Origin of the sequence: Shewanella atlantica (genome assembly GCF_003966265.1) — a bacterium.
Lineage (GTDB): Bacteria > Pseudomonadota > Gammaproteobacteria > Enterobacterales > Shewanellaceae > Shewanella > Shewanella atlantica.
Window position 1 is genome coordinate 694738 of the sequence record NZ_RXNV01000002.1, and the last position, 57671, is coordinate 752408.

A 57671-nucleotide genomic window follows, 5' to 3' on the forward strand; every position below is an offset into this window, starting at 1 on the left:
GCTGGGGTACTGTCATCCAAGCCCTGTTAGCCATGAGCATTGCAATCATCAGTGAAGCTGTAGTGCTTAAACTCAGAGCCCGTAACGTCACACAAACACTCAAAGATAACAGCGCGCTACTTACAGGTTTACTCATAGGCATCGCAATTCCACCTTTAGCGCCCTGGTGGGTAACTGTGATAGGCACCTTGTTTGCGATAGTGATAGTCAAACAACTTTATGGTGGGCTCGGACATAATATTTTTAATCCAGCCATGGCCGCTTATGTCATGTTACTGATCTCATTTCCTGTGCAGATGACGAGTTGGGTAGCCCCCTCGGTGATAGCGAGTCATCCGGTTGACTTAGTTCATAGCTTACAAATGGTTTTCACCGGGGCCTCCTCGTCTGAGATCGATGCCTATAAACTCGGGGTTGATGGCATATCGATGGCAACTCCACTCGATACAATCAAAACTGATCTGGCCATGGGGCTGACTACAATCGAGAGCCTTTCTAAAGCCATCTTTTCAGATGGATTTGGTGTTGGTTGGTTTTGGGTCAACCTGGCTTATCTTGCCGGTGGCTTAGTGATGCTGAAACTAAAAGTCATACGTTGGCATATTACTGCCGGCATATTAGCGTCCCTGTTTATCTGTTCAAGTGTCGGCTACCTGCTTAATCCTGATACCTTTGCAGGTCCCTTGTTGCATCTATTCTCCGGTGCGACCATGTTAGCCGCCTTCTTTATTGCCACCGACCCTGTGACAGCTGCAACCAGCGTAAGAGGCCGTTTAGTCTTTGGCGCCTTGATCGGTATTATTGTTTACATCATTCGAACTTTTGGTGGCTATCCGGATGCCTTTGCATTTGCGATTTTATTAGCCAACCTCTGCGCTCCTTTTATCGATCATTATATGAAGCCTAGGGCCTACGGCCATAGAGCATCGACTTAAGCAGACCGGAGTTTCACTTGAAAAAATCTATGATAAAAAACGGTTTGTTACTGGGTGTATTTGCACTTTTTTGCACTGCACTCGTGGCGATAGTCAACCAGCAAACCTTCGAGCAGATTAAGCTGCAACAGCAACTCGAATTAAGACGAGTATTACATCAAATCGTCCCCGATGAACTTCATGATAATGAGCTTAGTGAATACTGTATTCTTATTCATGATGAAGACGCATTAGGTATCGATGAGCCCTTGCCGTCATACATAGCAAGCATGCAGAATCTTCCTGTCGCTATCGCAATAGAGGCAGTGGCGCCTGATGGCTATAACGGTAATATCAGACTCATCATAGGTATCAATACCGCGGGAGAAATACTGGGAGTAAGAACTCTGAAACACTCAGAAACCCCGGGGCTTGGTGATAAGATTGATTTGAGAAAATCTGATTGGGTACTGGGTTTTAATAATAGGTCCATACTAGATGCAAAAGACAGACTCTGGCAGGTAAAAAAAGATGGCGGAGATTTTGATCAGTTTACCGGTGCAACCATAACACCCAGAGCGTACGTTAAAGCGGTAAAGAATGCCTTGCTGTATTTCAATTCAAATAAAGATACCTTGCTAGCAAGGCCTGCAAATTGTGAGGTTAACTACCAATGAATAGTGTGCTGAATGAATACAAGACGATTGCAATACAGGGCCTATGGAAAAATAACCCAGGTTTAGTGCAACTGCTAGGACTTTGCCCTCTGCTTGCTGTCACAGCGACACTGACCAATGCTTTGGGGCTGGGGCTTGCTACTATGGCCGTGCTCATTGGTTCGAATGTTCTGGTCTCACTGGTGAAATTTTATGTTCCGCGAGAGATCCGTATCCCTGTATTTGTCATGATAATCGCTGCCCTGGTCACCTGTGTACAACTGCTGATTAATGCTTATGCTTACGGCCTATACCTCTCTCTGGGCATTTTCCTGCCGCTGATCGTCACCAACTGCGTGATCATTGGACGTGCCGAGGCTTTTGCATCACGCAACTCTTTGCTTAAGTCCGCTTTCGATGGCTTCATGATGGGCTTAGGCTTTCTGCTTGTCCTTGCCGTACTCGGAGCGTCTCGTGAGATCTTAGGGCAAGGGACACTATTTGAAGGCGCAGATCTGCTACTTGGCGATTGGGCGGCCAGCCTGACAGTTCATCTTTGGCAGGTCGATACCAGCTTCTTGCTCGCCATGTTACCACCAGGAGCATTTATCGGTATGGGTTTCCTGATAGCGTTCAAGAATATCGTCGATAAGCAAATTGCAGACCGTACTACGGCCCCCCTTGTTACCGAAACGGTTACGCGTGCCAGAATAACGAAAGTTAGCTAACCTGCATTTATTACAAGAGTAAAGAATAAGAGATGAACAAGTCAAAGCGTATAAAGATCCTTGAAATCTTAAGAGAAAATAATCCTCATCCCGAAACTGAGCTTAATTTCTCCAGTCCGTTTGAGTTGCTCGTTGCCGTCACGCTCTCGGCTCAGGCTACTGACGTTAGTGTCAATAAAGCTACCGATAAATTATTCCCGGTTGCCAACACGGCCCATGCAATCCATGCTCTGGGTGTCGATGGCCTGAAAGAATACATAAAGACAATTGGTCTTTATAACAACAAAGCGATTAACGTCATTAAAGCCTGTGAAATACTTATTGAAAAGTATGATGGGGAAGTGCCGGAGGATCGAGAAGCACTCGAATCACTGCCGGGTGTAGGCCGAAAAACGGCCAATGTAGTGCTCAATACCGCGTTTGGCTGGCCAACCATAGCTATCGATACTCATATTTTCCGAGTCGCTAACAGAACAAAATTTGCAATAGGTAAGAATGTTGTCGATGTCGAAGATAAGATGCTCAAAGTTGTCCCAAGTGAGTTTATGGTCGACGTACATCACTGGTTCATTCTTCACGGACGCTATACCTGCATAGCAAGAAAGCCCCGCTGTGGCAGTTGCCTGATTGAAGAGCTTTGTGAATTCAAAGACAAAGTCTATCCTGAGTAACCTGACTCCGAAACAAAAAAAGCCGCATAGCGGCTTTTTATTTATCTGAATTCGCGTCTAAACCAATTGGTATCAGAACAAGCAAACGAAGAAAACTGATAAAAATACGGCAATGATAGCAGTGGTACTGACGGCCATTTTTAATTCTGTGTTCATTTAAGACTCTCATTAGATAGTAGATAGTTTCCTATCGCATTATCTAAAGAAATAACATAGATTCAAATCAATAAATGTTTAAAGTGTGATCTGTTCTCAAGTTAATGAATAGCATTATTTTTCTGAGCATCACCCAAACTTAAACAGACGTATGATACCAATCGATATTATAATCCCAACCACTAATAAAAATTCACTCGAGGTAACCATGTCGCAACTTTTACACACTATGATCCGTGTTGGTAACTTAGAAAAAAGCATTCATTTTTATACTCAAATCATGGGAATGAAGCTACTGCGAAAATCTGAAAACAGTGAATACCGATACACGCTGGCCTTTGTCGGATTCGACGATGAGTCAACGGGGAGTGCCGTGATCGAACTCACCCACAACTGGGACACCGACAGTTACGATCAAGGCAATGCCTTCGGTCACCTCGCCATTGGTGAAGAGGATATCTATGCCCGTTGTAAAGCCATCGAGAATGCCGGCGGTAAGATTGTTCGGGCACCGGGCCCCGTTGCAGGCGGGAGCACAGAAATAGCCTTCGTAGAAGATCCTGATGGTTATAAAATCGAGCTTATCCAGATGAGCTCAGCGCAGAAAGGACTTGGCTAAATCCTTTTCATCACGGGTCAAATTCAAGAATAAAAAAAGCGCCTTACGGCGCTTTTTTTATCTAGCAAATTATCGGTTAGCCATTCATTAGAACTTGAATGAAACACCACCGTAAATTTGACGTCCGATAGTGTCGTAGACCTCTGGTACGGTTCCAGCTGTATTGCCACTAGCCACCATAACAGGTTCCACATCGGTGAGGTTTTTAACACCCAGTGTCGCACTGATAGCATCACTGAAGTGATACATACCCGAAATGTTGTGATAAAGCACTGATTCGACCTCATCACCGTAGTTAATATCGGTCATCTCACCGATATAGCGGTTTGAGTACATGATGCTCCAATCACCCTGACCTGCCTGGATGCTAAAGTTATTCTTAACTTCTGCATATCCGCCAAACATACCGCCGATAGTACCTGTATAGTCGACACCATCTTGTTCAAACTCGAGCAGATAAGTCAGGTCGTTGTTAATCTTCCAATCTAAACCTAAACCTTCAAAGTTATAAGCCAGGTTAAAGTCGATACCACTGGTATCTTGATAACCTACGTTAGTTAACGGGTTAGTCAGGTTGGATAGGTCGCCACCAGGTGTGATATTAAAGGTTTCACACGCTGTCGCATCACCGGCATAGCAAGAGTCCAAGCCAGCCTGTACATCAAGGCGCGAAATTGCATCTTTAATCTTAAAACGCCAGTAATCAAGCGTCACAGACATGCCATCAACATAACTAGGAGAATAGACTAAACCAGCAGTATAGGACTCGGAAGTTTCCGCCTGCAGGTCTTCGTCAGATGTATAGTTAACTAATATTTGAGGATCCTGTTCGTTACCCCATGGGTCGTTCAGGTAATCATAAGAGCCAACATTACCACCGTATAGCTCACTCACGTTAGGCGCTCTGAAACCGGTAGCCGCAACGGTACGCAACATCAAGTCATCAGTAGCCACATAAGTCAGGCCAATTTTCCAGGTCGACGCGTTACCAAAGGTAGAGTAATCGTCGAAACGCAGTGCAAATTCACCGGTCAATTTGTCGGTGAAAGGTACACTCACCTCTTGATAGACCGAGAATACGCTATAGCTACCGTCCGTAGGATCTTGCTGCGCCGCAGTTCCGTCACCATTTTGAATCACTTGATCTGGAGTGTAGTAACCACTCTCATGGCGATATTCAGCACCGATAGCATAAGCCACAGCACCTGCGTCTAAGTCGAATGCTTCACCACTGATCACACCCGAAACAGTATGTTGGTCATTACCGCCATCTGTCGTCTCCAGGTAGCTTACATCGTTAATGATTGCATCACTTAACGGATCGCCATTGAACCAGTCATCGGTATTGTCGTACATTGACTGTTCCATCTTTGTCGCATTGATGGAGTTGTGGACCCAAGTTGTGGCCTTGTTGCTTCCGTAGGTATAGGCAACATCCCAATCTATTCCGGTATGAACGTCAAGCGTGCCGGCTAAGCCACCAGATACTCTCAATGTATCGGTATCTTGTTCATAGATACGATTGCCCGCATCAGTCATACGACGACGGTACTCTAACTGACCGTTATCATCCGGTGTGATTCCACCATCTTTCATCGCCTGAGTGTACTCAATGCAATTACCGGTTTGACCGGTTTCACAGACATCTAGCATTACCGATGCAGGCTGAGGTGCCATCATCTGCTTAGACTTACGCTTGGTGTAGAGCAGATCACCGGTAAATACCATGTCATTGCCCAACTCTTGGGTCGCATTAGCAAACAGGCTGTAACGCGTATTAGGTGTCTGTAACCAGCTATCTTTGGTGTAATCATAACCTTCGGTACGATCTACCCATTCATCACCCTCTTTGACCTTGCCGCCAAGCGAGCCGCCGGGTACGAAAGAGCTGGCACCAGGCTCAACCCAGTCACGATCTCCCTGCATCACACCACCGCGGTCTGAGTATGCAGCACCAAAGGTGTAGTTACCTGTATCAGTATTGAAACCATAAAGCGCACTTATCTCTATGTTCTCACCGTCACTCTTATCTGTAGCGCCGCCATTAATGTCAACTTGGAAGCCTTCAAAGTCTTTCTTGGTGATGATGTTAACAACACCCGCGATTGCGTCGGAGCCGTATACCGCGGAGGCACCATCTTTTAATATTTCGACTCGGGCGATCATAGCGACAGGAATAGTATTCAAGTCCACAGCACTATCTGCGCCAGATCCTGAATTAACCATACGGCGACCGTTCAACAATACTAAGGTCCTGCTTGAACCCATACCGCGAAGGTCGACCTGGGCTACACCATCGGATCCATTGTTCGTTGTCGATCCCATAGCCATACCAGCCATGGCTGGTTGCGCCTGAAGAATTTCATCGACTGAAGTGTAACCTTCCGCACGAATCGCGCCCGCATCAATAACAGTAACCGGTGAAGCTGTTTCCATGTCTTGACGTTGGATACGGGAGCCTGTGACCGAAATGCGTTCTACATTTGCAGATTCATCCTGAGCGATAGCGGAATTAGATACAGTGAAAGCGGTTGTCGATACCGATGCGATTAATCCAAGCTTTATCGCTGAAGCCAATTTACTACTCGATTGCAGTGATGTTCTTATCATTAAGATTTACTCCCTAACTTATGCTTATACATATTTATTTTTATTACGCCTTTTGGATTTATTTATTGGCGTTGAAATTGATACTGAAGTTTCACCTTAATACAGTCAATCACCCAAATCGTTAACCTATCCCAGATATAAGTTGCGCAAGATAACAAAAATTGTAAACAAAGTATTAACCTGAACATGCCAGTTATTAATAAGTTGAGTTATATAGATTATATAACTGGCAAGAGATAAACATTACAGTATTTAAAGCTGCACAAGCTGTAACTTTTCCCTAACTACGCCAAACAACAGAAGTGTGACGCACGTCACAAAACGTGATTTTATTATTAGGCAGGATGAGATCCTATAAACAGTATTTTATACTTTTGCAGGGTTAAGTTTGTTGAATTGATAAAATATTCAGCCTTCATACAGTTAGTTATTCTGTAAAACATCAAATTATTAAGCAGTTGTAACAAAACAATGCAGTAACACATCGATACCTTTGGAGTGAAAAAGTTTAATTCATCTCATATTGTTAGCCAGATTTTAAATAGCCGCCCCAAACATTAAAATCAGTTACACAACAAATAAACATTAACAAAACTCCTTAACTTATAAATCAACGATAAATATAGCTCACCTTTAAAAGACATATAAAATAGATACAATGTAGAGCCTTAAATTGTTTTAACTGCCAGAGAAGTATATAAAGTCACTATTAGTCAGGACAAGTTAGGAGCACATTTAAGTTTGAGAATACACTACAGTCAGCTATTAAAATAAAAGGGGAGTCTGTAGATTGTGTCAGGTTGGATTTGATTGGCTTTAACTGGGTTAGGTTGAGTCAGGTTAAGTGGAGGGATTAGCTCTGGTTGAGCTGATTGAAATAGTTTCAATTTGTCTACCAGAGGCCTAACGACTACAAGCTTAAGGCCTCTGGAAAATTTGAGAGCTATTTTTCGGGTTGTATGATGTCGAAATGCCGGTACGCACGCTCTGTAGCAATACGGCCTCTTGGTGTACGCTGGATAAAGCCCTGTTGGATCAAAAATGGCTCTAACACATCTTCGATGGTTTCTCTCTCTTCACCAATTGCGGCAGCTAAATTATCCAGGCCTACGGGGCCTCCCATAAACTTATCAATAATGGCCAGTAATAACTTCCTGTCCATATAGTCGAAACCTTCGGAGTCGATATCCAGCATATCTAATGCCAGATTTGCCACTGATTTATTGATTTCGCCATCATGCTTAACCTCCGCGAAATCTCGTACACGTCGCAACAAACGGTTGGCTATCCGCGGCGTACCACGTGAGCGCCTGGCCAACTCTATGGCCCCTTCGTCATCTATGGGCAGTTCGAGGACATTTGCCGAACGAGATACAATTGAACTGAGATCTTTGGTGTTATAGAACTCTAACCTGAGAGGAATACCAAATCTTGCACGCAATGGCGAAGTTAACGCTCCCGCTCTCGTAGTAGCCCCAATTAGTGTAAAGGGTGGCAGATCCAATTTAATTGAACGAGCTGCCGGGCCTTCACCAATCATGATATCTAATTGATAATCCTCCATAGCCGGATAAAGGATCTCCTCGACTACCGAACTAAGACGGTGGATCTCATCGATAAACAGGACATCACCTGGCTCAAGATTAGTCAGTAATGCAGCAAGATCGCCGGCTTTTTCCAGCACCGGACCCGAGGTAGATTTAATATTTACCCCCATCTCATTGGCGACAATCATCGCCAATGTTGTCTTTCCAAGCCCCGGAGGTCCATAGATCAACATATGATCCAGTGCCTCACCACGGTTTTGCGCCGCTTTGATAAATATCTTTAACTGAGCTCTGGTATCATCTTGACCCGTATACTCGTCGAGCAACTTAGGACGCATCGCCCTGTCTATCTGCTCATCACGCTCTTCAGGCCCTTGGGGCTCAGCATGGATTAAACGATCGGCTTCTATCATTAGTATCTCTTCACTTACTCAGTTTATAACATCGATTTCAGCGACGATTTAATCAATGTCTCTGAGTCCATGCCATCTTGATATACAGCTGAGACGGCCTTACTTGCCTGTGCAGGCTTATACCCGAGCGATAAGAGTGCCGCAATGGCATCTTCTTCTGCGGTATTAATCACAGGTGCGGGAGTATAATTAGACTTGAGCATGAACTCACGCTCCGAGCCTGCCGATGCCTCCATAAGACTCTTAAGCTTATCACGCATCTCTACTAACAATCTCTCGGCGGTTTTCTTACCGACACCGGGCAATTTTACTAACGTCGCGATATCATCACGTTCGACGCAGGCAACAAATTCACTTGCGGTCATACCTGAGAGTATGGTCAGAGCCAGCTTTGGCCCTACCCCATTGGTTTTTATCAGTAATCTAAAAAGTGCACGTTCCTGTTTGGTGATAAAACCATAAAGCAGTTGGGCATCTTCACGCACCACGAAATGGGTATATACGATGGCTTCTTGATTGAGTTCAGGAAGTTCATAAAAACTGGTTAATGGCATCTGGACTTCGTAACCTAAGCCCTGCACTTCGAGTAAAATTTCAGGTGCTTGTTTTTCAACAAGTAAACCTCTTAAACGACCAATCATCTGTAACGTCCGTAAGTTCTGGCGTTGGCTCTTCCCCCCAAAGCGACTAAACTTTGGCTGGTATGAAAATGGCAAATAGCGACACCTAATGCGTCAGCGGCATCGGCCTGGGGAGCGGCGGGTAATTTGAGGATCTGTTGAACCATATGTTGAACTTGAGATTTCTGCGCTTTACCCGTTCCTACAACCGCGCTTTTTATCTGAGTTGCGGAGTATTCAGCTACCGGCAGATCGGCATTGGTTGCAGCAACGATTGCAGCGCCGCGAGCCTGACCAAGTTTAAGTGCCGAATCGGCATTCTTCGCCATAAAGACTCGCTCAATGGCAAACTCATCTGGCTGATATTGACGTATGATTTCAGAAACGCCATCAAAAATCTGTTTAAGTCGATAAGGTAGGTCATCAGAAGCGGTGCGAATACAGCCGCTTCCTAAATATTTCTGGTGCCTACCAATACACTGGATCACACCATAACCGGTGATCCTTGAACCTGGATCCACACCGAGAATAATAGACATGTCTTAATCTAAGGATTCCATGATCTCATCAGAGATATCCGCATTATGGTACACCTCCTGAACATCATCATGATCTTCCAGGTTATCGATTAAACGAATAAATTTTGGTGCAGTGCTGGCATCGAGTTCGGCTTTCGTCGATGGGATCATAGTCACTTCGGCATTGACAGCCACAAGTTCGGTCGCATCCAGCGCATCTTTAACCGCGCCGAAGTCCTCTGGAGTGGTAAATACATCAATCGACCCATCATCATTAGTGATAACATCGTCGGCACCGGCATCGAGTGCAGCATCCATAATGGTGTCTTCATCTGCACCTTCACCATAGGAGATAACGCCTCGCTTCTCGAAGAGATAAGATACTGAACCATCTGTACCTAAATTGCCCCCCGACTTACTAAATGCATTACGAACACCCGATACAGTACGGTTTTTGTTATCTGTCATGGTTTCAACCATCACAGCCGTTCCACCAGGACCATAACCTTCATACATGATGGTTTCCAATACTTGACCATCGAGTTCGCCGGCACCACGTTTAATCGCACGCTCAACGGTGTCGCGCGTCATGTTATTGGATAAGGCTTTATCAATAGCGGCACGAAGACGAGGATTAGAATCGGCATCCGAGCCGCCTTCACGGGCAGCAACGGTAAGTTCACGGATGAATTTTGTAAAAAGCTTGCCGCGCTTTGCATCTTGCGCTGCTTTGCGATGCTTAATATTGTCCCATTTACTATGACCTGCCATATCTCACTCTCCTTAATTCGAGCCCGGTTAATCTGTTCAATACAGGGGCACGAAACAGCCGGGCTTTCACCCGGCCGATCTGGTTATTACTCTTGTTCTTCTTTGTTATCTTCGCTTTCGATAACATTAACGCCTAACTCAACAAGTTGAGCCGGGTTAGCAAAACCAGGAGCATTGGTTAACGGACATGCAGCAGTTGTCGTTTTAGGGAATGCCATAACATCACGAATAGATGTCGCGCCAGTCATCAACATAACGATACGGTCTAAGCCAAATGCTAGACCTGCATGTGGCGGCGTACCATAACGTAGCGCCTCAAGTAAGAAGCCAAATTTTTCATTCGCCTCTTCCTCTTCGATACCCAAAATACGGAATACAGCAGATTGCATTTCGCTGTTATGAATACGTACTGAGCCACCACCGAGTTCGCAACCATTGAGTACCATGTCATAGGCATCAGAAATAGCGGCTGTTGGATCGGCTTCAAGCTGTTCAGGCGTTATCCCCATTGGTGCAGTGAATGGATGATGCATCGCATGCAAGCCACCATCTGATGTAGGCTCAAACATTGGGAAATCAACAACCCATAATGGCTTCCACTCGCCATCCAGCAAGTCAAAATCTTCACCAGCTTTAAGACGAAGTGCGCCCATAGCTTCGGCTACGATGTTAGCTTTGTCGGCACCGAAAAGGATCAGATCGCCGGTCTTAGCGTTAGTTCGCTCGAGCAAACCGTTAACAACATCTTCGCTAAGGAACTTGAGTACCGGAGATTGAATGCCTTCCAGACCTTTATCAAGATCGTTTACCTTCATCCATGCTAAACCTTTAGCGCCATAGATAGTGGCATATTTAGCATATTCATCGAGCTGTTTACGTGAAAGCTTTGCACCACCAGGGATACAAAGAACGGCCACCCGCCCTGCTGGGTCGTTAGCTGGCTCCTGGAATACTTTAAACTCAACATCTTTTAGGATATCGGCAACATCGATAAGTTCAAGAGGGTTACGAAGATCCGGTTTGTCAGAGCCAAAACGACGCATGGCATCGGCAAAGGTCATTTTAGGAAATTCGCCAAGATCGACATTTAACAGATCTTTGAATAAACCACGAGTCATCTCTTCGGTCTTAGCCATCACTTCGGCTGAGCTCATGAAAGAGGTCTCAATATCAATCTGAGTAAATTCAGGTTGACGATCGGCACGCAGATCTTCATCTCGGAAACATTTAACGATTTGATAATAACGATCAAATCCTGACATCATCAATAGTTGCTTAAACAACTGTGGTGATTGAGGAAGTGCAAAGAACTGCCCTTTATAAGTACGACTAGGGACTAAGTAGTCACGAGCACCTTCCGGAGTAGCCTTGGTCAATATCGGCGTTTCAATGTCCAGGAACCCATTATCATCAAGGAAACGGCGAACGGCACTGGTCACTTTCGAGCGAAATACAATTCTATCAGCCATCTCAGGGCGACGTAGATCCAGATAACGATACTTCAATCGTTGCTCTTCGGTGTTGTGCTGGTTCTTATCCATATTGATAGGTAAAGGAGCAGCGCTATTTAAAATTGTCAGGCCCTTGCCCAGAATTTCAATTTCACCGGTACGCATGTCCTTATTAACTTGACTGTCAGGACGTGCTCGGACTAAGCCCGTTACTTGTACACAAAACTCACTGCGCAGCGTGCTAGCGACATCGAATACTTCTGGTAAATCAGGATCATAAACGACCTGAACAATACCTTCCCTATCACGAAGATCGAGAAAGACAACGCCACCTAAGTCACGACTACGATTTACCCAACCCACTAGGGTCACTTCTTGTCCAACGTGAGACTTATTGACGTCTCCACAATATTGACTGCGCATCTAACTCTTTCCTTTATCCGCAAACCTATGGCTGAGGAATATTCTAAACAAGACAAAAGCGGCATTATAGTTAAATATTGCCGATTACAAAACCACTACGCCGCTAGTTGGCGAAGTATCAATCAGATCTTTTCCCGAGCAAGCAGAGCTCGTACAAATTAACATGCATTATCACGATGATTTATAGCAATTTCCACCACTTTTTTTAGCGCGATACATTAACTTGTCAGCAGTTTTTAATAACTCGACTGCCGTATCGCCATCCGCGGGGTAGATAGCAATCCCAATACTAGGCTTTATATCCTCCACGGGGATCTCCTCAAGGGGATTTTTTGCTAAATTGGTTAACACGGTGTCGGCAACCTGGCAGACGATATCCAGATCTTTAGTTCGATTCAATATAATCACGAATTCATCGGCTCCGAACCTTGCCACAGTATCAGACTTTCTAACCGACTGTTTCAACTCTTGTGTGATACTGATGAGCAAGTTATCACCGATTTTGTGACCTAGTTTTTTATTAACCTCTTTGAGGCAACCAATATTAACGAAAAGTACAGCAAATGTGCTTAAATCCCGGCTATGGTGGAGCACGGCTTGTTCTAGCCTATCATCAAGCAGTGAACGATTAGGTAACTGGGTTAAGCTATCATGGTTAGCAAGATGATTTAGCTTATCTTCTAACACTAACCTTTTGCTGACTTCCTGGCCCATTTTATACTTGAATAACAATAAGAAAACTATTGAAGCAAGTATTAGAAAGCAGATAAAAAACCACCAAGTTTCAGCCAGCGGTTGTTTTGTAGTTAGAGGCAGTTGCTTAACCCAGTTTTGATAGATCTCTTGCTGTTTCTCCTGATTGATTGTACCTATCGCCATATTTATCATCGGGACTAATTTTGCTTTATTCGGATGGATCCCAAAGTGACTGTGCTGCTCGGAAAAATCTGCCAAGACGGACATTTTCAATTGGCCATAATCCCCCTGTTTAAGTTCTGCAGCCATGTTAATAACTTTTTCGACGAAGGCGTCGGCTTTCCCTTCCGATACGGCTTTAAGACCAGCACGTGTATCGGCGACAACCAGCAATTCCAGCCCATAATCTGCGCTCATGAGGTCGGTAACCAGCTGGTAACCTTCGACGATAGCCAGTCTTTGACCCGTTAACTGTTGAACATGAAATACAGATACTCGGTCAATCTGTGTCGCCAGGGCCCATGGTGATGGCCAGTAAGGTTCGCTGAATAGAAGTTTCTTCTTACGCTCCTCGGTCTCAGCCACACTCCCGGCAATATCAACCTCACCATTGAGTAGTGCAGTGATCAAATCCTGCCATTCGTCATAAACGATAGACTCCAACTTCAAATTCAGCTTATCAGAGATAACTTTTACGACTTCACTGTTAATTCCTGAAAACTCGCCGTTTGAGTCAGCATACTCCATAGGTTTCCAATTAGTCAGATAACCTACTTTTAAGACATCGACAGATGCCAGGTAGTCTTGTTGAGACTCAGAAAACTTAAGTCGCGTATTTTCAACATCGAAAACACGGTTCTTACTATTGAGCATCCATTTTTGTTCGATTTCAGCCAATTCATTTTGATCTATTAATTCAAAACCCGCCTTGATACGTTTATCAAGCCCCAAATTCTCGGGTCGGGTTAAGACAAATATATCGGTTTCAAATTCAAGATCATCAAACTGATGAAACTCTGACCAGGCATTATTCAAAACGAGATAATGCTGGGTCCATGCTGACGATGCGACAAAGCCACTGATATGTCCCTCTCTCGCCGCTTGGATCATCGACTCTACAGAATCATAAAGTTTGAGCTGTGCATCCGGAACGGCCTGTTTTAACTTACCAAGGTATGGAGCGGTCGGAACCGCGCCGATTAATGTTCCGGCAAGAGCATCTAAGCTATCGATTGAATGACCGAAACTAAATAGTCGGCTTTTTACCTTGTATAATAATTGGCTTCTCAGTAGACCACTCTTAAGTACGTCACTCTCAGGGTAGCCGATGTGAACATCGGCGCTGCCCATTCGAACCTCATCCAGTGAACTGTTCATATCTCCTGCAGAGAAAAAAACCGGGATCCCCGTTTTGTCAGACCACAGATGCCAAACATCCACATACAAACCATGGGGCAACCCATCCCCCCCGAGAGAGACAAAAGGCTCAATATTGAGTGACGTTGCGACCGTTATTCCTCTTTTTTGCTGATTAATACCAAGCCAACGTTCCTCTATCGCAGCAATACGTTTGCTGGAGATCGCCGCAAACCCTAAATTTATCTTGTTTACTGTGTGTAAATCGGACTTGATAACGGCCGGATGCAGAGGCGACTCTTTGATCAAGAGTCGGTTCCTTATGGGAAAAAGGTTAACGACCTGCCGATTCAGGTTATTGTCTTTAAGGTAACCTTCCATTCCAGCAAAAACGTGTATCTCCCCTTCTATCACCCCTTTTAATAAGCTATGACGGCTGTTGTAGCGTTTAAAGGATAATTTTGGCTCGACAGCAAGCAGTTCGGCTTCGTGAGAAGAACCCGACACTATGCCAATCTGATAGGGGATAAGATCTGTAAATGACGATTTGTCGGAGAGGTCTTTATGCAGATAAAGGTAGGTTCTCACTTGGGATATCTGTTGGGCGAAATCAAATATTTCAGAACGAACCGAAGTCTGGGCTAAACCAACATGAGCATCGGCATCTCCCTGAGAGAGTTGTTTCAGTGAATCATGCCAATGCCGTGAAACAAAAACGACTTCTGTATCAGTTTGTTGGCTCCAAACTTTCCACAAGTCGATAAGTATTCCATGGGGCTCCCCTTTCTCATCCACAAACTGGTAAGGGTAACTATCTTCTCCCATGACTAAGACTAACGGCTTGCCCTCATCGGCATAGAGACCGAAGGCAAAAATACAGCCAAGCAAAAACAACAGGAGCTTAATAAATGATTTCAAATGTTATTCCCAAAGGTCACACGAGTGTAAAAATCTTGTTATAAGTAGGCTATTAGACAAAATTTTATGAGAAATTTCCAGTACTAGACTTGCTGGTTGCAACTATCATTCGTTAGAATAAAACGTTGAAATTACCCATGTTAATCAAATGAACACATCCCAAGATACTATATATGCACAAGCATATGAAAACATAAGCGATTTTCAATTCGATGAAAAAGTAGCCGGTGTTTTCAATGACATGATCAGACGCTCTGTCCCCGGTTATGGTCAAATTATCAACACCCTCGGTGATTTTGCTAATAAGTATGTCAGTACAGACAGCAATATATATGATCTCGGCTGTTCTCTTGGTGCAGCGACACTCAGTATCCGCAGACACATAGATAATCGTAATTGTAAAATAATTGCCGTCGATAACAGTGAGTCGATGATCCAGCGCTGCAGAGAAAATCTTAGTGCCTATGTTAGTGAAACACCAGTAGATCTCGTCTGCGGTGACATAAGGGACATCAAGATTGAAAACGCCTCTATGGTCGTTCTTAATTTCACGATGCAGTTTCTGGCACCTAAAGATAGAGAAAAGCTACTAAGCAGCATCTATAAGGGACTCAAACCAGGCGGGATCTTAGTTCTCTCTGAGAAGTTAAACTTCGAAGATGAGTCTATACAGTCACTACTTGTGGATCTGCATCTGGATTTCAAAAGGGCCAATGGCTACAGTGAATTAGAGATCAGCCAGAAACGCAGTTCTTTAGAGCACGTTATGAAACCAGACACCTTGCAACAGCACGAGGTACGCTTAAAGAAACAAGGTTTTAAGCATTTCAACGTATGGTTTCAATGTTTTAACTTTGCGTCTATGGTTGCAATAAAGTAAATAGGTAACCATAAAATCCTGCGACGAGGTGAATTACAATCTTTCATCAATAAAAGATGGCAAAACGAGTAATAACTTCAAATGAATTTGAGGTAAAGATCGATAAATCCAATGGCTATCCCAACACGAACTAAGATTAAATCAGGGACGCCAAAAGAAAGATGTTTATCTCATTTAATAATCAACCAAATTCCATTGCTTCAATTTTGCAGCTATCTAGGGTGACAATAAAGTGATCAGTTTCAGCTCCTTCTACAAACAAATTGCAGACTCCAGCCTACAACATTGGTTAGAAACACTTCCCGCCATTTTAGGTCAATGGCAACGCGAGCATAAGCATGGCACCTTACCTAAATGGGAAAAAGTCCTTAACAAGTTACATTATCCAACCCCTGATTCCCTCGACCTCAAGAACAGCGTTTCCATTGGTTCCGGGCAGCAGTTGACTAAAGGTGAAAGGGAAAAACTGGAAAACCTGTTACGTATTTTTCAACCTTGGCGTAAAGGACCTTTCTCAGTACATGGTATCGATATCGATACTGAATGGCGTTCAGACTGGAAATGGGAGCGAATCCTTCCACACCTTTCTCCACTAAACAATCGCACCGTATTAGATGTAGGTTGTGGCAGTGGCTACCATATGTGGCGTATGTTGGGCGAAGGAGCCAAGCATGTCGTCGGCATAGATCCCTCCACCCTTTTCCTTTGCCAGTTTGAAGCAATCAAACGCTTAGCCGGTGATCACCACCCGGTTCATCTACTACCATTAGGAATCGAAGAGCTTCCACCACTGGATGCATTCGATACCGTATTTTCAATGGGGGTCTTGTACCACCGTCGTTCACCTATTGATCATTTGTTACAACTAAGAGATCAATTGCGAACAGGTGGTGAATTAGTTTTAGAGACCTTAGTCATTGATGGTGATGAAAATACCGTTCTCGTTCCAGAAGATAGATATGGCAAGATGAATAATGTATGGTTTCTTCCATCTGCCGCCGCATTAGAACTTTGGCTTAAAAAAGCAGACTTTATTGATGTTAAATGTGTAGATATTGATGTCACTTCGTTGGCTGAACAGAGAAGCACAGATTGGATGCCGAATGAGTCATTAGTCGATTACCTGGATCCGACCAACGTAGATCTGACCATCGAAGGTTATCCAGCGCCTAAACGCGCGACGTTTATAGCGACGAAGAATCAGCCCAATAAAGATTTAGTTTAAATTAACTTTGCACATTTTTGGTAATGATTACCATTGAGTCGATTAAGTAAGAGATCGATTTCACACGTACTGAATACAATAGTAAATGGGAAGCACTATGTTAAAGCAGATAATCTGTATTGCCGTGATCTCAACCTTAGCGGGTTGTGCAGCAACTACATCAACAGAAAATGCACCTCAGCCTATCGATGCTGCGGCTTTAGAGTCTGGTCTGGCGAAGCAACAAGCAGATCTTGTCGTCGCTATCGATGAGTCTAAACACGCTCAAACTACAGGTTTCACAGCGTTATCTGCGCAAATAAAGGCTCTCGAGACTCAGATTTCGACGATAAGTATCGAACCTGAAGAGACTATTGTTCCAGTCCCGATGGACTGTCCACCCTCCCCCCTAGGCGGTAAATTTCTGCTCGGAGCGGAAGAGAATGTGTATATTGACGAGATTAAAGGCAATTTCAATACTCGTATCGACACAGGTGCAGAATCTTCTTCACTCGACTCACGCAATATCATTCTATTCGAGAGAGATGGAAAACAGTGGGTACGCTTCGATGTCTACACCGATGGAGCCGAGGCTCCGGCACAAACATTCGAATCGAAAGTCGAACGTTTTGTACGCATAAAGCAAGACTCTGATGAGAAAAGCGATCGCCGCCCGGTTATTCATGCTCACCTGAAGATAGGCAAGTATAAGGCGGAAACCGATCTTAACCTGGTAGATCGTAGTCACTTAGAATTCCCACTCTTACTCGGCCGTAAATTTATGCAAGACATCGCGGTTGTCGATGTCGGGCAAACATATATTCATGGAAAAAAGAAGACGACCGCAGTCGTAAACAAATAGGAATTTAGTTGATGCATTCTAAGAAACCGTTTTACATACTCGTTGCACTGCTATTTATTTTAGGGATCACGGCAAGCGTTTATCGTGGCGTAGAACATAAAGTGCCTTTCCTGCCCGGTAAGCAAGTCCAAAGTTGGGCTGTCGATGCCAAAGTACAATTTCAAGGCACAGGCAAACCTGCCGAGGTCTCTTTTTCACTGCCTAGGGATCCGGCATTCGAAATTCTTGTGGAAAATGCAACGTCACCAGGTTACGGCTTATCAATAACCGATACTAACGACCAATCAGACAGACGTGCTATTTGGTCAGTCCGTTCGGCGCAAGGGCAGCAAGACCTTTATTACAAGGTGACCATCATCCCAACCGGGTCAACGAAGGTAATGGCTAGTGCAGAACCTTTGGCACCAAAACCCTATATCTGGCCTGCAACTGAACAGGCCGCAGCAGAGCAGGCAATAGAAGAAGTTTGGGCAAAGAGTGCCACTAATCTCTCTTTTGCCCAGCAGTTAAACAAAGCATTAAATGCACAGGAGAGAAGCCAGAATATTGAACTTTTGCTAAGCAGTAACTCTCCCACTAAGCTATTTTTGCGTATGCTCCAAAGCAAAGGGATCCCGGCTCAGGAAGTGAGTGGTCTGTTTCTGGAAGACCAACGTCGCAGACAGCAGTTAAGCCCCTTTGTTGAAGTCTATAATGACGGTGAATGGCACCTGTTCGACCCTAACAACGGAACTCAGGGTCGAGATGATAATCTGTTACTTTGGGATCGCTCTGGTAAATCGGTTCTCGATGTCATTGGTGGCGTAAACTCCCAAGTCAACTTCTCGATGCTTCAAGATACCCGCTCAGCACTTGCCACCTCTTTGGATGTGATGAATAACCAGGACGCGTTAGACTTCTCACTTTATAATTTACCTCTGGAGGAGCAGGCACTCTTCAAAGGCATCCTATTGATACCGATTGGCGTGCTTATGGTGGTTTTTTTACGGGTCATCGTCGGTTTAAAAACGTCAGGAACCTTTATGCCGGTATTGATTGCATTAGCGTTTATCCAGACAACTTTACTGACAGGTCTCGTAGGCTTCATCTTGATCGTAGCCTGCGGTCTGATGATACGCTCTTACCTATCGGATCTTAACTTACTGCTGATCTCACGAATATCGGCAGTTATTATCGTCGTCATAGGAATTATTGGCGTATTTACCCTCCTCTCCTATAAATTAGGTCTGAGTGAAGGCTTAACTATCACTTTCTTCCCTATGATTATTCTCGCGTGGACCATTGAAAGAATGTCTATCTTATGGGAAGAGGAAGGACCTAAAGAGGTGGTATTACAAGGTGGCGGCAGCTTATTCGTAGCAACACTTGCTTATTTGGCAATGAGTGCGACTTGGGTACAACACTGGGTATTTAACTTCTTAGGCATTCACCTGGTAATTTTGGCCGTGGTCTTGTTGATGGGTCAATATACAGGTTATCGCTTGCTGGAGCTTAGACGCTTTAAGCCATTGGCCGGAGAGTAGTCATGAGACTGTCATTTGCCAAACCCACAGCACTGCGCAAAAAGGGCGTGCTGTGTATGAATAAGCGTAATATTGATTATATCGGACGCTGTAACCCGCGTAAGTTTTATAAGCGGGTGGACGACAAGTTAACGACCAAACAACTTGCAATTGCTAATGATATTGCGGTACCTGCCCTAATCGGCGTGGTACGCGAGCAGCATGAGATCGAAGAGATCCCTGAAATGGTTCTCCGAGAGGATGGCTTTGTTATCAAACCATCTAAAGGGTCTGGCGGTAAAGGGATTTTGGTGATAACCAAAGTCGAAGAGGGTCGTTACTATAAGCCTAACGGCCAGGAAGTTGTACCGAGTGAAGTGTACCGCCATGTCTCAAACATTCTCAGCGGCTTGTTCTCATTAGGTGGCTCACCGGATGTTGCCATCGTCGAAGGACTCATTCAATTCGACCCGGTTTTCGATGGCTACTCCTATGAAGGTGTGCCGGACATCAGGCTGATCGTATATAAGGGGTTTCCTGTAATGGGAATGCTCAGACTGTCCACCGCGGCTTCCGATGGTAAGGCTAACCTTCACCAGGGTGCGGTCGGCGTAGGTGTCGATATTGGAACGGGAAAGGGATTACATGCGGTTCAGTTTGACACACCTGTCGATCTACATCCTGATACCAATAAAATATTAACCGACATACAGGTGCCTCACTGGGACTTCCTCCTTCACACTGCTTCTAAAGCCTATGAAATGTGTGAAATGGGATATTTAGGTACAGATATGGTACTGGATAAAGTAAAAGGACCACTGCTGCTGGAGCTTAATGCCAGACCGGGTCTTGCGATTCAGATTGCCAATAACCGGGGGATTTTACCTTACCTGAACCATGTCGATTCTTTGGGTAATCATAATATGACTGTGGATGAACGTGTCGAATATGCCAAAAAGCATTTTGCTCATAGCGCTCAGCTTTAGTCTTTTTCTCGGTGTCAATTCGGCGGCTCTGTCCGCCGTATCTCCTCTTCCCCTACTCGTTGAGCAGTGCCTGAAACTGCAGTCTCCTGAACAAGTTACTCTATCTTCACCTGCTCCCTTGCTTGATATTGAAGATGCCGTAGACAGGAGCCGTGCATTAGAGGCTTCAATGTTGGGCCTGTTTAATGTCAAAGATCGTCTTCGATACTATAAAAGCCTGACCATATCCCCAAAATACCAGGAAAGTTTGCTGCAATGCCAACTTCATCTGGCTGATCTGATGGCTGAAGCATTGGCTTCACCTGCGTTAACTCAGCTACTCGGCTTTAACAACCGGGAAAACCAAGAACTAGTTCAATTGAGTTTACGCTGGAGTGATCTTATCGATAATAACGCTAACATCATTCACAAATCTCAACTTCATACCTCACAAGCCGCTGTGAAACTCGGCTTACGCTCCCAAGCGTTAACCTTGCATTTCGGCAATACTAACTGTGATATACCTCATGAGATGGAAACAAAGGCTTCTCCCCAAACGAAAATCAAAACCTTCGATAAAAATATCGCGGCTTATTTAATCCAACAACAAGACTCTCGTTGCCAGCAGCTCGTGTGGAACGCTTACCAGAGCCGTGCCCGTGAAAAGAACGAAGAAGCATTAGCCCGTATCGTTCGATTAAGAAACGAGACCGCCGCTCAGGCGGGCTACAGGGATCACACCGACTACTCACTATCAAAGCAATTCCTTTCAACACCGGAACTTGTAAAAGCGTTTTTAGATTCAGTGACTCGACGAGTAGACTCGCCTCCTTGGAAGTTTGGTACCAGCCTCAGTCAAAGTGCCATAACCAAGATCGCGGTTTTAGATTCAGCTTCGATGCTCATACGCATATACGAGGCCGCTGAACCACTAGGTTTTCATGTTGAAATGATCACAGATAATGTTCATCGAGTGTGGCACCGACACAGGTTATTAGGTGACATCTTCTTCGGTGAAGCCCCATATATTCGCGCACAGACACTAAGATTTCCGGTTGTGGGGAACCAGTTTGGTCAAATACGGATATCATCTAAGCCTCTGCTCAATAGCTATAGAGATCAGCAAGCTTTGATTAAGGCTACGGCATCAGCCTTCGCTACCTTATCCTCCAGCAGTCACCATTACCTTATCAATGCATTAGGTGAAACACAGGATACTTCTAAATTAGGTCGGCTTTGGTTAGAGTATTACCTTAGCGATGCGATTTCTCCCCCTTTGGATGACAAGAGTCGAGAGCAGAAATTAGCTTCCTACGGTCGACAGCTAAAAGTATTTAGGGCAAAAGTCGCAATCAATTTTTATTCAAATGCTCAGCCTAAACTCTACCCCAACCTTAGCGATGAGTTTATTCGTGCATTTGGTCAAGCCTGGAATGAACCACAAGATTATGCTTATAACTTCTTTGCCATTGCCAACGAAGGCCCGATTTATTATCAAGATGTTTGGCAAGAATCTCTGGCCAACTTTATTTATCAATCAACCAAAAACTGTCGGGAACGATACAAGGTTTTTGACATACTTATGATTAATGAACCTTCCTCGCGTCTGGGCCAGAGGCTCGAGACACTCTTGGGTTCACCCATCGATGCCAAATCTCTTATTAAAAGGATAAATGATGCCCCCCTTTCTCAAGATCAGCGTCCTGTCACTTGCACTTTTTAGCTTTGGTACTTTTGCTAACTCTCAAGTGTCCACCAGCCATACAGCTCAAGACGAAGTGTTTTATGGGATCAAGAACAACTTAGAGCAACATCTGTATCAACTCCCCCCCCGGATACAGGGGCACTACGGTATCAGAATGTACCGCATGACCGGCGACGAAAAGTATGCCAATGCCGCGCTTGTCGATCTTTACGCGGTCAGCGACTCACAGGACTTTTATGCCTGTAACTTAGACAAGGCAAACTTCATTCAATCTGAAGCCGAAAAAGCCATCTCAGTACTGGGAAAAGGCCCGAGAGCAAAAGCGCGAAAAAAAGCCCTCGAACCTTTTCCTGAGTTTTTGTTTTATACGGATGTGCTGCTACGCTTCTCGAGCCGTATCGACGAGTTTGGCTTAACCGGTCCCTGTCATGACAAATTAATCAAGACCCTTAAGAAAGCGGAACTTGAAGCCGGATTGACCGATAAGGCGATGATAAAATCGTGGGCGGCACAACTGATAAACTATGTCTATTGGGCTAAACAACTGGGCGTCGGAGATTATTTAGAGCCGTATAAACAGGCGTTTATATCTGTCTACCCGGATAACAAAGACGACAAGCTAAATAAGAAACAGTACCGAAATAAGCTCTACGGTATGACTCATTTCATTTTTGCTGCCAGTGAATACTATCAGCATGATGTCAGCCCTAAAGAGTTTGCCTGGATCCTTGACTATTTTGAAGCCAATATCGACCGAATATTAAAAGATGCGACAGATGATATTATTGCCGAAGTCGGTATAAGCTTTCATCTTGCCGGCCTTTCAGATAATCCCGTTGTCGCCTTAACTCAGCAACATATCATTAATGCATTCGACAAAGAGGAGCAGATGATTCCCTCTCCCATGGGAAATCCCGACCTAGCGATGGGAGAACACAGAAATGTGTTAGCCATGATGTTGCTCAAGTGGCCCGAAAAACTACACAAGGGCCCCTACTTCGGCCAGCTTAAGGCAACGAAGAAATACCTGCCTAAGCAGGTCAAAGAGAAGCTGTGATCCTTTCCCGATAAAGAGCTATATGCCCGGGAATAAAACCTCATTGGCCTGATTGGTATCAGGCCATTGTAATGTGCTTGAATTTACACAAATTAGGACATTCAATGAAATTTAACCATTTAGGAATTCCGACAACGGCTAGTTTCGAAGGTGAAATTGATTTGCCTCATTTGAAAATAACGGTATCAGATCATGAGAATAATCCCTATGGCATTCAATGGCAGAGATTTTGGGCTGATGCGCCATACCCTGAATTAGTAAAAACAGTTCCACACGTCGCTTTTGAGGTTGACGATTTAATGGTAGAACTGCAGGGCAAGAAAGTGATTATTGAACCAAGTTCGCCAAGTGAAGGTTTGATGGTGGCCTTTATTGAGGTCAATGGAGCTCCGGTAGAGTTAATGGAGTATTCCAAATAATCGGCACATAACCAAATCTTATTTTAAACATTATAAGCAACCTAAATAAGATGATAATTAGAGAAGTGGATTGAGTTAATTATGGATAGAGCCAAATCAACACTCGAGCAATGGCGTACGTTACAGGCAGTAGTCGATTATGGCGGCTACTCCCAGGCGGCAGAACAACTGAACAAAAGCCAGTCCTCTCTGAATCATGCAGTGGCTAAACTTCAGGCCCAATTGGGTATAGAACTGCTCGAAGTCAAAGGACGCAAAGCCTATCTGACCGAGCAGGGTGAGGTACTCTTGAGGCGGTCACGCCACATCACTAAGTCAGTGGCGGAACTCGAATTACTCGCAAATAATTTGGAGAATGGGTGGGAACCGAGTCTCACCATTGCACGGGAGATCATCTATCCTATGGACAAGCTGGTCGATGCATTATCGGCCTTTCAACCGGAAAGCCGGGGAACCCGGATAACTATCATAGACTCTGTCATTACCGGTACCCACGAACTGATCACAGAACAAGCCGTAGATATTGCCATCTCCGGCGGTGTTGCGCCCAAAGGTTATCTCAGCGAACCCTTGTGTGACCTTAACTTCTTACTCGTCTGTCATCCACAACACCCTCTGGCAAGCGAGCCGGAGATCTGTGATGACCTCTTATTAGCCGAATATCTTCAACTCGTCATTAAAGATACGGGACAGGCATCGAGTACCGATATAGGTTGGCTTAAGGCGGAACAGAGGTGGACCGTCTCAAACTTCCATGAGGCCTTAGCTATACTAAACCGCAATATCGGTTTCTGCTGGGTGCCAGAACACTTAGTAACTCCACTTATCGACTCAGGCCAGTTATGCCAGCTCACACTCAGAGGAAGTAGCCATAAAAAGGTGATGATGAGCCTGATTGTCCCTAATCGAGACAGACAAGGTCCAGCCAGTGAACTACTGGAAAAGCTTATCTTAGCTCAACACAGTAAGGATTAAAATTAATGGGCTTAGATTTAGATTTAGATTTAGATTTAAACACTAAAGCTCAAGGAGCCGGAGGCGCTATTAACGGGCAGGTATTTTTCGAGTAAGGTCTTAGTGAGATAGCCTTCAGTTTGATCTTTACTGCTTAATAGCTCAAATACGGGTTCAGATGGGGCCTTTACTTGCTCGTTTATCCTCTCTATGGTTTGTTTCACCACATTATTTTCTTCAGGCTGCGCTCTTCGTATGGTACCGGTAGTGTCTATCTCTCCGCCTATCGCTATCTCAGGAGGCTCTGGAGGATTTAGACCATCTAAGAAGGCTTGAGCATCTATCAGAGGGGTCATATCTTCAATTGTCATAACCTCACTCTGTCTCTTTTCAACCAGTTCCGATTGTGCCTGATTTATCTTTCTTAGTGCATCGGCGGCGACTCTGATATCTGCCATCGACGGGTTAGCAGGAGCCATGGCTGCCGCGTATACCTTTCTCATCTTGTTTATCGTAGCTAAAGGGTCCCCCTGCACGATAGATATATCGATAGACACTTCACCATCTACGGCATATCGATTACCATCGCTACCTCGTTCATAACTAAATTGAGGGCTTTGCGCTAAACTCCCTCCCACAGAGGAGTGAGCATGCTCATGTGCCTTTACCTCTGAATCTCGTTTCGCCAGTTCGGCCAAAATTTGCTGTTCGATAACCGCTTTGACGTTATCACTTTCATCTTTCCCCCCCTGCTCACTCAGCTCTGAAGGTTTAAATATTGAGACAGGTTCTTTTTCATCCCCGGCGTCAGACTCCTTGGCAAATATATTCTGTGGGGGGCTATCAGGTTCAACCGAGCGGTTACCCGAAGTTCCCGGCTCTACAGCATCACGCCCCTCACCGGGGTTAATGGTCGTCGGTGAAAATATCTCATCGAATACCGAGCTCACCTCAGGCCCTTGAGGTACTTGGGGGTTAAAAGTGGAATCACTCACCTCAAAACCTGTAGCAGAACTGCGGGCATTGAATATGCCTGCAACAGTTAACGGTCCCAGAGTAAGACTAAAAGTTGGCTGAGGCGGGTTTTCATTTACATTTAATCTGTTGACGGAAAGATCAGAAGTCGCGATTTGAGGTGAAGATATATGAGTGGTCTCGGCAGTGAGGACCGCAGAATTTGTCACTGGCGCAAAAACATTAGGCGAAACCGCGATCGACTCAGATACCGGTCGCGTACTGCTTGACTTGCTTGGTTGTGTTTGTCTGATTTTGCCGTTAATCGACTCGGAACTAACAGCTGGCTTGGCGGAGGAATCTATCGCCGGTGCACTCTTTAATCCGGCTCTGGAAGCCGCAGGCACAGCAGGTAACTTGTGTTCCTGCCTTCGCTGAATATCAGGCGAAGAGATGACGCCTAACATGGTGACTACACCTCTAGGTCAATAATCGTACCTATGGTCTCCGAAGATGTTTCTAATACTTCAACAGAAGCTTCACCTTGGTTTTGTGCCTCTATTGCTGACACTAATGCCTGAGTCTTATCAACATTCTCAACGGGTCTGCTGGCATCGGCCTCTAAATTAGCATCAGGCTGAGGCTGTGCTGGCTTGGCCACATCTACCGTGGCTTGAGTCAAACCAGACTGCGCATTTTGTAATCCAGAAAGTCCGGAAGAAAAACTGGAAGGTATTTCCATAATGGTAGCTCCAAAAAAACTCGGTCTTATGGTTAATTATTAACCATCGGGACAGAGAAGTACAGTTTCTCTAATGTTTGACCACAATATAACCAGAGAGATCAAGAGCCGCTTCTTACCCAAGCCGTCTCCCAATCTTTCCATACGGGATTAAATCCCCGAGCTCTTATGGCTTTACTCACCTCCAAGGCCGTTCTCTCATCGCTGATATCAAACTGATTCAACTCGGTATTTGGCTTAACATACCCCCCCGGTTGTGTCGAACTTCCGGCACTGATATTGGTGATCCCAAGGCCTAAGAGGTTATCGCGCAACTGTGCAGACTCACGTGTGGAGAGACTGATCTCAAGCTGTTCATTAAACAGCCTGAATGCACAAATTAACTGAACCAGACCTTTATCTGTCAGTTCAACTTTGGGAGTTATCCCTCCTGTGCAGGGCCTTAACCTTGGCAGTGAAACACTGTAACGAGACCGCCAATATCTGGACTCCAGATAAGAGAGGTGATGACCCAACAACAGCGCGTCTAAGCGCCAATCGTCTAAGCCCAGTAGCACACCGATACCAATTTTATCGACGCCGGCTTTAGCCACTCTCTCCGGAGTACCCACACGATAGGCGAAGTCCTTCTTTTTACCTCTGGTATGATGTTTTGCGTAGGTATCCGGGTTATAAGTCTCTTGATAGATCATCACCGCATCTAAACCTAAGTCGACTAAATCAGAGTATTCGCTCTCCTTAAGAGGTTGAACTTCCATCGCAAGATAACTGAAATGTTGTTTTACCCTCGGAAGGACTGTTTTAAAGTAGTCGATTCCGACTTTGGATTCGTGCTCTCCCGAAACCAGCAGTATCGAGTCGTAACCCGTTTTCTTAATCACCGCCATCTCGGCATCCAGCTGTTCCTGGTTCAGCGTCTCTCTTTTCAGCCTGTTACTCATGCTAAAACCACAATAATCACACTCGTTAGCACATAAATTTGACAGATAGAGAGGCAGGTACATACCAAGGTTTGAGCCAAACCTTTTCCTTGTCAGGGCTGATGACCGTTGCGCCATCTCTTCGATAAAACCTTCTGCCGCAGGGGAGAGTAAGGCCAATAAACTGTCGAGTGACCCCTCAGGCGATATTAGTGCTCTCTCAACCTCCTGTCTGGTTGTAGAATAGAGCCTGAGCTTAAGCTTCTCCCGATCAAGGTTCTTCAGATAAGAGAGGAAGCTCATAAGTGACTCCTGTATAGCGAATGTATAATGCTCAACTTATTCATTGAGAAACCCCGTTAACGGACTCGTGTGCTCGGCTCGCGAACTGACCTGACCAAGTCCTGCCAGATACGCCTCTCTACCGGTTGCTACCGCTTGGGAAAAGCAGCGCGCCATGGCGACGGGATCCGGGCTGCTGGCGATAGCGGTGTTAACCAATACTGCATCGGCACCTAACTCCATGGCGTGTGTAGCCTGAGATGGTGTACCGATACCGGCATCGACAACCACGGGGACTCGTGCTTGCTCGATGATTATTTTGAGAAAGGTTTCGGTAGCTAAACCTTGATTTGAACCTATGGGACTGGCCAGAGGCATAACGGCGGCGCAACCTACCTCTTCTAAGCGGCGACACAACACCGGATCTGCATGCACATAAGGCAGGACAACGAAGCCTTTATCGCAAAGGGTCTTAGCTGCTGCTAACGTCTCAACCGGATCGGGCATCAGATATTTTGGGTCCGGGTGGATCTCCAGTTTGATCCAATTAGTGTTCAATACCTCTTTCGCTAATTCTGCCGCAAATACGGCCTCTTTAGCATTTCTTGCTCCAGACGTATTGGGAAGCAACTTGATGCCACTTTGCTGTAAGGGTAATAAGATCTCATCGCTGCCAGTACTAAGATCTAACCTTTTCATCGCCATAGTCACCAGTTGGGACTCTGAAGCCTGGATCGCTTCCAGCATCAACTTAGCCGATGAAAACTTTCCGGTACCGGTAAACAATCTGGAATTAAACTCATGTTCTGCAATTTTTAGCATCTTACCCTCCTGCCACAACGGCAAATATTTCAAAGCTATCGCCCTCAATACACCTTTGCTCTTTCCACTGCCCTTTCGTCACTACCTGTGAGTTACAAACGACGGCAACCGAATTTATAGCAATATTTTGAGCCAGTAAGAGTCCCTCTATGGAGAGTGTTTCGGCAATTATATAAGGCTGGTCATTGATAGAGACCGTGATGGTACTGACATGTTTCAAATCAAGGGGGGCTTTAGTTAGGTGCATGACAAGACTCCTTATGAATAGACTCTTTACTGCAAGACTGTTCGTGAGCGGATTGGTGATAACCCGACTCCTTAGCTTTCACACCACAGACATCGCACTGTGGATCCCGGCTCAGCGAGGCTTCTCTCCACTTAAAGCTGACGCCATCAAATCTCATCAGTTTTCCTGATCCTTGCCCGATACCGAGCAGGTGATTGATGGCCATTAACGCTTGCATAGAGGCCATCACCCCAACCATAGGTCCTAATACCCCCACGCTGCGGCAGGTTTCTGATACCTGAGAGTCTGTTGGAAACAGACAATGATAACAACCGGACTCAGGCGCAGACTTGGTATCGACCGTGAATATCTGGCCCTGAAAATGTGCCACAGAAGCGGTGACTAAGGGACGCAGCGCGTCGACGCAAAACCTGTTCACCTGCTGACGTGAGGGGAAATTATCGGTGCAATCAATAACCATGTCGGCCATGTTTACAATGGATGCACCATTTTCCGGACCAAATTGATCTGTGATAGAGACGATTTTGCATTGGCTGTAGGCCAAAGCCAGCTTGTCTCTCGCCGTGATCGCTTTACTCTTGCCGATATCACTGTCATTAAACAAAAGTTGTCTGGGCAGGTTAGATAATTCGACGCAGTCATGATCAACTAAGGTTAACCTGCCTACACCAGCCGCCGCGAGCTGGTGACTCACCAGCGAACCTAATCCTCCTACGCCGATGACAATAACATGACATGACGATAGTGAATCCTGACCAGATTCTCCCACCTCGTTGAGCAGGATCTGCCTGGAGTACCTGACAAAATCTAAATCATTCATGCTCGAGACCCTCCCAGGCTGCAACCAGCGTTTCATAGGCACACGCAGGGTCATCGGCTTCTGTTACCGCACGCACTACAGCGATATCGTCGACATTCGTTTTCTTCACGGCGGTAAGTCGATTGAACTCGATACCGCCAATCGCGACCAAAGGATAATGTCCCTTCAACAGGTCAACATAATGTTTAAGTTTATTAAGCCCCTGTGGCAGAGACGGCATAGCCTTAGTCGTTGTCGGAAAAATATGTCCAAGCGCAATATAAGAGGGGTTAAGTTGCGATGCGAGTAACAGCTCAAAGTAGCTATGACTCGATACCCCAAGTGCCAATCCGGAATGAGCAATATGGGAAAGATCTGCTTCATAGAGATCCTCCTGGCCCAGGTGTACACCAAAGGCCTGATGTTTAACGGCAAGTTGCCAATAATCGTTGATGAAGACCTGCGCCTGATAGTCCCGGCCTAATTGAATTGCCTTGATGATTTTAGTCTCTAGGTCAGAATCGTCAGCCTCCTTTACTCTCAGCTGAATGGTCTTAGCCCCGGCAGCTAACAAGAGTTGCAACATGCTGACATCGCTGACAACCGGATAAACACCCAGTCGCTCATCGAGAGGCTTAAAGTTCAGATCGTCAGGCAGTGAAGCACAACCATCTAATGAAGATATGTGTGCAAAACCACCAAGCTTGGCTGGCCAGCCTGTTCGAGCAAGTGGGCCAGGCCCCTTCCCCGGCCGGCCACTCTGTTTTATACCTTCTGTGACATAGGCCTTAGCAACCACTACGGCATCATGAAGTACGAAGCCCCATGCCATAACACTGGCAATAGCCGAGCTTAGAGTACAGCCGCTACCATGGTTATTAGTACTCTCCACCCTCGGGCTCGAAAGCAGGAAGCTTCGTTGTTGATAAATGACAGCGCTACCGGGCGCCTGAATGCAGACAAATATATCTTTTGCGGTTTCAGCTTGCCACGCCGCTCCCTTATCCCCCCCCTTGGCCAACACGTTACATTCGAATCTCTTAGATAGTGCTTTGGCAGCCTGATGACAATCACTCAAATCTTTAAGCCTACACCCGGACAATACACTAAGCTCAGCCGTGTTGGGTGTGATGAGAGTGATAAGCCCTTTGAACGGCAGAAAGTCGAGCTGGTTTTCGCTACGCTTATCGCTAGCAAAGTGTGCGCCGCAGCTGGCAACCATCACTGGGTCAAGAATGACGTTCACATCAACTGCATTCGCTTTTTGAAACTCACGTAAAGAGGTATTGAGCCATTTACCGAGCAAATTGACCTGCTCTTGATTGGCCAGGAGTCCAATCTTTATCGCCATGGGGGCTAGATCGGCGAGTAGCACATCAAGTTGAGCAAGTAGCATCTCCTCTGACACAGGTTCAACCAAAGTCACACTCACCGAGTTCTGAGCGGTCAGGCAAGTGATGGCACTACAGCCGTGGCATCCAAGATCATCTATTGTCGCGAGATCGGCTTGTATGCCTGCACCTCCCCCGCTATCTGAGCCTGCGATTGTCCAAACCACAGGCTTTAAAGCTGACGATGTCAGCTCTAAATTAGTCATAGCCTAGTCCTCAGCTTCTACAAGTTCTACATCTTTCACCAACGCGCCACTTTCATGATAGAGCGCAGCCCCTTTGGCCTTAAACTCTGCAGACATCTGAGCCATACCCGACTCTTTGACAGTTTTAGCCTTAAACTCAGTGTCAGTATGTAGCTTAACCTCCTGCGCCGCCGCATATTCCCTGACCTCCTGGCTTATCTTCATCGAACAAAATTTTGGTCCACACATAGAGCAGAAATGGGCAACCTTTGCCGACTCCTGAGGCAGCGATTCATCGTGATAAGCTCTTGCGGTATCGGGATCCAGCCCTAAGTTGTATTGATCTTCCCAGCGAAACTCGAATCTTGCCTTTGATAGGGCGTTGTCCCGGATCTGCGCAGTTGGATGCCCTTTAGCCACATCACCTGCATGGGCGGCAATCTTATAGGTGATCAGGCCTTGCTTTACGTCCTCCTTGTTCGGCAAACCTAAGTGCTCTTTCGGTGTCACATAGCAGAGCATGGCGCAACCATACCAGGCAATCATTGCCGCGCCGATCCCCGAAGTGAAATGGTCATAGCCCGGTGCGATGTCGGTAGTCTGAGGACCTAAGGTATAAAATGGCGCCTCATCACACAGCTCAAGCTGCTTATCCATGTTCTCTTTAATCAAGTTCATGGGAATATGACCCGGCCCCTCGATAATTGTCTGCACGTCGTATTCCCAGGCAATCTTAACTAACTCACCTAAAGTTTCGAGTTCTGAAAACTGTGCTTCATCATTGGCATCGGCAATGGAGCCAGGGCGCATGCCATCACCGAGTGACAATGAAACGTCATAGGCGGCGCAAAGTTCACAGATATCGCGGAAGTGTTCATACAGGAAGTTTTCCAGATGATGTGAGAGACACCACTTAGCCATGATAGATCCGCCCCGCGAGACAATACCGGTTAAGCGTTTAGCTGTCATAGGTACGTAACGGAGTAACACGCCGGCATGAATAGTAAAGTAATCGACGCCCTGCTCTGCCTGCTCAAGCAGAGTATCTCTGAAGATCTCCCATGTGAGATCTTCAGCAACGCCATTGACCTTTTCCAGAGCCTGATAGATTGGAACGGTACCAATAGGCACTGGTGAGTTGCGTATGATCCATTCCCTTGTTTCATGGATATATCGCCCCGTCGATAGGTCCATGACCGTATCGGCTCCCCAACGCGTCGACCAAACAAGTTTTTCAACCTCCTCCTCGATTGATGAGGTCACCGCTGAATTACCAATATTGGCGTTCACTTTTACCAAAAAATTACGACCGATAATCATAGGTTCGGCTTCGGGATGGTTAATATTGAGTGGAATAATGGCTCGTCCCCTTGCCACCTCTTGTCTGACAAATTCCGGGGTAATAGGTTGACTTATGGCGGCGCCGAAACTTTCACCTGGCGCTTTTTGTGTCAACGCTTCATCGGTCAATTCACTCAAAGCCATATTTTCTCTGATGGCAATGTACTCCATTTCAGGGGTAACAATTCCCTGTCTGGCATAATGGAGCTGGGTAACACATTGGCCTTGCTTGGCTTTTCTGGGTGAAAGAAGCGAGTCGAAGCGTAGATGGTCGAGCCCATAATCGGCTAATCTTTGCTGGGTAAAACCAGAACTCGCAGCATTCAACTGCTCAGTATCATTGCGCTCAAGGATCCAATCTTTTCTGAACTTATCTAAACCTTTACGGACATTAATCTTGGCATTGGGATCGGAATATGGTCCGGCACAGTCGTAGACTTTAAGTGGTGGATTTGATTCTAAAATCGGATCAGTTCCGGTACCACCAATCAGGGTATCTGATTGGTGTATTTGGCGCATACCAACCCGAATATCATCACGGCTACCGGTTAAGTAAACCTTATCAGAATTTGGATGTTGAAGTGGTTTTAGGTTATCAATAAATTGTTGAGCCTGAGCTCGGGTTTCACGACGTGTAGACATAAGCAATCTCACTTTAAAAAAAGAATGAAGTTGCTTGCCTGGAGAGTTGAATAGCGAATGCATCGACAAAAATCATGAAGATGCATCAGATAATTACGAACCTTTCATCGACGGTTTAACAAATATCTTCGAAAAATGGTTTCAATGTGTGCGAGTGTAACATGTCGATAATAAAACATAATTTCAGCTAGGTTTTATTGGTACAGCTGTACCCGACTATTCATATTTATTGCACAGATTGGGGGTAATTATCATGCTTGTTTCCTTCGCGGGTATTAACCCGATCAGGTTCAACGGATCCCGAATAAACGGTCTCAGCCTAAAGGCACTCCGACAAGATGCTGAGAAGTATAGACTTAATGCCATAAATTTAACAAGCGATTTATTTTTTATTCTAGCCAGGTAGGAAACACAATATCAGCTCCAAGATAAATAGAATTAAAACAGCTTGTTAGCTAACAACAAACCCATTTTTAATGGCCATTTCAATCCTGGCAGTGAATTAATATCATCATTTGCATGCTTGTTTTACACTCAATTACCTCCTCTATTTTGCTTAGAGAAGCTAAAGTTTCTGAGGTTTTGATAAGCCGAGTATTCACAATCAACATTAATAAATAGCCATATTACGATTTTTCATTTTCTGTTTATGACTCGCCTAATCCAAGAGTAGTAGATTTCAAACCCACTCTTTTTATGGCTGTGTGTTTGCAACAAGATTAAGCGTACAAGTGTACGCTCAAGCTTGGTATTTTCAATTAAATGCTGTTACACTCACCCCAATTGGTCTTACCAGAAGTTGACTTAAATATGCCTGTACAGGAACTATATTCCACTCCCTCGCCGTCGATAAGCGTTAATTCAAGTGGTTACACAAAGAGTGAAGAAACAGCAAACGCCATGAGTCATGCTCTGGGTGTAATCGCCGGGATAATCGGTCTTATTTTTTCCTTAATCAAAGGCCAGGAAACATTAACCTATATTCAGTTAATCGGTGTTGTCATCTATTGTGCCAGCATCATACTACTATTCGCCTGCTCTACTCTGTACCATTCGGTGGCAGATCCATCATTGAAACATAAGCTTAAAATTGCAGATCATTGTGCCATCTATTTCTTAATTGCGGGAACCTATACCCCCTTGATGTTAATCGCCCTGACGGGCACTCAAGCGATGGTGATCTTAATTTCAATTTGGTCTTTAGCCTTAGGTGGTGTGCTCTTTAAAACCCTATTTATCCATAGGTTTAAGAAGTTAAGTGTCGCGCTTTATCTGGCTATGGGATGGCTGTGCATGACTGTCATCAATGATCTTATTGCGGCCATGTCCCCTTTGGGCTTCAAGCTTTTGCTAACCGGCGGAATTTTTTACAGTTTGGGGGTTATTTTTTATGTGGGCAAAAAAATTCCCTACAACCACGCTATCTGGCACCTGTTTGTATTAGGTGGAGCAATTAGTCATTTCCTATGTGTGTACCTGACACTCCTCTGAATTGGCCTATAATCTAACTCCTCTTCTCGACAAGGAATGTCGACTAGACATATCGGCATGGAGTTGAGGAATAGCCTCTATCGGTCAATTTTCCACTTCACCAATTCTGGCCATTATAGTCATTCACAAAATCGTTTTATTAAGCTTCCTTCCCTACACGTATACCGGGCTTGCCCTCTTTAAGCCCATCCACTGAAAACTCATGGTTTTATCACACCGAATTTATTACCACTCTCACATTAAGCCTTATGATTTACCCAAAAAATTATATGGGCGAATTTTCGATTAAACGCATTATTTCAATATAAGACAAGCCTGATACACGTGTCAGCCGGTATTGATATTAAGTTAAGGCTTCCCCCATGCCGTTAAATGATTTTTTATCCTTAAACAACGGAATCTGGTGTTAGGACAAATTCAATTTTTTAGCTTTTAATTGTATCAAGATTTTCTCCCCCCCCCCCCCATAAAACAAGCCACACCCATTAACAATAAAGCCACAAGCCAACCACAAGCTCATACATCGACATTAACAAGCTCAGTTAGTTTATTTGATCTAATGCAGAATTCTTAAACATTCCACACAATGAATACTAAAGTAATTGTTGACGAGACAATTAATATAAACATATCATCAAATAAATGTATCAACATGTAACACCGTTGATTGCTTTTCTCTAATTTATAATTAAGTGTTATCAATATAATTATCAGCATGGTGTACAGTTTATTTCATCGTATAAAGCTTTAATATCTAACACATGCTTATCTTATTTATCAATTTCTAAATAAGATTAAGTAAATGATGGTTCATCGCTGAACAACGCCGATTTAACCATGCAGGAACAAGCACTTAACGGCCAACACCTGTTACATAAAGTTCAATCGCTGTCACTTGAAGAGTTATAAATATGATTGGTGAAATTGAAAATCATCACTAATACAATATGCTATATGGTTAATTCGTGCGATTTAACAAAATCAAATACAAATAATGATTTTCGGTTACAGATTGATATTTACTTATCAATAACCTCTTGAACACTTAATTAGAAAATTCTTATCGGATTTCAGGTAATAATTTTCAATGGTTTTTATATTGTTAATTTAAATATATTGGATTGAAATATGTCATTAACACCCACACCTTCTTCTATGCAGGTGAAGCAAGGAACGAATAAGTTTCATTACTTATATTGCATCGCTTTGACTGGCTGTGCTTTGTTAGGCTCAACATCTGCTTTTGCCGTTAACGAGTATGAAATAACACGTAAGGAAGTCGAAACCAACTGGTCTGGTTATATCAACCTAGGTTATACCCGTAACGCCTATGACTCTGACACTTTTAGCGCCTACCAGGCATATAACTTTAGTAGCCGTGTAAGTTATAAGTCTGATTGGGGCAGTTTGTTAATGACTCTCGGTGGAGAGAAGCAAACCCTTCATGGAAAAGAATCAAGTTTCTACGACCCTCTGCTGGATTATAGAACCCCATTCCACGTATTTTCTGACTCCCTGTTTCTCAGGGGGAGTATCGGTGTCTACCTTCCGGGAAATCACTACTCTAAACTCGACCGGCTGCAATATGCGCCCCGCATCGCTGGATACCTGTACTGGACTCCCACCGACTCAATGAGTTTTTACGTGTCTCCACGCTACCGCTATAACGCCTACAAGTATAAGACGGCGGGTCAGAGAGTATTAATCGAACATCAGTTCGACACTCTGGTCGATGCCCAGTGGCAAATTACCGATAGCCTCTATTTTGATGTTACTGGTCGCTATCGAATATCGAAAAACTACTACGGTAGACGAATGGATGATCAGTTTACTTTTGCTCAAGAGCTGGGCTGGGAGTTCAGCTCCGATTGGGTTGCGGCTATCGGGCACAACAACAGCGGTAAGTTCTACGATCCCGAAATCGGTCCTTCCCAGGGCTTCGAAGTCTACGACAAGAAGAGCTCAACCTTCTACTTGTCACTAACAACATATTTATAAGCAAGACATTTAATTAAGAGGTATAAATGAAGAAGTCAACGCTTTGCTTGGCCATAACAGGAGCTTGGGCTCTGACTGGCTGTGGCGCCGGAGAAGAACCGTATAAGGAACTTCCCAAAGATGAAAAACAGATCACCACGGCAGACATAGACAAGGCCGGCGAACGCCAGTATCTCTATATCCGTAGTGTCGGAAAGGCGCCACGTTACGCCGCTTCAATTCGCGGCTTCTCCCAGGGAACCCCAAAACTTGTCACCCTGCGCAAGACAGCAAATGGGATCCAGGTACGTCAAATAGATCGTGATGCTATCGGACTGGACCATGACTCTCGTTATACCGACGAGTACAACGAAGCGCCAGTACTTACCATTCCCGGTAAGTATATCGACTACAAGTGTACCGAAGACAGATGGCGCGAATGTATCAACGTCGAAGAGGAAAATAAGGACGCCGATCTTAAGTGGCAGGACAAAAACTATTTTGTTCCTGACTTTGCCGAAACTAAGATTGCCGAACTGGGTATTAACGATCTGTTTATGTTCGGTCAATGCGTTACCGAAACCGAAGACCCACGCTTAGTCAACAGTGGTGATTGGAAAGGCTATGAGATGGATCTGGCCAAAGGTGTCATCAACGTCGAAATTGAGCACACCTATCAAGCCGAACCTCAGTGTCTCAATAAGTTTTATAATGGCAGCCTGGATAATCTCTCATTCACCAGCACCGAATATATCTCAATCGTTGCCATCGATGAGCTGGCTAATAAAGATTATCAGGCGATACCTTACAGCCCGAACGAAAACGGCACCTACGGATTCTTCACATCGGATCACGCCTATCGTGATGCAACGGACAGCGCTGGAGTTGATGGTTATGTTCGTACTTACATGAACCGTGTCGATCCAACCAAGAAGACCTTAACTTACTATATGAGTAATAACTTCTTCTTGCCAAAAAACAAGCCTTATTTAGACGCTGCACATCAAACCATCACAGCACTTAATATCCAAAACAAGCTCTACAAGACAGGCTTCCCTGAACTTGTTATCGAACAAGCGAATGATAAGCGCCATGGGGACCTGCGTTACAGTAACATTACGCTGTTCGATGAGCCTCTGGATAATGGTTTGGCAGGCTATGGTCCCTCTGCAGCGAATCCAGCAACCGGTGAAATTGTCAGTGCCCGTGTCAACCAGTACAGTTCTAATCTCAAGCAAGGTGCTGTGCGTTATTATCGTCAGGTACGCCTCGATTATAACCGTGGCAAGTTAGATGCAACATCGGCAGCAGAGCTCACCGGTGTACCATACACCTCAACCTCTACTACCCAAGTGGTAAACGTTGCAGAAACAGCGGCTGGCGCAGGCATGTTTGCCAAGCCTGAAACCGCTCCAGAGGTAGCAGCCAGCACACTTCCGCAATTACCGCTAGACAACACCTTCGAAAACTTGGTCAAATTTGATGCCGATACTCAGGCATTTTGGTCTGAAAACAGCATGATGCATATGGACACTGTATATGCTGAAGGTGGTAAAAATCGTGAGCTGCCAAGAGGTGTGAAAGATCACGAGATTAACTGGAAAAACCCATCCTTGTGGGTCGACGGTAACATAGGCAATGAACTTATCGCCTTCGAAGAGATGCCAACCGCATTACAAGATGAATTGACGACTCAACTTGCTGCACAGGCATTCGCCGGGACCTTAAGTCACGAACTTGGTCATACCTTCGGATTAAGACATAATTTCTCTGGTAGTACCGATGCCGATAACACGTTCAGTGAAGTTGAACTAAAAACACTCAATGATGCATTTTCTACAGCGGGTTATCCCAACCTAACGGCTAAAGCAGAGTTCTCCAGCCAGATGGACTATAACGTCAACCGTTTTGCCACTATGCTACAGCCTTATGACTTAGCTGCGCTTCGCTTCGGTTATGCCAGAGAGGTCGAGCTTAAGCCAGAGACTGAAACAGGCAATCAGTTTATCTCCCTTAAAGAGGAAGATGAAAAGCGTCGTCAGGAGCTTATCGATGGAAACGTCAATGGTGATACCCGCTTTGGTGCACTATACAACATCGCTCAGCAGCACGACCTACGTAGTTACTCATTCTGTACCGATGGTCACGTATCATTGAACAGCAACTGTAACCGTGGTGATGCCGGCGAGAACCTAAACGATATTGCCCGGTTCTATATCGATAAGTATAACGATAGCTATGAGACCACAAACCTCAGACATAACCGTCAGACGCTGTTCGAAGATCATACTATCAGCTATACCGTTGGCCGTAAGCGCCGTTTCGATGACATTCGCCAATTTGTCGAAGATATCAGTAGCCTGGAGAATATTTTCGGATTACCGGAAAACTACTTCGTCGAGCCATGTAAAGATGACTCTGCAACGGCTTGGTACTGTAACAACCAACGTGCCTTGAACGATGCCGCTCAGTTCTTCTTAACCTTGGCCGGTGAAAACGATGCCAGCGTCGATGTCACCTTTAAGATGGCGGACGATGGCTCAGTTGCCATGAGAAAATCCTATAACTTTGCCGAACTGCTTGCTCAGTACCGCTTCAAGAGTGGCGACATGAAGGCGCAGCTCGAACCCGGTGAAGTTATAAGTAAATTCTCTGACTCACCTGAGGCGCTCAAAGAGCTGATCCTTAACTACGCAATCAATCCAAGCTTCCATGACAAGCTGGATATGGATGTGGCGTTCTCGGGAAGACTGCTTAACGGTATTAAGGTGCCGGCATCGTCGCCAAACCACCCTTATGTCAACGAACGTGACGTATTAGGTGTATGGCCGGACAAGCTGCTTGCGGTTCGCGCACTGGTTTCCCGTACAACAGCTCGCAGTACCACCGGGCGTGGCTATAAGGCACTGGTTGACCTTCCGCAAGTCGGCGATAACTTCAAAGATATGCTATGCAAGATGGTAATGGGCGATGGTCCGGGTCTCACAAATGGTGGCACAGCGCTATTTGTCGAGTCATGTGGTGCAAGTGGTAAACTCGATGAGTTATTACCTAACTACGTCGACTTTGCCACTCAAAGTATTGAGCCACTACCAAACTACGATCGCATGGTATCGCGCTACTTTGGCTTCGACACCGTCAACGGTCAACCTAAAGGTAAGAGCAATCTGCTGGAGATGATGCTTCGTCAGGTCGTTCTCGCCTCAGTCGATAGTGACTATCTCGGAGAGCAAAAAGCCAGAGTATGGCGTGAATATGTAGGTATCCACTTAGCGGGTCCACAGCTGGATGTACAGTCTCAGATCTCGCTCAACGGTCGTATCTACGTAGCAACTGCGGAAAATACACTCGCGATGGCTCTTATCAAGCGTATCGAGAGTGTTGAAGCCTTCATTGCTAATAACCCAGGTTCGATGGATGTTGAACTTTCATCGGGTACGGTTGGTGAGCTATTGAATGGTCAGCTCAAACGCGATCGCCTGACTCTTACCTATCTGCCGGTTCTCAGTTAAAGACAGCAAATAACTTGATCGCTTATATCCTTCTAAGTGATTGGTAAGGCGAAACAAAAAAGCAATAAAAAACATGTCGTCGGGGCTCATATCCTCGGCGACATTTTTATGTTTAACACTCTTCTGCTTAACTCCCCTTTTTTAACCTGTTTTTCCTGAGTGACCTTCATTCATAGCAACAAACAGCTGTGCCAGATATTCAGCCTCTTGACACAAGCCCTTGAGTGAACACAGCCTGATGATGCATTCCAGGGTACACAGGCCACCTTCCACCTGATTTCGCCGTAATTTAAACTGTGAAGTATCGGCCTCGGGAAGCGAAAATTTATTTGCCTGCTTCAGATAGGGGCTTTGGCGTATCATTTTTCTGGCCTCTTGCCAGGTCGCATCGATAATGACCAAGGTTTCAGGTAATTCCCTCAAGTATGGACCTGAAGACTGCGACTCAAAGTTTATCGAATCGCCACTTGCCTCGCCGGATAATGCCTCTTCGGTCACAGCCGGATACAAGACCGCCGCATCCGCTTGCTGCAGGCTCAGCAATAAAGCTTCATCGGGATGAACCCGCGACCAGATTATTCGTCGACACCATTGCGGGTAAGCCTTCAATGCCAATGCGCCAGTGTTAGTTGGGCGATCGACTTCTCTTTCATGGGTTAATAAGATCACATTCATCGATATTTCTTAATTTTTATCTAATACCAATTGGTATTACTAGCTACACAGCGTTGCATTATCTAACGAATAGTCGCTGGGGTTCAAATTTATCAAGCTTGAATCTGGCATATAGTCAGCGACTAAGATAATGTGATGAGAACGATTATTATTACCAGTCATTCAAGATGAATGAGTGGAAATAATGACTAATATGAATAAGTAGAGTAAATGAGTAAAATGAAGTCACCCAATATGTTTCTCCCCTTTACAGGACTCTTCTCAAGGCTTCAGCTTAAACTCTTTAGTTACTTCGCAGTCTCACTCCTGGCCATCTTGCTCATAGCGACTGCTATTGAGAGCGTTGTACTGAATCAACTGCTCACTCTGCCCACATCGACCCAGGAACACCTGCAAAAGCTGGCACATGAAGCCAAAGCGCTTTTGGAAAAAAACGATATTGAAGGGCTTGCTAAATGGGAAGAACAGCAGGATTTCACTCTCTATATCTTAGATAAAAACCAGCACTCAGTGAGTCAGCGAGAGATGCATCCCCACTTTGTCTTCAAATTGCAATATATGCGGCAGTTACAACAGCCAATGGGAGATCGCGTTAGAAAGCCCCTGATCGGTATACCTCTGTTTGATACCTTAAACGCCGACTTTCCATTAACTTTAGTCGTTCAGCTTAATGCCGATCTCCATCCGGCGCAGCAATTAAGCGGCAGCCTTTGGCTCATCAGATCCTTAGTCGGTATTACAGTGTTATTTCTCTTCTCCTCCCTGTTGGGTCGCTACCTGATCCGCCCTTTAACCCATCTCCAAATGGGCACAAAGGCGCTAGCGGGTGGTGAGTTAACCACACGGATCGCTCATCACTTTTCTGTAAAAGAGCCTGAGTTTTATCATCTCGCAACTGAGTTTGATTATATGGCCGAGCAGTTGCAAAACAGTATGCAAAACCAAGAGAGATTATTGAGAGATGTCTCCCATGAATTGAGAACGCCGCTGGCCCGGCAAGAGATTGCTCTCCACCTGTTAGAGAAACAAGCCACAGCTCAGCAGATGCCTCTGATATCGAGATTTAAAGATCAAAATGAACAGATGGCAAAGCTTATCGACAGTATTCTTAGATTCAGCCGCCTTAATAATACCAATATCGATCTCAATCCAAGTTCATTTTCAATCAGTTCATTAAGGCACCAAATACTCAGGGATATTGAATTTGAAGCCGGGGAAAAGCAAACAATCCAGTGGGCTGAACCGGGCGAGGATATCCCCTTATACACAGATTCAAGTTACCTCATCAGCGCCATAGAGAATGTACTTAGAAATGCCCTTAAATATGCGGGCCAGGACTGTAGCATCATGGTGAGCTGTTGGGCTCTTGATGAGACACTCAGGTTAGATTTACAAGATGATGGGCCGGGGATTAACAAAGACGAACTCATCACTCTGTTTAACCCATTTACGAGAATGGACGAGGCCCGTCACTCGAGTCAGGGCGGTTACGGCTTAGGACTTGCCATAGTAAAGCAGAGCATCAAGTTGCTCGGCGGTGAAGTCAGTGCCCGAAACTGTGGCGGTGGCGGCCTGTGCATTAGCATGAGTCTACCGCTTAACCTAAAATGCCCATCAGTCTAGTGACTTAAGTTTAGGCACTTAAATTTAGCGACTTCAGTAGAGACTTGAGTTTTGCGCCCATAGTTTAAAGCTTGGGCGCATTTCAAGATAAAACGACGGGCTCACGCTTACTTATACTTGCTAACCTTTTTTAAGGCTATCTGCTGTTTAAGCTTAGACAGGTGATCGGTAAACACCACGCCTTGAAGATGATCCATCTCATGCTGTATCACTATGGCCAGGAAGGTATCGGTTTCAATCTCGAACGGTGTTCCGGTACGGTCCAGGGCTTTTATCTTAACTTTTTCACTTCGGGTGACTTTTGCTCTGTAACCGGGAATAGACAAACAGCCCTCTTCACCGACAAAGTCCCCTTCGGCTTCTATGATTTCAGGGTTGATCAGAACTTGAGGCTGATCACGCTCCGGTGACAAGTCTATGACCAGAATGGCATGTAAACTGCCGACCTGAGTCGCAGCCAGACCAATACCGTCTTCGGTGTCATACATGGTGTCAAGCAGATCATCAATAAAGCCTTGTACCGATTCGATATCCTTAACAGGTTGAGCTTTTCTTTTTAAACGTTCATCGGGGATTGTCAGAATATCCAGTACAGCCATGGTAAAAAATCACATATTGAAAAAATTTGGCGTCATTATGACCTAATTATCCTTAAAGGCAACTCTGGCTTAACTAAATATTCAGATAGTTGCCATCGATATTATACCAATTCCATTAAATAGTTGGTCATTCAGCGGGAATTAAAATCACTGTAGGTAAGTAAGTGGATTGTAGCTAATAGTTATTCTATATCGAAAACCACATACGCAGCATAAAGTGATTTTAAACCCGCACTATGTGAGCTTCTCAGGACTTCCACTACTGCGTTGCATAGTCTCAAAAGGGAATAACCATTTCTTCAACAATGCGCCTAGAATTGAAAGCCCTGAGACAGCTCTGAATTAATCACATATTTAATGGAACTGGTATTATCCATCAATATCAAAGCAGTTACTGTATTTGTCTACTCATATGGACAGCACAACTTGTAATCATAGCGTTAAATCGCTAACATCGCTCCGAGTGTATACAATATACGGATTATATATGTCGCGAGTAGCACGTACGCCTTTACCGAAAACCTTCTTCGTTGCTAATACGATGGAGATATTTGAACGCCTTGCCTGGTATGGTTTTTTTACCCTGTCGTCTCTCTATATGACCTCTCCGGCTCGTCAGGGAGGATTAGGTTTCAGCGAGCAAGAACGTGGACTTCTTCAGGGAATGATCCCTTTTTTCCTCTACCTCTTCCCGGTATTAACCGGGGCATTAGCCGACCGCTATGGATATCGCAAGATGTTCTTAACCGCCTATCTCATCATGTGCCCAAGCTATTTTATTTTAGGACAGGTCGACTCATTCGCCGGCTTCTTTATCGCCTTTATGGGCGTCGCCCTGGGTGCAGCCTGTTTTAAGCCTGTTGTCACAGGCACTATTGCCCGCACGACCGATGAAACCAATCGAGGGCTGGGTTTCGGCATATTCTATATGATGGTCAACATAGGTGGATTTCTGGGGCCCTTTATTGCCGGATACGTTCGGGCTATCAGCTGGGACTGGGTATTTATCATGTCGTCGTTCTGGATAGCGGTTAACTTCATCCCTGCTCTGCTTTTTTATAAAGAACCTACCGATCCCTGTGAGCAAAAAGGAAAACCCTTGAGGGCTGTGTTTGCTGATATTCAGCAGGTTTTGGGTAATGTACGTTTTGCGATGCTATTTTTTGGAACCTTGATAATATTAATGTCTTATGGCGCAAAATGGCTATCTGGAGAAACGACATTAATCATCTATTTTGTTTGGTTTATTGGCCACTTTCTGTGGGATATTAGTGCCAGCTCGAGCCGGAAAGCTCCCTGGTACAGACAGAAAATCAGCCTGGGTAATAAACCTTTCGTAATCTACCTTCTGATCTTGTCAGGTTTCTGGATGGTGTATCAGCAGATATTCATCACCTTGCCAATCTTTATTCGTGACTTTGTCGATACTTCAGATCTTGTTCTCATGTTGGCCCAATACCCTGATCTATTGTCCTTTTTAGCCCCTGTCGATGCTCACACACTACAAACTGAACTCGTCAGACTCTCTCAGGCGGTTGCCACCAACGAGATTGATATCAATCAGGCCTATTTTGAACTGGTCCACTCTAAGATAATGGTTCCGGTAACCGAGTTGAATATCGGGTTAGCTGCCATCGCGCAAGATCCGTCAGCTGTCATCGATTATTCACAAAGCTGGATCGAGCAACACAGACAAGTAAACCCCGAGTACCTGATTGGACTGAACTTCCTATCAATTGTTCTGCTGCAAGTGATGATCAGTCGCTTCATCGAACGTTTTCAAGCTCTCCCCATTTTAGTTGCCGGTACCATTATCATATCCTTAGGTACGGCACTCGGTGGCGTTGCTCACGGAATGGTAATGGGCGGCTTTATGGTACTGACATCAATCCTGGTTTTCTCGATCGGCGAAATGGTTGCCTCACCAAAGAGTCAGGAGTACGTGGCCAGTTTCGCACCAAACGACAAGAAAGCCATGTTTATGGGCTATTACTTTGTCTCCTCTGCTATCGGTTTCTTACTTGCAGGCCCCCTGTCAGGCTATCTCTACGGGGAAGTGGCAAAGAGTGCCCATCGACCCGATCTGATGTGGTACATCATAGGAGGATTTGGTTTAGTTACCGCTTTAGGTTTGGTCCTGTTTCATAAGTTTGGTGCTATCAATTCGCAAGAAAATGTACAACAACATGAGACGGCAGAGGCGCTATAGCTAACTATTATCAATTGGTATATCGGACACTGATAATTAACACCTCTTATTGGCGTTAATTATCAGTGGCCGAATCCTGGCTATTACAATGAATGACCATACTTCAATCAAAATTGAGATTGTACGGCGATGCCCCACTTCGTCTCCTCTTCACTGAAGTTCTCATATTGATTGGATTCATAACGATATCGGATCTCCCAGGACCAGCGCTCAGTCACGCGGTACCCAAGTGATAGCCAGGCGTGAGTCTCATAACGCTCACTGCCATCGATTGCAGCACTGCCCTGTGCAACTAAGGTGTTGTACCACCTGTCGCTCCATGGTTTGAGAACAGTTACACTGGCGTTTGCCGTGATACTGTCACTATTGGGGTTATCTTTCACACTCAGGTAATTTGCCCCTAACTCAGTAAAAATGGCGCTATCCATCCAGCCATTAAATTCGCTGATAACGCCAAGTTGATATTGGTAATGGTTAAAGCGACCTATTTCCGTATCTGTTTTTCCATGTTTAATCGACGCGCTTAAATTCCAGTTACTCAACGCGCTTTGAGGAGAATAGAGATAAGCGAGGTGCCACTTATCCCCACCAAAATTTGAATTTAATTCAATTTTTTGGCTCTCACCACCTAATCGACCCGCGACTTTAAGGACGTCGGCATCGAAACCAGCACCTAAGGTGCTGGTTAAATTGAGTGGATCGGCAATATGACGGATGGTTTGCGCATTTACTGCACTGGAGAGGCAGAGAAAAATGAGGGTTACGGACAGTCCCCCCTTATTATTGAAATACATTGCTAACACCGGAAAAAAATATCATTATCACAGTCAAAGTAAGGCCGCTCAACATACTTTACAAATAATTACAACACCTTAGCTAGTGCGCAACATGCAAGCCAAATACAAACAAAGGTATCAAGTGGTATCAGCTTTCGGCATGTATTCTGGCCTGTTTCATTTTTAGAGGATAAGATAATCAGGTGAGTATCTGAAATTAAATGGAGCAGCGGTGACTGAACAGAAATCTTTCTCACCGATGGAGAAGATCTGGTTTATCGTAGGGATGATCCCTGAGGGCACAGTAACTTCATACGGAAAAGTTGCCGATCTGGCAGGTTTACCGGGAAGAGCCCGATATGTATCTAAGGCACTAAAATCAGCGCCACAAGCGATGAATTTGCCTTGGTTCAGGGTAATTAACAGTCAAGGACGAATATCTTTTAAAGAAACCTCACAACCCTATCAGGAGCAGATGGAACTGCTTAGGCTCGAAGGTGTTGAGGTTATTCGTGGAAAAATTAAATTACAAGACTATGAGTGGCAACCTGATATTGCAACCTTAGTTCTAGCGATTCCATTTTAAGCGCTATGGTCCCAAAAGATAAAGCCGCTCCTCACTTGAATTGGAGATATACCCAAAACACTTAAAAATCCTGGGTTCAGCATGTCGAGAAGAGACAGAGTTCAGTGAACTGAAAAGGATTAAACTTGTCTGATTATCAAGGTTAGTAAAATATTGCTATGCTCATACTTGAATGAGTATGTTGAAAAATCTGTTTTAAGGAGCTCTCATTGTCTATCGGTAAACGACTCGTACTGGCAACGAATTTATTATGCTTTAGTTTTTTGCTAAGCGCAGAGCCCGGGCCTCTGACGCCACATACGGCAGAATATCAGGTCAATTATGGCAGCATCGAACTGGGCAAAGCCAGGTACCAACTGCCAAGTGCCGAGGGAAACCTATATCACTACCGTTTCGATAGTGACTTAAGTTTGTTAGTACTCTCCGACAAGAGAAGTATGTTCAGTGACTTCACCTTGAACAATCAACAGCTTACCCCCATGCGCTATACCCATAACCGTAAAGGCACGGGTCCAAGTTATCAAGAGCAGGCGGCATTTGCCAAGGGGCAAGAGGTGGTTCACAGTCGCTATAAAGATGAAAGAGCAAAGCTGCCCTACACAGACATCTTATATGATCCCTTAATGGTACAACTGCAATTTCGTCTCGACTTAGCTCAGGGTAAGAAAGAGTTACATTACGTCATGGTGAAAAGCGGAGAGCTCGATGAGTACGGCTTTAAAGTCGTCGGAAAAGAGAGAATGAACATTGAAAGTGGCAGTTATGAAACCATCAAGATCGAAGTGATCAGGGATAACACAAAAAGACAGACATTCTTTTGGATGGCGCCGGATTTAGGTTTCCTTCCGATACGCCTGACTCACTTCGAAAAGGGTAGCAAGCAACTCGATATTAAACTACTCAGTTATCAATTCAGTCAAGAGCAACAAACCGTCAACACTGAGCCCATGAGCTCCAAGGTTATCACGCCACTATAATTTATCATGTTGTATCGCCAATATTGGCGGTGCAACATGATAAGGCGCGATCAATTTCAGTTTGAATACCAATTAGGTCGCACTATTAATTGAACATTCTCTTTCCGACCAAAATGCAACTCTAAAGGGATACAACACCGCCTTCATCACTCCTTTCGCAACTGCAGGGTCCTTCTGCATTATTGCTGTAGCCGATGACTCAGAATCAACTTCAAGAATCACGATCCCAAAAGTACTTTCATCCTGAGTAAGAGTACGGCCGGCCATCAATACAAGTTTATCCTCATTTAAGCGTTGCAGATAATGAAAATGCTCCTCGATAGCTAACGCTTCCTGTTCATCAGGCCCTTCAGACAGCATCTCAACTCTGGTTGGGCGCAATTGATAGATAAATTGATTCATTGAATATCCGAAAACCCCGGTTAAATAAAAACTTATCGCGTCTAGTAACGCGCCTTAGATAGATAGCAAGTAAGAATCCAGTTCAAGAATAGCAAAATACTAAGGCGCTATATGCATGCATCGAGCGTAGAGTTAGTGAACAGTTCAAACTCTGCCGGCCAAAGAAAAAGCGTATGAAACCGTATACCATGCTCAAAGGGTTTAGATATTTGCACACACTCATACTCTATCGACTCAACGATAAAGCTCTCTCCCAACATAGTAGAAACTTCTTTGAGCTGCTGCGCATCGTAAGCGACATCGGGTAATTGAAGTAGCCTTACGACGTCACCAACAATCACCTCATCTCCATTTTTATCTCTCATGGCTCAAATAGCTTTTCGATGAGACTCAATCACTGAGCATCTATCAGCTCGCCTTTACAAAACAGCTTCCACTCCCCGGCAGATAAGATGTGCCAATGTTCATTATTGGTTAATGGCCTGGTGGCTATGACTGTGACAATATCATTTGCCGTCGTCTCTTTATCGAAATCGATAACCACATCTGTGTCTATGAGTCGAGCCTTACCAAACGGTGCCTTACGTGTGATATAGCACAAGTTATTGCTGCAATAGCTCATCAAATGATCGCCATCACTTAAGATCATATTGAACACACCTAGGGCACGGATCTCATCGGCAAGCTTAGCAATGTAATGATAAACAAGTGTAATATCCTCGGGTTCGTTGTCCCCGAATTTTTCTACGATCTTTTCTAGTAACCAACAAAAAGCGAGTTCACTATCAGTATCGCCAACTGGCTGATACCTTGAAACCTTAAATTTATCCTGATATTCGCTCAGCTGACCATTATGTGCATAGGTCCAATACCTTCCCCATAACTCACGCGTAAAGGGGTGGGTATTTTCAAGAGAAACGCAGCCTCGATTGGCTTGGCGGATATGGCTCACCACCACCTCACTCTTGATAGGGTAGGATTGGATCAGCTTCGCAATATGAGACTCGCTGCTTGGGCAGGCATCTTTAAAAGTACGACTCCCTTTTCCCTCATAAAAGGTGATCCCCCAACCATCAACATGAGGGCCTGTGACACCGCCTCTTTGAGCCAGGCCGGTAAAGCTAAAAACAATATCTGTCGGCACATTGGCACTCATCGCCAGTAGTTCACACATTCATACGCCCTATTCATCACTATCTACAATAATTCTATTCTAATACCATGAAACTAAAAGTGGAATTGGGAGTTTAAATAATTATTTAAACGTTTGTTTGAAATAATACTTGTATTAAGTCACACATAGGGTTAAATTTTATGCGACACAGGTCTGACCACAACCTATAATTGTGATTACGATCAACAAACTTTTGACCTCTGGTCAATACTCAGGTCGCATTTTAAGGAGAATAACAGTGACTACCCTACTTTGGATCCTTGCGATGCTTTTTACATTAGGCGCTTTGGCCTATTTAAGAGTATCTCTGCTTACATCAAGCATCATCGCCGCTGTCGTCATGGCAGTCGGTTCAGCAACTGAAGTTATTAGTCCCCTTGTGTGGATTATCTTTTTAGCTATCGCGCTTCCCCTAAACATCAGTGCATTTCGAAAAAACTATCTGACAAGACCTCTGTTAAAACTCTACCGCGGCATCATGCCAGAGATGTCTTCTACTGAAAAAGAAGCTATCGAAGCGGGTACAACCTGGTGGGATGCGGACCTTTTTGCAGGTAAGCCTGATTGGAAAAAACTTCATAACTACCCTACGGCCAGATTGAGTGCCGAAGAGCAAGCTTTCCTGGATGGTCCGGTCGAAGAAGTGTGTAAAATGGTCAACCAACATCAGGTATCCCATCAACTTGGCGATCTACCTGAAGAAGTCTGGCAGTACCTGAAAGATCACGGCTTCTTCGCAATGATCATCAAGAAAAAGTATGGTGGTCTTCAGTATTCCGCCTACGCGCAATCTCGCGTTCTGCAAAAACTTGCCGGGGTCAGCAGTGAATTGGCTTCAACGGTTGGCGTACCAAACTCTTTAGGTCCTGGCGAGCTGCTCCAACACTACGGTACCCCAGCCCAGCAAGACCATTATCTGCCAAGACTCGCTAAAGGTCTCGAAGTTCCTTGTTTTGCCCTAACCAGCCCGGAAGCAGGCAGCGATGCCGGTGCCATTCCTGATTTTGGTATCGTCTGTAAAGGTGAGTGGGAAGGTGAAGAAGTTTTAGGTATGAAGTTAACCTGGAACAAACGCTACATCACCCTGGCGCCAACAGCTACAGTACTTGGACTCGCATTTAAACTACAGGATCCTGATCACCTGATGGGTGATAAAGAGGAACTTGGCATCACCTGTGCGCTCGTTCCAACGAATATTAAAGGGGTTGAGGCCGGTCGTCGTCACTTCCCACTAAACTGTATGTTCCAAAATGGACCAACTAAAGGTAAAGACGTTTTCGTTCCATTGAGCTTCATCATCGGCGGGCCGGAGATGGCGGGACAAGGTTGGCGCATGCTGGTTGAATGTCTATCTGTTGGTCGTGGTATCACTCTTCCTTCAAACTCTGCCGGTGGTGTTAAAACCGCTGCCGTGGCGACCGGGGCATATGCCCGTATTCGTCGTCAATTCAAGCTACCTATCGGTAAACTCGAAGGTATCGAAGAGCCTATGGCTCGGATCGGTGGTAACGCTTACCTGATGGATGCAGTAACAACCTTAACCACTACGGGTATCGATTTAGGTGAAAAACCTTCGGTGATCTCAGCCATCGTTAAGTTCCACCTGACCGATAGAATGCAAAAATGTGTTATCGACGCGATGGATATCCATGGTGGTAAAGGCGTATGTTTAGGCCCGAATAACTATCTCGGCCGTGGCTACCAAGCGGCGCCGATTGCTATTACTGTTGAGGGTGCAAACATCTTGACCCGCTCGATGATCATCTATGGCCAAGGGGCTATTCGTTGTCATCCTTATGTATTGGCAGAGATGGAGTCGGCATTCGATTCTGATAGCAATAGAGGTCTGACCGACTTTGATTCGGCTCTGTTTGGACATATCGGATTCACAACCAGTAACCTGGTTCGCAGTTTCTGGCTGGGTCTTACCTCAAGCCGTTTCTCAAACTCTCCATATTCTGATAAGACAAAACGTTACTATCAGCATATGAACCGTTTCAGTGCTAACCTGGCTCTGCTCTCTGATCTGGCCATGGCAACACTGGGTGGCGGATTGAAACGTAAGGAGCGCATCTCGGCTCGACTCGGCGATCTATTGAGTCAGCTATACCTGGCGTCGGCGACACTTAAGCGTTATCAAGACGACGGACGTCAAACAGAAGATCTGGCACTTGTACAATGGGCCGTTGAAGATTGTCTGTATAAGCTCCAGGATTCCCTCGATGACCTGTTAGATAACTTCCCCATGGGTCTGGGTCATGTCTTACGCCTGGTTATCTTCCCATTTGGCCGCCCGCTAAAACGCCCGAGTGACGTGCTGGACCATAAAGTCGCTAAGATTATGCAGACACCTTGCGCAAGTCGTGATCGTCTTGGTAAAGGTCAATTCTGGACTGCATGTGAAAACAATGCCGTTGGTGTTCAAGAGCAGACGTTTAAGGACATTCTCGCTTGTGAACCTCTGTATGACAAAGTGTGTAAAGCCGCGGGTAAACGTCTCCCATTCATGTGGCTGGACAAGATAGCTGCCGAAGGAAAGGCACTGGGTGTCTTGAGCGAAGATGAAGTTGACTTGCTTGAACGTGCAGAGATTGGCCGTATGAAATCAATTAACGTTGATGACTTCGATTCTGACGAGTTACGTGCTTTCACTGTCACAACCCCGAGTCATGAGCAGGCGGCTTAACCGTTAATGCCCTGCATTAAGATGTAATAAGTAAAACAATTGAAGGAGGCGAAAGCCTCCTTCTTCTTTCCCGTTAATAAATCTCCGCTTCGTTGCTGATCACCCCTCTGCCTCTGCGTCCCCCTGACTCTCAGATAACAGGTTCTGCTGCTTAGCCAAGGCCTGTGCCTCGACCGGCAAAAGACTGATCAACTCGATTCCGCTCGATAGCTGAGGAGTTGAAGCAGTAAAGATATGCACTTTACTCCCCTCCAGATAGATAAGAGGCATGGCACTGTCTCCATAGCGGGTGCGAAAATCATCAAAACTAAAATTATCGGTTATATTAGTACTCTTAATCACCGCCCCCTTGGCCATTAAACTGGCTAACTTGGCATAGGAGACAGACTCCCCAAATAAACATAACCTTTTCAGGTAGCTTTCGGATAACTGGTGTCGCGCGCTGGTCTCTTCAGTGTTACTCAAACCATAGACCTTCTCGCTGCCTAATAGATCCTGATAGTGAAAACTCACCAGAGGATTGAGCTGCCTGTAGGGAGAAATTACCAACAAGCGCCCTATTCCCGTCATATCGAGAAAATTTGTCGCATGTTCCGATGCAGGGTTACCAAAATAAACGGGGATATTGTCCATACGAGCCAATCTGATATTATTCCAGTTATTATCCGCCAGGATAACGCTAACCTGTTTAGATTTTAGGACTTTTGCCAGTTCACGGGAAAACTGCGCTGCGCCAAAGATCAATAAGCCTTCAGAGGAACCGGCATTAACCCCCAGATATCTGGCCCACAACCCAGCCGTTAAGCTTTGAATCACCACAGTTCCTATGATAATTAAAAAAACCAAAGGTACAATTAACCCAGCTCCTTCAACGCCCAAGCCTTCGAGCTTAATTGCAAAGAGGGAAGATACAGCCGCAGCAACGATGCCTCTAGGTGCCATCCAACTTAAAAACCACTTATCCGCACGACTTAAAGACGTTCCAATTCCGCAGCACCAGACACTCAGGGGGCGAGCAATAAACATTACAACCGCCAATAACCCTATTCCCTCCCACCCCAGACTTAGCAATGCATGCGAGTCCAGACGAGCGGCCAGCAAAATAAATAAGGCTGAGATAAGCAGAACCGTTAGCGTCTCTTTAAACTCGATAATATCGGCAATATCGACCCCTCTCATATTGGCTAAGAAGATGCCCATCACGGTGACACTCAATAGACCGGACTCCTCCTGCAACAAATTAGAACCGACGAACAGCCCGAGCATAATGGTCAACACGGCGGTGTTCTTCAGGTAATGAGGCAAAAGGTTTTTCCTTAAGACCAGTCCAACAAGGTAACCGGCCAATGCACCGGACCCTAAGCCGACCCCAAGCATATAACCGAGTGCATAGATCATATGAGTAGTCGGATCGGCTGCCACGGCGATATATTCAAAAACCAATACGGCAAGTAGTGCACCTATGGGATCGATAATAATGCCCTCCCAGCGTAAGATGCTGGCCAGCTGTGACTTTGGCTTAACGCTTCGCAGCATAGGCACGATAACAGTCGGACCGGTGACGACGACCAAGGCACCAAATAACATGGCCATTGTCCAACTAAACCCTAAAAGAAGATGAGTTGCCCCCCCAATACAAAGCCAGGTGACCAGCGCACCTACCGATACCAGGTGCGTGACCATGCGGCCATGGTCTTTTATCTCTTTAAAGTTCAGGGTCAATGCCCCTTCAAACAGAATGACGGCGACACCTAAGGAGATAATGGGAAAAAGCAGATCACCAAAGAGTTCATCTGGGTCGAGTACACCAAGCACTGGCCCCATGATTAAACCACATAACAAGAGGGGCAAAATCGCAGGTAATCTCATTTTCCAGCCTATCCACTGGCAAGCAAGGGATAACACACCTACCAGTCCAAGCATGGCTGTGATCTGTTCAACCATATAATTCTTCCTCAAGCAGTGCTATTGGCTTCGCTCTTACAAAGTACTCGCCCATATTTCAATCCGTCCGCATCATCAAAAGTTGTAAACTCAAGCAAGCATCTTCTACTGAGTTGGCTCTATTGACTTAAAGGCTGCTGATAACGGAATAGTTTTGCTGAATGAGATGAGTATGGCTCAAATTTGAGCTATGGATAAAAGAAACAGCCTATGCGCGTGATAATAAAATGATTTATAGTGTTTAATCCTTATTCACAATACGAACAACAACATGAATAGTAGAAAAATTTTGTTAATGACGTTCTTATCAACGTTATTTTTAACGGCATGCGGGCAACAGGTTTCAAAAACTCCAACCTCTGAAGTCAACCTGGATAATGCTCATCGCCATATAAAAATACTGGCTTCCGATGAATTTGCCGGTCGAGGTCCACTGACCGAAGGGGAAAAAATTACCATTGATTATTTGGCGCAACAATATCGTGCAATGGGATTAACCGGAGGCAATAATGGCAGCTTCTTCCAAACTGTTCCCATGGCTAAGCTCACCTCTGACCAATCCATGATGTTAACCATCGGCGAGCTTGAATTCCGGGCAGGGAAAGATTTTACCGCCCGTACTCAGCAGATGGATACCGATATCAAGCTGAATGATTCGGAGCTGGTATTTGTAGGGTATGGCATCAATGCCCCAGAATATCAGTGGAATGATTATCGCGATATTGACGTCAAAGATAAAACTGTCATTGTTTTAGTCAATGATCCAGGCTTTGCAACACAAGACGATACTCTATTTACCGGCAACGCCATGACCTATTATGGCCGTTGGACCTATAAGTACGAAGAAGCGGCCAGACAGGGCGCGAAAGCAGTACTTATAGTCCATGAAACAGCACCTGCCGCCTATCCATGGAGTGTTGTAGAAAGCTCAAACACCGGCAGTAAATACACCTTAGTCGACGATGAGAATAACAAAAGTAAGTTACCAATCATGGGCTGGATACAGCATGAAGCCACCAAACAGGTGTTTGCCCAGGCAGGTCTTGATTTTGACTCATTGAAACACCAGGCTATCACCCGTAACTTTGAGCCTATTCCTTTTAAGCAAACAGCTAACTTAACGCTGACCACAGCCATAGAGCATGCTGAATCAAGCAATGTGCTGGCGTTAATTAAAGGCAGTAAAAGACCCGATGAAACCATTATCGTCAGTGCCCACTGGGATCATTTTGGTACGCAGCAGACACCAGAGGGACCCAAAATCTATAATGGCGCCATAGATAATGCCACTGGTGTCGCAGGCACACTGGAAATTGCACGTATACTGATGGAACGCCACAAGATTAAGCCGTTTGAACGTTCAATCCTCTTTGCCAATTTTACCGCTGAGGAGACGGGCATGATTGGCTCTGAACTCTTTGCCCGCGGCACAGTTTTACCCACGAAAAACATCGTCGGCTTACTGAACATTGACGGTATGAACGCCCTGGATGGCGTCGACTATGTATTGCAATATGGCAAGAACATGTCAGAACTTGAGAATTATCTGGAGAAGGCTGCGAGTAAACAGCAACGTCACGTTAAACTCGATCCCAGGCCGCAAAATGGTCTGTTCTTTCGTTCCGACCACTTCTCATTAGCCAAACAAGGTGTACCTGGTTTACTGTTTATGAGTCTGGGAGATACCGATCCTGACTATATCAGCCACAGATACCATAAAGAGGCCGACGACTACTCCCCCTCATGGTCATTAGGCGGTATGCAACAGGAGATCGATTTGATTGTCGATATAGCAAGTGAGCTGGCGGCCAATGATGATTGGCCCAAATGGAAGGCTGATTCAGACTTTAAGAAACGCAGAGCCGAAGATATGCCCGGGATGTAATACCATCTCGTAAAATACGCGATCCCCCCCTCGTTCAGGACTGGTTTCTTAAAATTAGAGGGGGGCAGCTTTTCAAACGGCTTAACTAACTGATTAACTGCTGATATTTTGCTGACTCAGTAAAGTGGGTATCACTTTTAAAAACTCACTTACAGACTCTCTTTTACTCCTGCTGTCATAGATGGCGCAGATATCCGCTGAAATGGCCTCTTTTAACGGAATAAAACACACATTCTGCCATTGATGTTGACAGTAACTCTGAGGAACAATCGACACCATAGCGCTCGTCGCCACAACCGCCATTAGCGTCGTCGGTTCAATGACCTCCTGAGCCACCTTAGGGTAAAAACCACAATCTAAAAGAGACTTAATAATCATATCGGTGGAAGCAGAGTTTGTGCGGTTGATAAAAACAAACTCTTCATCGATAAGCTCATCCAAACTGAGACTTTTATTCATTTTCAACGGATTCTCATCAGACACCACTACACACATGGGTTCTGCGTATAAAAGCTTGGCACTGAGAGGATGAATATTGCGGGTATCGGCAAATCGGGCCAAGCCAATATCGATACTATGCTCGATTAACGCTTGTTTCTGCTTCTGTGGTGCCAACTCAATAAAATTAAAGACATATTCCGGGTGGTTCTTTTTGAACTCTCTCAGAGCAGCCCCGAAACCGGCCCAAAATATTGAGCTCATTAAACCTATATTGATAGTCTTATCTATCTCCCGACCTGCCTGAGTCACCTTATTTATCGAATCACGAAACATATCAAACAGTAGTGCACACTCCTGTTCCAATAACAGACCGACTTCGGTGAGCTGAACATGGCGGGTGGTGCGCTCAAATAGAATCACATCCAGCACAGACTCTAACTCTTTAATTTGAGCGCTCAAGGGCGATTTTGAGATATTAAGCTGCTCTGCAGCCCGGCCAAAGTGCATACATTGGGACACAGCATAAAAGTAACGAAGCATCTTCAATGTTATTCGTCCACTTAACACATTTTCATTAATATCCATTATTCGGTTCCCCGCTATTAGACGCCTAATTGTACTTTAAATCAGGATAATAGTGTGGAATTTAGTGATTAATTACGAATAAAGCATGGGGTAAATTAAACGTAAGACAATTAATCATCAGGGAAAAACCATGAACATAGATCCTGTAGACAATGCACTAGCCATCATTTCAGCCTATAAACCAAATTTCAGCCCTAAAGCGGCGTTCATCCTGGGATCTGGCCTGGGGATCCTTGCCGACGAACTGGAACAGAGAGTCTGCATTGCCTATGAAGAGCTTGATGGCTTCCCTGTCAGCACAGTCGAAGGTCACTCCGGCGAGTTAGTTCTTGGGCTGATGAATGGCATCGAAGTGGTTTGTATGAAGGGCCGCGGCCACTACTACGAGCACCAAAGTATGAAAGTCATGACCAATCCGATACGTACATTTAAGCGATTAGGCTGTGAACTTGTTATCGTTACCAATGCCGCCGGATCTTTACGCCCTGATAGCATCGATGTCGGATCTCTCGTCATTTTCAATGACCACATAAATACCATGCCAGGCACTCCCATGACCGGCCGTAATGATGAAGCCTATGGCCCACGATTTTTTAGCCTAGCCAATGCATATGATAAATCCTTACGTATTGAAGCCTTAGAGGTGGCAAACAGAGAAAGTATTCATGCCAAGGAAGGAGTATTTGTCTCATACAGTGGGCCTAATTTCGAAACGGCTGCCGAGATACGCATGATGCAGATCATTGGCGGAGACGTGGTCGGAATGTCAGTGGTACCAGAGGTCATCTCTGCGGCCCACTGTAACCTCCCCGTACTGGCAATCTGTGCGATCACTAATATGGCCGAAGGCTTAGGAGATGTCGCCCTGTCACATGACCAAACACTTAAGTGTGCAAAGTTAGCGCAGAATGACTTTATCAAGTTAATCAAGGCCTTTATGGCAAACCATTTTCGAGGCTAATATTGATGGAGAGTATGCCACATCACTGGCAGGAGCTTTGAAGACCATAATTAATCGAGAGTAAAAAGTTTAAATAGAATTTACTCAATTCAGATACAAAATGCCCTTACCTTTCGACAAGGGCTTCGTTTTTTAAATATCAGACTCAGGCGGAGCGGACTCGCTCTTATCAAAACATTGGAATGTGCCTTCGGCACGTGAGACAGGGTGAATATGGCAAAGCCATAA

The 57671-nt window shown here is 45.1% G+C and carries 47 protein-coding genes and 1 riboswitch (1 of these 48 running past the window's edge); of the genes, 24 read left to right on the forward strand and 23 right to left on the reverse strand.

From position 1 onward, the window contains the following. The 5 genes from rsxD to gloA all read left to right on the forward strand — a co-directional run. Positions 1-935: the 3' portion of an electron transport complex subunit RsxD gene (gene rsxD / locus EKG39_RS08355; protein ID WP_126505247.1), read on the forward strand. The gene continues 118 nt to the left of window position 1, outside the view; only the last 935 of its 1053 coding nucleotides appear in the window; the start codon falls outside the window, past its left edge; it ends in the stop codon at positions 933-935. Positions 936-952: 17 nt separating this feature from the next. After that, entirely contained in the window at positions 953-1591 is a 639-nt protein-coding gene (gene rsxG, locus EKG39_RS08360; protein WP_126505248.1) for an electron transport complex subunit RsxG, read from the forward strand. Then, complete coding sequence (locus EKG39_RS08365) at positions 1588-2298, forward strand: electron transport complex subunit E (protein WP_425470146.1); 711 nt, start codon at positions 1588-1590, stop codon at positions 2296-2298. Before rsxG ends, EKG39_RS08365 begins: the two co-directional genes overlap by 4 nt. Positions 2299-2330: 32 nt before the next feature. Further along, complete coding sequence (nth, locus tag EKG39_RS08370) at positions 2331-2969, forward strand: endonuclease III (RefSeq protein WP_126505249.1); 639 nt, start codon at positions 2331-2333, stop codon at positions 2967-2969. Positions 2970-3333: 364 nt separating this feature from the next. Next, positions 3334-3744, forward strand: a complete 411-nt coding sequence (gloA, locus tag EKG39_RS08375; RefSeq protein WP_126505250.1) for a lactoylglutathione lyase — start codon at positions 3334-3336, stop codon at positions 3742-3744. 87 nt (positions 3745-3831) lie between these two features. Here gloA and EKG39_RS08380 read toward each other — a convergent pair whose 3' ends face one another. The 7 genes from EKG39_RS08380 to EKG39_RS08410 all read right to left on the reverse strand — a co-directional run bounded on the left by EKG39_RS08380 (position 3832) and on the right by EKG39_RS08410 (position 15067). Then, positions 3832-6354, reverse strand: a complete 2523-nt coding sequence (locus tag EKG39_RS08380) for a TonB-dependent receptor plug domain-containing protein (protein WP_185817556.1) — start codon at positions 6352-6354, stop codon at positions 3832-3834. 943 nt (positions 6355-7297) lie between these two features. Further along, positions 7298-8314 carry a Holliday junction branch migration DNA helicase RuvB gene (gene ruvB / locus EKG39_RS08385; RefSeq protein ID WP_126505251.1) on the reverse strand — a complete coding sequence of 339 codons (1017 nt, stop codon included), beginning with the start codon at positions 8312-8314 and terminating at the stop codon, positions 7298-7300. A gap of 23 nt (positions 8315-8337) precedes the next feature. Then, positions 8338-8955: a Holliday junction branch migration protein RuvA gene (gene ruvA / locus EKG39_RS08390; RefSeq protein WP_012142377.1), complete on the reverse strand. Its 618-nt coding sequence runs from the start codon at positions 8953-8955 to the stop codon at positions 8338-8340. Continuing rightward, the gene (gene ruvC / locus EKG39_RS08395) at positions 8952-9473 is read right to left on the reverse strand and encodes a crossover junction endodeoxyribonuclease RuvC (protein WP_126505252.1); all 522 of its coding nucleotides are present in this window, start codon (positions 9471-9473) and stop codon (positions 8952-8954) included. Before ruvC ends, ruvA begins: the two co-directional genes overlap by 4 nt. A gap of 3 nt (positions 9474-9476) precedes the next feature. Further along, a complete protein-coding gene (locus tag EKG39_RS08400; protein WP_126505253.1) occupies positions 9477-10223 on the reverse strand; it encodes a YebC/PmpR family DNA-binding transcriptional regulator in 747 nt (248 codons plus the stop codon). An 86-nt stretch (positions 10224-10309) separates the two neighbouring features. Then, the gene (aspS, locus tag EKG39_RS08405) at positions 10310-12097 is read right to left on the reverse strand and encodes an aspartate--tRNA ligase (protein ID WP_126505254.1); all 1788 of its coding nucleotides are present in this window, start codon (positions 12095-12097) and stop codon (positions 10310-10312) included. 171 nt (positions 12098-12268) lie between these two features. Further along, entirely contained in the window at positions 12269-15067 is a 2799-nt protein-coding gene (locus EKG39_RS08410) for a transporter substrate-binding domain-containing protein (RefSeq protein ID WP_126505255.1), read from the reverse strand. A gap of 148 nt (positions 15068-15215) precedes the next feature. On the opposite strand from EKG39_RS08410, the gene cmoA reads away from it, so the two are divergent. From cmoA to EKG39_RS08455, 9 genes are all read left to right on the forward strand, one after another. Beyond that, entirely contained in the window at positions 15216-15947 is a 732-nt protein-coding gene (gene cmoA, locus EKG39_RS08415; RefSeq protein WP_126505256.1) for a carboxy-S-adenosyl-L-methionine synthase CmoA, read from the forward strand. Positions 15948-16179: 232 nt separating this feature from the next. Further along, on the forward strand, positions 16180-17172 hold the full coding sequence (gene cmoB / locus EKG39_RS08420) for a tRNA 5-methoxyuridine(34)/uridine 5-oxyacetic acid(34) synthase CmoB (RefSeq protein WP_126505257.1): 993 nt from the start codon (positions 16180-16182) through the stop codon (positions 17170-17172). Positions 17173-17269: 97 nt separating this feature from the next. After that, entirely contained in the window at positions 17270-18013 is a 744-nt protein-coding gene (locus EKG39_RS08425; RefSeq protein ID WP_126505258.1) for an ATP-dependent zinc protease family protein, read from the forward strand. Positions 18014-18024: 11 nt separating this feature from the next. Beyond that, complete coding sequence (locus EKG39_RS08430; RefSeq protein WP_126505259.1) at positions 18025-19536, forward strand: UUP1 family membrane protein; 1512 nt, start codon at positions 18025-18027, stop codon at positions 19534-19536. Between the two features lie 2 nt (positions 19537-19538). After that, a complete protein-coding gene (locus tag EKG39_RS08435) occupies positions 19539-20501 on the forward strand; it encodes an alpha-L-glutamate ligase-like protein (RefSeq protein ID WP_126505260.1) in 963 nt (320 codons plus the stop codon). Further along, a complete protein-coding gene (locus tag EKG39_RS08440; protein WP_126505261.1) occupies positions 20464-22203 on the forward strand; it encodes a M2 family metallopeptidase in 1740 nt (579 codons plus the stop codon). The genes EKG39_RS08435 and EKG39_RS08440 overlap by 38 nt, the downstream gene beginning before the upstream one ends. After that, entirely contained in the window at positions 22157-23242 is a 1086-nt protein-coding gene (locus tag EKG39_RS08445; protein WP_126505262.1) for a DUF3541 domain-containing protein, read from the forward strand. The genes EKG39_RS08440 and EKG39_RS08445 overlap by 47 nt, the downstream gene beginning before the upstream one ends. Before the next feature lie 104 nt (positions 23243-23346). Beyond that, positions 23347-23661, forward strand: a complete 315-nt coding sequence (locus EKG39_RS08450) for a hypothetical protein (RefSeq protein ID WP_126505263.1) — start codon at positions 23347-23349, stop codon at positions 23659-23661. Positions 23662-23742: 81 nt separating this feature from the next. Then, positions 23743-24636 carry a LysR family transcriptional regulator gene (locus EKG39_RS08455; protein ID WP_126505264.1) on the forward strand — a complete coding sequence of 298 codons (894 nt, stop codon included), beginning with the start codon at positions 23743-23745 and terminating at the stop codon, positions 24634-24636. A gap of 35 nt (positions 24637-24671) precedes the next feature. Here EKG39_RS08455 and EKG39_RS08460 read toward each other — a convergent pair whose 3' ends face one another. The 8 genes from EKG39_RS08460 to thiC all read right to left on the reverse strand — a co-directional run bounded on the left by EKG39_RS08460 (position 24672) and on the right by thiC (position 32940). After that, on the reverse strand, positions 24672-26036 hold the full coding sequence (locus tag EKG39_RS08460; RefSeq protein ID WP_126505265.1) for a putative metalloprotease CJM1_0395 family protein: 1365 nt from the start codon (positions 26034-26036) through the stop codon (positions 24672-24674). A gap of 5 nt (positions 26037-26041) precedes the next feature. After that, positions 26042-26311, reverse strand: a complete 270-nt coding sequence (locus EKG39_RS08465) for a flagellar basal body rod C-terminal domain-containing protein (protein WP_126505266.1) — start codon at positions 26309-26311, stop codon at positions 26042-26044. Positions 26312-26412: 101 nt separating this feature from the next. Next, positions 26413-27534 (reverse strand): 2-iminoacetate synthase ThiH, encoded by a 1122-nt coding sequence (gene thiH / locus EKG39_RS08470; protein ID WP_126505267.1) that lies wholly within the window; start codon positions 27532-27534, stop codon positions 26413-26415. Between the two features lie 36 nt (positions 27535-27570). Next, positions 27571-28335, reverse strand: coding sequence for a thiazole synthase (locus tag EKG39_RS08475; protein ID WP_126505268.1), 765 nt, complete (start codon positions 28333-28335; stop codon positions 27571-27573). Between the two features lies 1 nt (position 28336). Then, on the reverse strand, positions 28337-28582 hold the full coding sequence (gene thiS, locus EKG39_RS08480; protein WP_126505269.1) for a sulfur carrier protein ThiS: 246 nt from the start codon (positions 28580-28582) through the stop codon (positions 28337-28339). Further along, a complete protein-coding gene (locus EKG39_RS08485; RefSeq protein ID WP_126505270.1) occupies positions 28569-29402 on the reverse strand; it encodes a HesA/MoeB/ThiF family protein in 834 nt (277 codons plus the stop codon). The genes thiS and EKG39_RS08485 overlap by 14 nt, the downstream gene beginning before the upstream one ends. Beyond that, on the reverse strand, positions 29395-30978 hold the full coding sequence (thiE, locus tag EKG39_RS08490; protein WP_126505271.1) for a thiamine phosphate synthase: 1584 nt from the start codon (positions 30976-30978) through the stop codon (positions 29395-29397). The genes EKG39_RS08485 and thiE overlap by 8 nt, the downstream gene beginning before the upstream one ends. Before the next feature lie 3 nt (positions 30979-30981). Further along, positions 30982-32940, reverse strand: a complete 1959-nt coding sequence (gene thiC / locus EKG39_RS08495) for a phosphomethylpyrimidine synthase ThiC (protein ID WP_246028446.1) — start codon at positions 32938-32940, stop codon at positions 30982-30984. Positions 32941-33184: 244 nt separating this feature from the next. Next, positions 33185-33283: riboswitch (TPP riboswitch) on the reverse strand. A 467-nt stretch (positions 33284-33750) separates the two neighbouring features. Between thiC and trhA the strand changes: the two genes are divergently transcribed. From trhA to EKG39_RS08510, 3 genes are all read left to right on the forward strand, one after another. Continuing rightward, positions 33751-34431, forward strand: coding sequence for a PAQR family membrane homeostasis protein TrhA (trhA, locus tag EKG39_RS08500; RefSeq protein WP_126505272.1), 681 nt, complete (start codon positions 33751-33753; stop codon positions 34429-34431). 1128 nt (positions 34432-35559) lie between these two features. Then, entirely contained in the window at positions 35560-36429 is an 870-nt protein-coding gene (locus EKG39_RS08505) for a hypothetical protein (protein ID WP_246028447.1), read from the forward strand. A gap of 26 nt (positions 36430-36455) precedes the next feature. Beyond that, positions 36456-39920, forward strand: coding sequence for a zinc-dependent metalloprotease (locus tag EKG39_RS08510; protein ID WP_126505273.1), 3465 nt, complete (start codon positions 36456-36458; stop codon positions 39918-39920). Positions 39921-40061: 141 nt separating this feature from the next. Here the strand turns inward: EKG39_RS08510 and EKG39_RS08515 are convergent, their stop codons facing one another. Next, positions 40062-40595 carry a tRNA-uridine aminocarboxypropyltransferase gene (locus EKG39_RS08515; RefSeq protein WP_126505274.1) on the reverse strand — a complete coding sequence of 178 codons (534 nt, stop codon included), beginning with the start codon at positions 40593-40595 and terminating at the stop codon, positions 40062-40064. Positions 40596-40805: 210 nt separating this feature from the next. Between EKG39_RS08515 and EKG39_RS08520 the strand changes: the two genes are divergently transcribed. Next, complete coding sequence (locus EKG39_RS08520) at positions 40806-42218, forward strand: HAMP domain-containing sensor histidine kinase (protein ID WP_126505275.1); 1413 nt, start codon at positions 40806-40808, stop codon at positions 42216-42218. Positions 42219-42325: 107 nt separating this feature from the next. Here EKG39_RS08520 and def read toward each other — a convergent pair whose 3' ends face one another. After that, positions 42326-42817, reverse strand: a complete 492-nt coding sequence (gene def / locus EKG39_RS08525) for a peptide deformylase (RefSeq protein WP_126505276.1) — start codon at positions 42815-42817, stop codon at positions 42326-42328. A 487-nt stretch (positions 42818-43304) separates the two neighbouring features. Here def and EKG39_RS08530 point away from each other — a divergent pair, with 487 nt between their 5' ends. Then, on the forward strand, positions 43305-45026 hold the full coding sequence (locus EKG39_RS08530; protein ID WP_126505277.1) for an MFS transporter: 1722 nt from the start codon (positions 43305-43307) through the stop codon (positions 45024-45026). 107 nt (positions 45027-45133) lie between these two features. Here the strand turns inward: EKG39_RS08530 and EKG39_RS08535 are convergent, their stop codons facing one another. After that, a complete protein-coding gene (locus EKG39_RS08535) occupies positions 45134-45820 on the reverse strand; it encodes a hypothetical protein (protein ID WP_126505278.1) in 687 nt (228 codons plus the stop codon). A 241-nt stretch (positions 45821-46061) separates the two neighbouring features. Here EKG39_RS08535 and EKG39_RS08540 point away from each other — a divergent pair, with 241 nt between their 5' ends. Together EKG39_RS08540 and EKG39_RS08545 are read left to right on the forward strand one after the other, a co-directional pair. After that, positions 46062-46388 carry an MGMT family protein gene (locus EKG39_RS08540; RefSeq protein ID WP_126505357.1) on the forward strand — a complete coding sequence of 109 codons (327 nt, stop codon included), beginning with the start codon at positions 46062-46064 and terminating at the stop codon, positions 46386-46388. A gap of 209 nt (positions 46389-46597) precedes the next feature. Then, complete coding sequence (locus tag EKG39_RS08545) at positions 46598-47365, forward strand: DUF3108 domain-containing protein (protein ID WP_126505279.1); 768 nt, start codon at positions 46598-46600, stop codon at positions 47363-47365. Positions 47366-47437: 72 nt separating this feature from the next. Here the strand turns inward: EKG39_RS08545 and EKG39_RS08550 are convergent, their stop codons facing one another. The 3 genes from EKG39_RS08550 to EKG39_RS08560 all read right to left on the reverse strand — a co-directional run bounded on the left by EKG39_RS08550 (position 47438) and on the right by EKG39_RS08560 (position 48941). Further along, positions 47438-47767 (reverse strand): YciI family protein, encoded by a 330-nt coding sequence (locus EKG39_RS08550; protein WP_126505280.1) that lies wholly within the window; start codon positions 47765-47767, stop codon positions 47438-47440. 107 nt (positions 47768-47874) lie between these two features. Next, positions 47875-48132, reverse strand: a complete 258-nt coding sequence (locus tag EKG39_RS08555) for a hypothetical protein (protein ID WP_126505281.1) — start codon at positions 48130-48132, stop codon at positions 47875-47877. A 29-nt stretch (positions 48133-48161) separates the two neighbouring features. Further along, positions 48162-48941: a class II glutamine amidotransferase gene (locus tag EKG39_RS08560; protein ID WP_126505282.1), complete on the reverse strand. Its 780-nt coding sequence runs from the start codon at positions 48939-48941 to the stop codon at positions 48162-48164. Between the two features lie 238 nt (positions 48942-49179). Between EKG39_RS08560 and fadE the strand changes: the two genes are divergently transcribed. After that, positions 49180-51627 (forward strand): acyl-CoA dehydrogenase FadE, encoded by a 2448-nt coding sequence (fadE, locus tag EKG39_RS08565; protein ID WP_126505283.1) that lies wholly within the window; start codon positions 49180-49182, stop codon positions 51625-51627. A 99-nt stretch (positions 51628-51726) separates the two neighbouring features. Here the strand turns inward: fadE and EKG39_RS08570 are convergent, their stop codons facing one another. Then, positions 51727-53571, reverse strand: coding sequence for a cation:proton antiporter (locus EKG39_RS08570; protein ID WP_126505284.1), 1845 nt, complete (start codon positions 53569-53571; stop codon positions 51727-51729). 271 nt (positions 53572-53842) lie between these two features. Here EKG39_RS08570 and EKG39_RS08575 point away from each other — a divergent pair, with 271 nt between their 5' ends. Further along, a complete protein-coding gene (locus tag EKG39_RS08575; protein WP_126505285.1) occupies positions 53843-55456 on the forward strand; it encodes a M28 family metallopeptidase in 1614 nt (537 codons plus the stop codon). Positions 55457-55549: 93 nt separating this feature from the next. Here the strand turns inward: EKG39_RS08575 and EKG39_RS08580 are convergent, their stop codons facing one another. Next, positions 55550-56482, reverse strand: a complete 933-nt coding sequence (locus EKG39_RS08580; RefSeq protein WP_126505286.1) for a LysR family transcriptional regulator — start codon at positions 56480-56482, stop codon at positions 55550-55552. A gap of 130 nt (positions 56483-56612) precedes the next feature. On the opposite strand from EKG39_RS08580, the gene xapA reads away from it, so the two are divergent. Beyond that, positions 56613-57443, forward strand: a complete 831-nt coding sequence (gene xapA / locus EKG39_RS08585; RefSeq protein ID WP_126505287.1) for a xanthosine phosphorylase — start codon at positions 56613-56615, stop codon at positions 57441-57443. Positions 57444-57671 lie beyond the last annotated feature (228 nt).

Coding starts and splice junctions, on each gene's coding strand:
- EKG39_RS08365 (WP_425470146.1), top strand. CDS start 1,588: ATGAATAGTGTGCTGAATGAATACAAGACGATTGCAATACAGGGCCTA.
- nth (WP_126505249.1), top strand. CDS start 2,331: ATGAACAAGTCAAAGCGTATAAAGATCCTTGAAATCTTAAGAGAAAAT.
- gloA (WP_126505250.1), top strand. CDS start 3,334: ATGTCGCAACTTTTACACACTATGATCCGTGTTGGTAACTTAGAAAAA.
- EKG39_RS08380 (WP_185817556.1), bottom strand. CDS start 6,354: ATGATAAGAACATCACTGCAATCGAGTAGTAAATTGGCTTCAGCGATA.
- ruvB (WP_126505251.1), bottom strand. CDS start 8,314: ATGATAGAAGCCGATCGTTTAATCCATGCTGAGCCCCAAGGGCCTGAA.
- ruvA (WP_012142377.1), bottom strand. CDS start 8,955: ATGATTGGTCGTTTAAGAGGTTTACTTGTTGAAAAACAAGCACCTGAA.
- ruvC (WP_126505252.1), bottom strand. CDS start 9,473: ATGTCTATTATTCTCGGTGTGGATCCAGGTTCAAGGATCACCGGTTAT.
- EKG39_RS08400 (WP_126505253.1), bottom strand. CDS start 10,223: ATGGCAGGTCATAGTAAATGGGACAATATTAAGCATCGCAAAGCAGCG.
- aspS (WP_126505254.1), bottom strand. CDS start 12,097: ATGCGCAGTCAATATTGTGGAGACGTCAATAAGTCTCACGTTGGACAA.
- cmoA (WP_126505256.1), top strand. CDS start 15,216: ATGAACACATCCCAAGATACTATATATGCACAAGCATATGAAAACATA.
- EKG39_RS08425 (WP_126505258.1), top strand. CDS start 17,270: ATGTTAAAGCAGATAATCTGTATTGCCGTGATCTCAACCTTAGCGGGT.
- EKG39_RS08430 (WP_126505259.1), top strand. CDS start 18,025: ATGCATTCTAAGAAACCGTTTTACATACTCGTTGCACTGCTATTTATT.
- EKG39_RS08435 (WP_126505260.1), top strand. CDS start 19,539: ATGAGACTGTCATTTGCCAAACCCACAGCACTGCGCAAAAAGGGCGTG.
- EKG39_RS08440 (WP_126505261.1), top strand. CDS start 20,464: ATGCCAAAAAGCATTTTGCTCATAGCGCTCAGCTTTAGTCTTTTTCTC.
- EKG39_RS08445 (WP_126505262.1), top strand. CDS start 22,157: ATGCCCCCCTTTCTCAAGATCAGCGTCCTGTCACTTGCACTTTTTAGC.
- EKG39_RS08450 (WP_126505263.1), top strand. CDS start 23,347: ATGAAATTTAACCATTTAGGAATTCCGACAACGGCTAGTTTCGAAGGT.
- EKG39_RS08455 (WP_126505264.1), top strand. CDS start 23,743: ATGGATAGAGCCAAATCAACACTCGAGCAATGGCGTACGTTACAGGCA.
- EKG39_RS08460 (WP_126505265.1), bottom strand. CDS start 26,036: ATGTTAGGCGTCATCTCTTCGCCTGATATTCAGCGAAGGCAGGAACAC.
- EKG39_RS08465 (WP_126505266.1), bottom strand. CDS start 26,311: ATGGAAATACCTTCCAGTTTTTCTTCCGGACTTTCTGGATTACAAAAT.
- thiH (WP_126505267.1), bottom strand. CDS start 27,534: ATGAGCTTCCTCTCTTATCTGAAGAACCTTGATCGGGAGAAGCTTAAG.
- EKG39_RS08475 (WP_126505268.1), bottom strand. CDS start 28,335: ATGCTAAAAATTGCAGAACATGAGTTTAATTCCAGATTGTTTACCGGT.
- thiS (WP_126505269.1), bottom strand. CDS start 28,582: ATGCACCTAACTAAAGCCCCCCTTGATTTGAAACATGTCAGTACCATC.
- EKG39_RS08485 (WP_126505270.1), bottom strand. CDS start 29,402: ATGAATGATTTAGATTTTGTCAGGTACTCCAGGCAGATCCTGCTCAAC.
- thiE (WP_126505271.1), bottom strand. CDS start 30,978: ATGACTAATTTAGAGCTGACATCGTCAGCTTTAAAGCCTGTGGTTTGG.
- thiC (WP_246028446.1), bottom strand. CDS start 32,940: ATGTCTACACGTCGTGAAACCCGAGCTCAGGCTCAACAATTTATTGAT.
- trhA (WP_126505272.1), top strand. CDS start 33,751: ATGCCTGTACAGGAACTATATTCCACTCCCTCGCCGTCGATAAGCGTT.
- EKG39_RS08505 (WP_246028447.1), top strand. CDS start 35,560: ATGTCATTAACACCCACACCTTCTTCTATGCAGGTGAAGCAAGGAACG.
- EKG39_RS08510 (WP_126505273.1), top strand. CDS start 36,456: ATGAAGAAGTCAACGCTTTGCTTGGCCATAACAGGAGCTTGGGCTCTG.
- EKG39_RS08515 (WP_126505274.1), bottom strand. CDS start 40,595: ATGAATGTGATCTTATTAACCCATGAAAGAGAAGTCGATCGCCCAACT.
- EKG39_RS08520 (WP_126505275.1), top strand. CDS start 40,806: ATGAGTAAAATGAAGTCACCCAATATGTTTCTCCCCTTTACAGGACTC.
- def (WP_126505276.1), bottom strand. CDS start 42,817: ATGGCTGTACTGGATATTCTGACAATCCCCGATGAACGTTTAAAAAGA.
- EKG39_RS08530 (WP_126505277.1), top strand. CDS start 43,305: ATGTCGCGAGTAGCACGTACGCCTTTACCGAAAACCTTCTTCGTTGCT.
- EKG39_RS08535 (WP_126505278.1), bottom strand. CDS start 45,820: ATGTATTTCAATAATAAGGGGGGACTGTCCGTAACCCTCATTTTTCTC.
- EKG39_RS08540 (WP_126505357.1), top strand. CDS start 46,062: ATGGAGAAGATCTGGTTTATCGTAGGGATGATCCCTGAGGGCACAGTA.
- EKG39_RS08550 (WP_126505280.1), bottom strand. CDS start 47,767: ATGAATCAATTTATCTATCAATTGCGCCCAACCAGAGTTGAGATGCTG.
- EKG39_RS08555 (WP_126505281.1), bottom strand. CDS start 48,132: ATGAGAGATAAAAATGGAGATGAGGTGATTGTTGGTGACGTCGTAAGG.
- EKG39_RS08560 (WP_126505282.1), bottom strand. CDS start 48,941: ATGTGTGAACTACTGGCGATGAGTGCCAATGTGCCGACAGATATTGTT.
- EKG39_RS08570 (WP_126505284.1), bottom strand. CDS start 53,571: ATGGTTGAACAGATCACAGCCATGCTTGGACTGGTAGGTGTGTTATCC.
- EKG39_RS08575 (WP_126505285.1), top strand. CDS start 53,843: ATGAATAGTAGAAAAATTTTGTTAATGACGTTCTTATCAACGTTATTT.
- EKG39_RS08580 (WP_126505286.1), bottom strand. CDS start 56,482: ATGGATATTAATGAAAATGTGTTAAGTGGACGAATAACATTGAAGATG.
- xapA (WP_126505287.1), top strand. CDS start 56,613: ATGAACATAGATCCTGTAGACAATGCACTAGCCATCATTTCAGCCTAT.